Origin of the sequence: Streptomyces sp. NPDC048291, from assembly GCF_043201715.1 — a bacterium.
Lineage (GTDB): Bacteria > Actinomycetota > Actinomycetes > Streptomycetales > Streptomycetaceae > Streptomyces.
In genome coordinates this window covers 398,166-454,719 of record NZ_JBICZC010000006.1, presented here as the reverse complement: position 1 = coordinate 454,719, position 56,554 = coordinate 398,166, and the positions used below count along the sequence as shown (strand labels likewise).

The following is a 56,554-nucleotide window of genomic DNA, read 5'->3' as shown; positions in this document are numbered from 1 at the left end:
TGGTGAGGAGCTGTTCGAGAGCCTCGCCCACTTCGTGGTCGTCCACAACGGGCAGTCGCCCGAGCGGGCCGCGCGGATCGCGGACCAGGCGGTCGCCTTCCTGGTCACCGCAGCCACGGCCAACGTCCCCATGGTCCCGTCCGATGACGTGGACCTCGGCCTGCACGCGCTGATCCTGCACACACGGGAGTACGCGAGGCTGTGCGACCGGTACGCGGGCCGCTTCCTGCACCACAACCCGAAGCCGGGCGGCGGGCCCCGCGACCTGCTGATGGTCATCACTGCGGCACGCGCCATGAAGGCGGCAGGGTTCAAGGTCTTCGACGACCTGTGGACCGTGGACGGCACGAACCTTGCGCAGTGCGACTCGGACTGCGGCCGTCCGTACGGTCAGGACTATCAGGACTAACACACGACAGCAGCGACGCGGCCGGCCTCGACTCGTGGTCGGCCGCGTTCGCCCGGAAGGAGAACAGACGTTGCCCGGGTCACCCCCTGAACTGCCGATCGTGGTACTCGACGCGCTCGTGCCCACGTCCCAGCGCCTGGTCCTTGACCGCCGGGGCTCCATGGTGTGGGAGGTAGAAAGCCATCGAGGCCACTACGCCGTGAAAGTCGGCTACCCGATCGAGGCCACGGCCGACTGGTCCGCCCAGCCCTGGACCGCTCTCGCGCCCGCACGTGAAGGGGCCGTTCTGCTGCGCCTCGGCCTGGTCGACCTCGCGTACGGCGAGTGGGAGCACGGCACCTGGAACTTCCAGCCGTGGCACGAAGGGCCGGACCTGTACCAACTGTGGGAGCCCTGCCGCCGGCCTGGGTCGTCCATCGCACCGCACACCAGCGTGGCACTGGGATGCGTCGAGGCGCTGGCCGAACTCCACGCCAATGGCTGGGCACACGGTGACGTACAGCCCGCCCACTTCATCATCGGCCCGGAACGAACACACCTCATCGACCTCGCCCTCGCTCAGGGCGGACACGTGCCTGAGGGGTACGACTTCCCGTTCCGCGGCTGCCTCGTCCACTACGAGGCGCCGGAGATCGCACGGAGTGTGCTCGACACGGGAGAAGCCGAGCCGACGCAGGAAGCCGACGTGTACGCGCTCGGCGCCTCCCTGTTCATCTCCGCTACTGGTTGGCGGGCGATGGAGTACCCGGACGACGCTCCTCGCTCGGTACAGAGAGAGGCCGTGGCGGACGGTCGTCGCCGGCCCGTGAAGGCGCCTGGTGAGCTGGGCGAGTTGATCGACGCGATGCTCAGCCATGCGCCAGGTGACCGGCCCACCATCTACGAGGTGGGCAAGGCTCTGAGCTGATTCCGAAGCGCCGGTTCGTCGGCGCCGCTCGCACGGCTACGGCCGACAACCAAAAGACCGGACCACCCCTCAGCCTGGACAGCATTCCGGGTGGTCCGGTCGCGGAAGCCCTGATCAGGACCCCGGTGCCGATGGTACCGAGGCGGTTGGCGTGCCCGAACGTGAGTGCGGCTGCAACCCCAGCTGGGCCTCTCGGAAATCTTCCGTAACTTGCCGGACGGCGAAACCTCTTGAACTCTCGCTCCTGGCGAGCCGCACCGCGCATGGTCCGTCAGGAGCGGGGCGCGAAGACGCAGCACCTCCCATTGCAAACAACGAAACGAGAGGAAAGCGAATGACTGTCGCTGCAGAAGCGCCGATCGCCAAAGGTGCAGGCGCGCTCGGTCTGGTGTGGCTGGACCTCACCCGGAAGTGTCAACTCGCCTGTGGCCACTGCCACAACGAGTCCGGCCCGGACGGAACGCACGGCTCGATGACCACCGAGGACTGGACTCGCGTGCTCGACGAAGCTGCCGCGGCCGGCGTCCCCCGAGTGCAGTTCACCGGGGGTGAGGTCACGATGCACCCCGACGCACCGACCCTGATCGAGTGCGCGTTGAAGCTCGGTCTGGCGGTCGAGGTGTACAGCAACATGGTTCATCTGGACGAGAGTTGGTGGAGCCTCCTCCGACAGGACAACATCAGCTTGGCCACGTCGTACTACGGCCCCGAGGACGCGCACAATGCGGTCACCGGGCGGAACAGTCACGCCCGCACCCGAGCGAACATCGTGAAGGCGGTGACTGAGAGCGTCCCGCTCCGAGTGTCCGTGATCATCTCCGATCCATCCGACACCGGAGAAGAGGCGGAGCGGGAGCTGGCGGCCTTGGGGGTGCGCAACGTCCGCGTCGATCACGTCCGGCCCTTCGGACGCGGTGCGAACGGGCAGGACCCGTGCACGGATGGACTCTGCGGGCGATGCGGGGACAGGCGCGCGTCCATCGGTCCGGACGGCTCGGTCTCCCCGTGCGTGTTCTCCACGTGGCTGAGCGTGGGAAACGTCCAGGATGCTCCCCTGGGCGCTATCCTCGGCGGCCCCCAGATCGCACAGGCCAACGCGACCATTCGAGCGGGACGCGACTTCGGCGGCTCCCGCAGCTGCGGTCCGGACAGCCCATGCGGCCCGGACAACGACGACGCCCGATCCTGTACTCCCGACACCGACGACGAGTGCTCTCCGGGGACACCCGGAAGTGAGTGCACCCCGAGGAACTGAACGGACCATGGACACCGATCTCCCCGAATCCGCGATCCTCCCCCTGATCGAAGAGCACACGGGCCCCGTGAGCGCGATCCGCCGGAGCGAGCGCGGCTTCAGCTCGGATCTGACGGCCGTGGTCGACTGTGCCAGGGGTCCGTTCTTCGTCAAGGCGATGCGCAACCGGCCGGGCGGCCGGCGGGAGTCCCTCGTCAGGGAAAGGCTGATCAACGGGTACCTCGGGCACATCTCCCCGCCGCTGCTGTGGGATGTGGAGGCCAGGGACTGGTTGGTCCTGGGTTTCGATGTGGTCGACGGCCGGTCGGCCGACTTCGCGCCCGAGTCGCCTGACCTTGCCCTGGTGGTCGACGCAATCGGCGAGATCGGTCGTCTGTGCCTCCCGCAGATCGCCCAGGACTGGGCCGAGACGCGATGGGACCGGTTCACTTCGGTCAGCTCAGAGGCCGAGCTGTTCCGGGGCGACTCGCTTCTCTACACGGACATCAACCCAAGCAACTTCCTTGTGGTGAAGCGGCGAGTGTGGGCTGTCGATTGGGCCTGGCCGACCCGGGGCGCGGGGTTCATCGACCCTGCCCTCCTGGTCGTCCAGCTCATTGCGGCCGAGCACACCCCGGGCGACGCGGAGAATTGGGCGGAGCGGTTGCCCTCATGGCGTGAGGCGGCCCCTCAGGCAGTCGATGCTTTCGCTGCCGCCAACCTGCGGATGTACCGGGCCGCAGTCGACCGGAAGCCCGACGTGGACTGGCTGAAGGCCATGGTCGACGCATGCCGGGCATGGACCAAGCACAGAGGAGTCACTACGGAGTAGCGCACAAGACCGGACCACCCTCAGCCTGGACGGCAATCCGGGTGGTCCGGTCACGGAAGCCCTGACCAGGACCCGCCTCGTATGTTTCCGGCAACCCCTGCCGGCCTCAGCCACGCTGCTTCCATTCGTCACGGCCTTCGCCCCGGCCTCGACCTGGGCGCTGGCGACGCAGATGTACGGAGACGCTTTCGCGTCCTCACGTTTTTGGGGCGCGTTGCTGGCTGACGGTCCGTCGTGGTTCATCACGCAGTTCCCCGCGCCCCTTGCGGGGTGCTTTGCTTGCGGGGTGCTTGCTCAGGCCTCTGTTTCCGGGCGGTCGTCGGTTGCCCAGTGGGTGTGGAAGGCGCCGGGGCGGTCTACTCGGGCGTAGGTGTGGGCGCCGAAGTAGTCGCGTTGGCCCTGGAGGAGGGCCGCGGGGAGTCGGGGGGCGCGGAGGGTGTCGTAGTGGGAGAGGGCCGCGGAGAAGGCGGGGGCCGGGATGCCGCGGCGGGCCGCGGACGCGACCGTCTCCCGCCACGGCACCTGCGCGTCGGCGATCTCCTTCGCGAACTCCTCCTCGGCCAGCAGGCTGACGAGGTCCGGGTCGGCCCGGTAGGCCGCGCGGATCCGGTCCAGGAAGGACGCGCGGATGATGCAGCCGCCCCGCCAGATCCGGGCCACCGCGCCGAGGTCGATCTTCCAGCCGTACTCGGCGGCGGCGTCCTGGATCATCGTCCAGCCCTGGTCGTAGGCGATGACCTTCGAGGCGTACAGGGCGTGTTCGACGCGGGAGGCGAAGCGGTCGGCCTCGGTGGCGCTGAGCGGCGGGGTCGTGCCGCCGGGCAGTCCGGCGTAGGCGGCGCGCAGCGCACCCCGGCCGGAGGCGGCGCGGGCGAAGGTGGCCTGGGCGATCGCGGTGACCGGCGAGGCGAGGTCGAGGGCGGTCTGCACGGTCCAGCGCCCGGTGCCCTTCTGGCCGGCCGCGTCGGCGACGACGTCGACGAAGGGGGCGCCGGTGGCGGCGTCGACGTGGGCGAGCACGTCCGCGGTGATCTCGATGAGGTAGGAGCCGAGCCGGCCGCCGTTCCACTCCCGGAAGATGTCGGCGATCTCGGCGGGGGCGTATCCGCCGACCTGGCGGAGCAGGTCGTAGGCCTCGGCGATGAGCTGCATGTCGGCGTACTCGATGCCGTTGTGGACCATCTTCACGAAGTGCCCGGCGCCGTCGGCGCCGACGTGCGTGGCGCACGGTTCGCCGCCCACCTTGGCGCTGATGTCCTCGAACATCGGCCCGAGCACGGCGTACGACTCGGCGGAGCCGCCCGGCATGATCGACGGCCCGTGCAGGGCGCCCTCCTCGCCGCCGGAGACGCCGACGCCGACGAAGTGCAGGCCCTTCTCGCGGAGCGCGGCCTCGCGGCGGCGGGTGTCGGCGAAGTGGGCGTTGCCGCCGTCGATGACGATGTCGCCGGGTTCGAGGAGCGGCACGAACTCGTCGATGACGGCGTCGGTGGCGGCGCCCGCCTGCACCATGATCATGAGCCGGCGGGGGCGTTCGAGCGCGGCGACGAACTCGGCGGCGGTCTCGGCGCCGACGAAGTCGCCCTCGCTGCCGTACTCCTCGATCAGCGCGCGGGTGCGGGCCGGGGTGCGGTTGTGGACGGCGACCGGGTAGCCGTGCCGGGCGAAGTTCCGGGCCAGGTTGCGGCCCATCACGCCGAGGCCGGTCACGCCGATGGCTGCGGATGCGTTCACGAGGGGAACTCCGTTCTGCGGACGCGTGCTGTGCCCGGAGGTACGGGTGGACGGCGGGCGGGCGTTCAGTTCCGGGACGATCACCTGGGAGAAGTCGTGAAGACCAGGCGCCGGCCGGGCTCCGTGGGGGCGGTCCAGGCCTCCTCGACGTCGGCGAGCGGCACCGGCCGGGCGTCGGCGGTGAGGGTGCCCCGGGCCAGTTCGGTCATCAGGGACGGCAGTTCGGCGACGATGCCGCGCGCGGTGACCGAGCCCTGGCCGCTGCCCATGAGCCGCAGGTTCGCCGCGCGCAGCACGGCGGAGGGGAGGATGATCCCGGGGCCGGCCGTGGCGCCGATCTGGATCCAGTCCAGCGGGGCGCTGCGGTCGGCGCGGCGGGTGAGGACGGCCGGGAGGGCGCGCTCGGTGGGCGTGCCCCAGGTGTAGTCGAGGACGACGTCGACGTCCGCGGCGGCCTCGCCGAGCCGGGCGTCGGCCTTGTCCGGGTCCCCGGCCAGCGAGACCACGTCGGTGGCGCCGAGGCCGCCGAGCAGCTCCAGGCGCTCGGGGTCGCGGCCGGCGGCCACGATCCGGCCGGCGCCGAGGTGCCGGGCGACCTGTACGGCCATCCGGCCCGCGTTGCCGGTGGCGCCGAGGACCAGGATGCCCTGGCCGGACTCGAAGGTGATCCGGCGGCGCAGCGCCACCCAGGACGACATGGCGGGATTCATGGCCGCGGCGACGGTCACCGGGTCGGCGCCGGCGGGCAGCGGGACCGCCCGGCGCGGGTCGAGGACCGTCCGCTCGGCCATGGTGCCGGGGTCCCCGTCGTCGGCCACGAAGTACACGACCTGCCCGTCGGGCAGCCGGCCCACGCCGTCGACGCCGGGGATCAGGGGGAGGCGGCCGTCGCTGGTGTAGTGGGTGCCGGCGGCACCGGAGCGGACCCTCGGGTGCAGACCGGCGGCGATCATCTCCACCGGCAGCCTGCCCTCGCCCGGCTCGGGGGCCGGGAACTCCTCGAAGCGCGGCGGACGGTCGAACGAACGGACCACGGCGGCATGCATGGGGACTCCTCGACTCGGTTTGGTTCGTGACACCAATTAAATTAGTTCGCACCACGTACCAAGTCAAGTAGTTGGGGACGCGTACTAACACTCGTAGGATGGGGCCATGCAGAACAAGCCAACCGCCGAATCACCGGACGCGGACACCGAGGGCAGCAAAGGCATCGAGGGCGCCGAGGGCATCAAGGACGCCGAGGACATCGCGGACCTGGGGCTCGTGGACGGTCTCGCCCAGCTGTCGTTCCTCGTGCAGGGCGCGCTCGGGAAGGTCGCGGCGGAACACGGACTGTCGGTCGTCCAGCTGCGGCTGCTCGGCGTGCTGCGCGACCGCACGCCCGGCATGCAGGAACTCGCCAACCACCTCGGCCTGGACAAGTCCAGCATGACCGGCCTCGTCGACCGCGCGGAGCGCCGGGACCTGGTCCGCCGCACCCCGGCCCCGCACGACCGGCGCAGCGTCCTGGTGTCGATCACCCCGCAGGGGCAGGAGCTGGCCCGGCAGTGCCAGGCGCTCGCCGACCGGGAGCTCCGGGACCTCGCGGCCCACCTCACCGACGCCCAGCGCGCCCGGCTCTCGCTGCTCGCGAGCGCGGTGGTGAACCGGCACACCCGAATCTGAGCCGGGCCGATCATCCGAACAGGCGAAAGTCGCGCCGCCGGGCGCGTGGGGCCACCTCCCGGCCCGCCGGCCGTCAGAGGATCCGAAGATGCGAACGGATGATCTACGGCTGCTCACCGCCGCGCTGGTACTCCTCCTGACCGGCGCGTTCCTCACCACACCCGCCAAGGCGGCGGACCAGCGCCCGGCCCGCTGCGCCTTCGGTACGCGCAGCACCCCGCCGGCCACCGCGCAACAGGACGGCACCGACCGCGCCGCCGGCGGCGGCCACCGGAGCCGTCACGCCGATCGCATCGCCCGCTGGACCGCGCCCACCGTCCGCTACCGGCTCTCCGCCCGCTACGCCGCCAGGGGGCACCTCTGGAGACACCGGCACACCGGCCAGGACTTCGCCGTCGACACAGGTACGCCCGTGTACGCCGTCGGCGCCGGCCGCGTCGTGGCCGCGACCTGCGGCGACGCCTTCGGCAACCAGGTCGTGTTACGCCATCCCGACGGCTACTACACCCAGTACGCCCACCTGTCCGTCATCAACGTCCGCCGCGGCCAGCGCGTCTCGACGGGCCAGCGGATCGGCGCCGCCGGCTCCACCGGCAACGCGGACGGCCCCCACCTGCACTTCGAGGTACGGACCACCCGGCACCTGGGCTCCGAGGTCCCGCCGCTGCCGTGGCTGCGGCGGCACGGCGTGAGCGTGCCCGGAACAGCGTCCCCGGCCCATCCCCACCCGGCCCCGGGCACCCCGGTCGTCTCCGCCAGCGCGGGCAGCACGGCCGAGGCGACCGTCACGGCCGCGAGTCCGGCGCCGTCGCCGGGGCCCGTCGAGCCGTCCGCGGGGACGAGGACCGCCCCGTCGGGGCACGGCCGACCGGCGAGGCCGCACAGAAGCCCGAGGCCGCACAGGGACCCGAGGCCGCACAGGACCCCGGCGCCGCAGGCGACCCCGACGCCCCAGGGGCCTCCGGTGATGAAGCAGTGGATCCCGGCGGCGATGTGGGATCCGGCGGGACCGTGGAACCTGACGGCCCTGCGGCACCCGCCGGCCCTGCGGATGCCGTCGGGCGAACGGCCGTAGCACGCCGGGAGCGCACAGGGTAACGGTATGACCACATAGCGTGGCCCCTGTGCGCCGAGCGGCCAGACTGCCTCCCATGGCACGTCCGAGGTTCCTGTGGGTCGCCGTGCTGGCGGCCCTCCTGCTGCTGCCCGTGTCCCGGCCGGAGATCCCGCGGCCCGCCCCACCCGGGCCCTTCGGGGCGTACGTCGGGTACGGCGGGGACGGGGTACGGCGGGTGGCGGCGCTCGGGAACTGGCTGCGGGACCGGCCCCGGGTCGGGCACACCTACCTGCCCGGTGACGTGTGGCGGAACATCGAGGGCGCCCCGGACTTCGTACGGCTGTGGGCCCGTTGGCGGCAGGCCGAACCCGACCGGCTCCTCGTCCTCAACGTGCCGATGCTGGAACAGACCGAGGCCCACGTCCCGGACGCCGAGGTGCGCCGCCGGCTGCGGCTCGGGGCGGGCGGCTCGTACGACGTCCACTTCCGCACCCTGGCCCGCCGGCTGGTCTCGGTCGGCGCGCCGGACACCGTCGTCGTGCTCGGCTGGGAGATGAACGGGGACACGTACACCCACCGCTGCGGACCCGACCCCGCCGCCTGGCGGGCGTACTGGCGGCGGATCGTGACGGCCATGCGGTCGGTGCCGGGCGCCCGGTTCCGGTTCGACTTCGCGCCCAACCGGGGCCGGGACGCCGTCCCCTGGACCAGGTGCTACCCGGGGGACGGGTACGTGGACGTGCTGGGGATGGACGCGTACGACGCCCCGCGCGGGATGTCGTTCCAGGAGCAGGTCGACGAGCCGTACGGGCTGCGGGCCCAGGTCGACTTCGCCCGGGCCCACGGCAAACCGGTCTCGTACCCCGAGTGGGGGCTGTACGAGAACGGCGACGATCCGGCGTACCTGCGGGGCATGCTCGACTGGTTCGCGAGCAGCCGCCCGCTGTACCAGACGATCACCGACTACTGCCCGCACGGTGTCTGGGGCTGCCGGAGCAACCCCAGGTCCACCGCGGTGTACCGGTCCCTGATACGGGGCTAGCCCCCCTCTCCGCCGCCCCTAGGAGTTCGCGCTCGACGGACCGAAGAACTCGATCTCGGCGATGGCGACCTGGGTGCGGGCCGACGACTGGTACGACGAGTCGATCGTGAAGCGGACGGAGACGACGTCCGCGGCCCGCAGGTCGCGGGTCTGGCCGCCGGCCGCCTGGTCGAGGGTCAGTTCGCGGGTCACGGTCTTGCCGTCGGAGGTCTTGATGGTCGCCGTCAGGCGGTGCGGCAGGGCCGACTTGTTCAGCTGCTCGTTGTGGGTCGACTCGCCGGAGGTGATGACGACGTTCAGGAGCCGGACCGGCTCGTCGAAGTGCGCCTCGACCCACTCGCCCTCGCCCGCCCCGGCGATGCCCGGGCCCCACCACGTGTTGTTCAGCCTGTCGAAGAGCAGCTCCGGCTTGTGGCCTGCGTACGCGCGGGAGGCGCGGTAGCTCTCCGGGGAGACCGGGGCGCGCTTGGCGAAGTGGTCGCGGGTGGCGCTGACCGCCTTCGGCGTGTTGATCGCCAGGACCGTGACGCCGGTGAGGACGACGGCGGCGACGATCCAGGTGACGACGCGGTCGAAGGTGCGGCGCAGGCGGGGGCGGTCGCCCGCCCACGGGGTCTCTCTCCTGCGGAAGTCGAAGATGCGGCGCCACCAGGGGCGGTGGGCCGCGGGGCCGGTGTCGGGGTGGCCGGCCATGGGCATGGCGCAGCGGGTGCAGAAGTGGCGGTCGGGGCGGTTGGGGGTGGCGCACCAGGGGCAGGGGGTGCCGCCGTGGGCGCCGAGGTCCTCGCCGGGGGCGCGGACGGCGGCGGGGCGTTGGGGGGTGGGGCGGCCGGGGAGGACCGGAGCGATGGGTTGGGGGGCCGGGGTGGGGGTGGGTTCACTCACCGGGATGAGGAGGCGGCGGGCGCGTTCCTGTTCGGGGGTGGGGGTGGCGCCGCCGGGTTCGGGCTGCGGGTGAGGGGTGGGGAGGGGGGTGGTTTCGGCTGTGGGGGACGTGACGGCGGGTGGGGGCTGGTCGCGCAGTTCCCCGCGCCCCTGAAGGGGCGCTGCCGTGGGCGGCGTTGACAGGTTGCCGTGGGACTGGAGGGGCGCTGGCGTGGGCGGCGTTGACAGGTCGCCGTGGGGCTGGAAGGGCGCTGCCGTGGGCGGCGTTGACAGGTCGCCGTGGGGCTGGAAGGGCGCTGCCGTGCGCGGCGTTGACAGGTCCCCGTGGGACTGGAGGGGCGCTGCCATGGGCGGTGTTGACGGGTTGCCGTGGGGCTGAAGGGGCGGTGTTGACTGGAGGGGGGGTTCTGTCGGGGCTGTCGTTGTTGTTGCACGTGTGTCGCGCTGGGGGAGGCCGGTGCCGCCGTCTCTGCGGGTGAAGGCGTCCCAGCCGGGGTTGGGGGTCGGCGGCTGGGGGGCGGGGTCCTCGTCGGTGCCGGTCCAGCTGAGGACCGCGCCGCAGTCGTCGCAGAAGGACTTGCCCGGTTCGGCGACCTTGCCGCACTCCGTGCAGTTCCGGTTGGTCGTCATCGCTGCGGGGTCCTTTCGGCGGACGCGGTCACCTGGACCGTGTAGGGCATGTGAGCGGGGCGGGCGGCGGCCACGAGGTGTTCGAGGCGGACCTCGTCGGCCGGGGTGGGGGCCGGGAGCGTGAGATGGACGTGCAGGCCGGGGCGGGGGGTGCCGGGGAAGGCGCCGAGCGGGCGGGCGCTCCAGTCGGCGCCGCCGCTCTCCGTGATCTCCGGTGGTACGCCGAAGGCCAGCCGGACCGTCTCGGACAGGCCCCAGCAGGTGCCCCGGATGCGGTGCAGGTAGGCGGCGGCGGCCACGGCCGCGCGGAGCAGGGGCTCCGACTCCGTGCCGTCGGTCTCCGCGCCGACCCAGGTGCCGAGCCACTCCGCGAAGTCCAGCGGGGCCAGCGCCGGGTCGAAGTAACTGGGCAGGCAGTCCAGGACGTTCGGGATCGGGGCGATCACGTCGTCCAGCCCCGCGACGAAGCGCAGCGCGAGGTCGTCGTCGGCGAAGACGGCGGGGAGCATCGCGCCGATGGGGACGGACGAGCCGAGGCCGTCGATGGAACCTCTCAACGGAGGCCTCCGGTCGCGTTGTTGCCGGTCATTCGCCGATCACCCTCACCCGGTGGTCGTAGGAGAAGACCAGGGACGGGGCGTCCAGGTCGATGCGGTCGGTCGGGTCGCCGCGCTTGCCGGTGAGCGGGTCGGCGGGGTGCAGGACGACCTCGTCGACGAGTTCGATGCCGGGGACGCGTTGCAGCACCGCGAAGATCTCACCGGACTGCACCGGGCGCCCGAACGGCCAGCCCCTGCCGTCCGCGCCGCCGGTCAGCGGGTCCAGGTGGCGGTAGAGGGCGTCGTGGGCCTGGCGGCGGACCCGGTCGACGTCCACGCCGCGGAAGGCGTGCACGGTGGCGACGACCGTGACGCCCTGGTAGAAGGGCGGGCCGACCGCGAGCCGGGTGCCGATCAGCCGGCGTTCGTCCAGGTAGCGGGTGATCCGGTCCAGCAGGGCGTCGCCGGGCACGAGTTGCTCGAAGCGGAGCCGGCCGCCCGGGTCGGAGACCGCCTGGGGCACCACCAGGACCCGTACCGCGTACGAGCCGTGCTGGCCCTCCTCGCCCTCCAGGCAGGTGATCCGGGCCGTCTCGGGGGCGGCCCTGCGGGCCAGCTCCTCGTAGTCGCGCAGGGTCACCGCCCGCTCCTGGGCGCGCAGCGTGATCGGCGCGCGCACCTTCGCCTCGGCGACCGTCTCGCCGTCGACCCCGCCGCGCGCGGCCTCCCGGTTGACCACGTCCGCGACGTACGGGATGGAGGAGCGCAGGATCTGTACGGCGCCCCGGGCCACGTTGCCCTCCCGGCCGCCGCCGGTGCGGTAGCGGCGGGCCCGGATGACCGCGCCCTTCGGGGCCACCACGCCGTACTGGCGCAGCGAGCCGTCCGGTTCGCGGACCGCGGGGCCGAAGGCGATCTCGCCGGTGGTCGCGTCGAGGGTGAGGTGCCGGTCGTCCGGCCCGGAGGCCGCGAAGTGCGGGACGACCTGCCAGTCGACCCAGCCGCCCTCGCCGTCGTGTTCGGCGGTCTGCAGGAGGAGCGGCGGGTTGTCCCCGACGACGGGGGCGTGGGCGAGCCTGAGGCGCTGGCCGGGCAGGCCCGTGGACTCGCCGAGCGCCTCGTCCTCGACGGTCTCCGCGTGGACGGCGGCCGTGGTGCCGCCCACCGTGCAGGCCTCGACGAACCGGACCGTCGGGGAGGTGGTGTAGAAGGGCTGGTCGGCGTGGGGTTCGGTGACCCGGCAGCGCAGCCAGCTGGCCTCCAGGCCGCCGTTGCGGGAGAGCACGTGGCCGCCGGGGACGTGCAGCACGACCTCGCCGGGGCGGTTGAGGCCACCGGTGCCGTCCCGGTCGACCTCGCACTCCTTCCAGCCGTCCTCCGTCCACGCCTCCCACACCAGCGGGGGCTGCCGCGGGTCCACGCCGACGCCGTCGACCCGGCTGTCCAGGTCCAGGGCGACCGCGCAGTGCGGGACGGCGGCGGAGAGCCCGAGCAGCATGCAGTCACCGGGGTTCGGGGACTCGGTGAAGCACAGCAGGTCCTTGCCCTCGGCGAGCTCGTGGGTGAGGTCGACGACGGCCGCGCCGTTCTGCTGGCGCAGCAGGTGCCGCAACTCGCTGGGCACGATGGTCAGTTCGCGCTCGGTCGCGAAGACCACCGCCTCCTGCGTCTCGGTACGGCGGGTCGCCACCTCGGTGCCGACCGGCACCGGGACCGCCTCCTCCTGGGCCGCCGACAGCCAGAACGTCACCTCCGTGCGGGCGGCGGACGGCGGGAACAGCGTGATGCCGACCAGGTCCAGGAAGGCGAGGTGGTTCTTCTCCGGGACCCGGTTGAGGCGGTACACGATCTGGTCGGCCATGTGCGCGACCGTCTCCACCAGCGTGATGCCGGGGTCGGAGACGTTGTGGTCGGTCCACTCCGGGGCGCGCTGCTGGATGTAACGCTTGGCGTCGTCGACGAACTGCTGGAAGCGGCGGTCGTCGAGGTTCGGGGAGGGCAGGGCCATCGGGATCAGCGGTCGCTTTCGGAGGAGTCCGGGGAGGCGGGGGGCAGGTCCGGCTCGTCGTGGGAGGGGATGACGTAGAAGGGGAAGACCAGGCTGCGCGGGTTGTTGGTGCCGCGGATCGAGTAGCGGACGTCGATCATCAGCACGCTCGGGTCGGCGCCGGTGGTGACCTCGACGTCCTCGACCTCGATCCGCGGCTCCCAGCGGTCGAGGCTGGCGTGCACCTCGTGCTGGATGCGGCCGGCGGTCTGCTCGTTGACGGGGGCGAAGACCAGGTCGTGGATGGCGCAGCCGAACTCCGGCCGCATCGGGCGTTCGCCCGGGGCCGTGGAGAGGATGAGCCGGATGGCCTCCTCGACCTCCTTCTCGCCGCTGACCAGGGCGATGCCGCCGGTGGGCCCGATCCGCAACGGGAACGACCAGCCGGAGCCGACGAACTGCTCTGCCATCAGCCCCGCACCCGCCTCTCGGGGAAGCCCCGCCGGCCGCTCGTGCCGGGATCGCCGTGCCCGCTCATGCCGGGATCACCATCACCGTCAGGCCGCCCATCATCAGGTTGCCCAGCACCGGTACCTCGGGGGCCTGGATCGCCACGGTGGCCAGCGAACTGATCGCGACGGCCGCGTTGCCGCGCAGCGACAGGGCGGCGTTCGCCATCAGGCTCACGGCGGCGGCGTTCACCGAGACCGCGCCCGCGGGCGCCTTGATGTCGACGAGTTCCGCGCTCTGCAGGGACAGCGGCCCCCCGCTCCTGATACTGAGCGCGCCCCCCGCCTTCAGGGACAGGTTGGCGCCCGCCTCGACCGACACCGACCTGCTGCCCTTGATGGAGACACTGCCCTTGCTGTCCACGGTGATCTCGGTCTGCTGCCGGTCCAGGAAGACGGTGAGTTTGTCGTCGCCGCTGGCCAGCCGGACGCCCTGTTTGCGGCCCCGCTGGTCGAGCAGGTCCATGCGGTTGCCGACCCGGTCGGAGATCGTGTGCCGGGTGGCCCGGCCGCGCATGCCGTCGTGCAGCGGCACGTCCTTGACCCGGGTCGGCTTGTCCTTGCCGTTGTAGAGGCCGCCGATGACGTACGCGTGGTCGAGGGCGCCCCGGTCGAAGGCGACGAGCACCTCGTCCCCGACGTCCATCGGGAAGACCCCGCCGCCGCGCACCCCGCCCCACTGCATGGTCCGGGTCCAGTCGCTGACGTAGGTGTCGTCCAGCCACGGGAACTTGAGCTTCACCCGGCCCTGCTGGAGGGGGTCCTGCACATCGGTGACGAGGGCCTGCGCCACGCTGAGCTGCCGGTCGCCGCCCGCGTCCCCGCCACCGCCGGAGGCGACGCCGTAGAGCGAGCGCCACTGACGGCCGCTGACCGTCACCCAGGTCTCGTAGTGCTTGGCGTCGCCGAAGACGTGCCGTACCGAGGTGACCGTGTACTTGCCCTCGAAGGGGTCCCCGACGTCCGCGAGCGCCACCGGAACCCCCGGCCGCAGCTTCGGGTTGCCGCGCACGACGACCTCCACCTCGGCGAACGTCGACGTGACGTCGTCGGAGAGGGCGTCGGCCGCGAACTTCACCTCGTTCTGCTTGTCGTACGGCGTACGCGTCTCGACCAGCTTCGACGTCTTGAACTCGCCGGCCGCCGCGCCCGGGGTGGTGCCGATGCTGTAGCCGGTGTTGCTCGCGGGGGTCGCGGTCGCCGTGAGCGTCTTCTTCGTCCGTACGTCCCAGCCCCGCGACTCGACCTTGTTAACCTGGTCGGAGGCGGTGACCGCGGTGCGCAGCCGCAGGATGTCGTGCCGGGCCTCCAGCACGAACGGGCTCTTGTCGCCGTCGGTCTGCGGCGAGGGCGCCCCGGAGGCGCTCTTCTGCTGCACGAACTGGAACTTGCCGTCGGCGTCCACCGACATGACCATCTCGTTCTCGTCGGCGAGGCGGGCCAGGAAGTCCCAGTCGGTGACGTTCGACTGGCTGATGAACTCGTAGACGGTCTTGGTGGCCTGGATCCGCCCGATCGGCACGCCGTCCTGCGCGGCCAGCTTGCGGGCGATGTCGGAGGCGGTCTGGTTGCGGTAGGCGACGACGCGGCGCTGCCGCATCAGCCGGAACCCGTAGTCGTAGCCCCGGACCACCGCGTAGCTTCCGGTGCCGTCGTACTCGGCCTCCATCGCGGTGACCTCGCCGGTGAGCAGCGGGTCGCCGGTGCCCTGCCCGTCGGAGACCGGCGTGATCACCACCGGGGTGCCGAACTGCACGCCCAGCTTGCCCAGCAGTTTGCGGCCCGGGTCGCGGAAGGTCAGCTGGAAGGCGGCCGGCACTCCGACGCCCTGGTCCACGTGGGCGTCGACGAGATACCGCCCGTACTCCGAGGTCGCGGTCAGCTCCTTGCCGCCGATGACGACCTTGATGACGTTCGAGAAGGCGTGCTTCACCATCAGGACCGAACCTCCTCGGCGGCCGGCAGCACCAGTTCCGTCCCCGTGGGCAGCCACCCCGGGTCGTCGATGTCGTTGGCGTCCGCGATCGCCCGCCAGGCGGCCGCGTTGCCGTACTCCCGCCAGGCCAGCGACTGCAGCGAGTCCCCGGCCACGACCCGGTGCACGCGCTGCGCGGTGAGCGCGCCGGACGTCGGGTTCTGTCCCGCGGTCTTGCTCGGGATCTCGTGCAGCTGGAGCTGGCAGCTGGCCCGGATCGGCATCCCGCTCGTCCCGAACAGGGAGTAGGAGACGTCCGCCGAGGCGACGTACGCCGTGAAGTTGGCCGTCGAGAACGAACCCCACTGGAAGACCACCCAGGGCGGCGACGGCTGCTTGGCGGCGATGCTCTTGCTGGTGACCTCGCAGCAGGCCAGCAGCGACTCCACCTTCTTCATCACGTCGTTGCTGTCCGGGTCGTCGGACCGGTCCAGGAAGATCTCCACGCTCATCTGGCGCGGATGGGTGCCGAGGAACTCCGGCAGCGCGCCGTCCCGTTCGATCGGCGCCGCCGACGACTTCCAGTCCGCGCGGCGGCCGATCGACAGCTGCGCCGGGTTGAACTCGAAGCCGAACGTCTTGATGATGCCGCCCGGGCTGGTGCTGGTGCCCACGGGCGGCTCGTGAATCGCGAGGGTGGCCCGCACGAGGCTCTTGCCGGCGCCCCGGCTGCTCCTGGCCATGATCTGGTCTGCCTCTCAGTCCGTGAATCCGTGGTGGGCGATCTCCAGGACCTCCGTGGCCACGGACGGGCTGCCCGCGTCCAGGGAGGGCCCCTGCCAGCTCACCGGCAGTACGTCGAGCAGCCCCCAGCGGGCCACCTCCGAGCCGTCCGCGCGCAGCGCCGTGATCTGCCCGGTGGGCCGCTCGATCCCCGTCTGCACCGACGAGATCCACTTCGCGACCTTCGAGGTGTCCGGGGTGAGCGGGCGGGTCAGCCGGATGTGGGAGAAGGTGACCCGGGTCGGCAGCTGCCACACGAACCCGTTGTTCCCGCCCTCCTGCCGCTGCTCGATCTCGACCTGCGACGACAGCCCCTCGCACCCGTTGAAGTAACCGAGGTCCTCACCGTCGATGGAGAGGCTGAACCAGACTGTGGTTCCCGGGTCCTGGCGATCCATCGGGAGGCCTTTCTGTGGCGTGGTGCGCGGTCGTCGTGATCAGGGGCGGTCAGGGCCGGTCAGCCATCGTCGGGGGCCGTCGGGAGCCGTCAGGGCCGGAAGTCGCGGAGCTTGCCGACGCGTTCGCGGTCGCGGCGGAGTTCGGTGCGGACGTGCCGGGTGATCCGGTCGATGATCCGGTGCACGAGGGCGTCCACCTGGAACTCGGTGAGGGCCCGCGGATCGAACCCGCCGCCCTCGATCGCCGTGTAACCGGGCGGCGGATCGTCGGCGCCCGAGGCGGCGGCGGAGTACCCGGGCGGCGGCGGGTCGTTGGAGGGCGGGGGCTGCCTGGACGTCTGGGTCCGGGGCGCCACGGCAGGCGTGCTGTGGGTGACCGGCGCCTTTTTCAGCGAGGTCGTGGGGTGGTGGCCGCCGGGCGAGATGGTGCTGAGAGCGTCCCGCTGGACGGTGACGCGGCCGAGGGGGGCGACGGGGAGGGGCTCGGTGGCGGAGATCGGCGCGGTCGGGCGCAACGGGACCGGTTGCGCGGGCGTGGCCGGGGTGGTGCCGGCCGGCTTGACCGGCAGCGCGGCGGCCGGAGTCGCGGCCCGCTGCACGAAGAGGGGCAGGGGGGCCGCCGGTCCGGCGGGGGGCCGGGTGGTCGTGGGGAACGGCGACCGGGCCTGGCGCTGCACGGCCGCCGGACCGCCTCCGGGGCCCGCCGCGACGGGCGGGGCGGAGGAGGCGGGGCCGACGCTCCGCTGGACGAAGGGGGGAAAGACGGTGGGCGGTGCGGCCGTCGCCGACGCGCCCGCCGTGGCGGCGGGGCCGGGAGGAGTCGGTGGGGGTGGAGTCGCGGGGCCGGTGGGGGCGGGCGCGGCAGGCTGGGCACGCCCGGCCGTCGTCGTGGGCAGGCCCGGCGCCGAGGCCCGCTGTACCGGCCGGGGCACTGCGGTCACCGGACGGGAAAAGGCGGCCGGCCGGTCCACCGGAGAACCACTCGCCGAAGCACTTGAGGAACCGGGCGAAGAGCCGGGCGAGGCACCCGGCGAGGCACCGGCCGAAGAACCGAGCGAAAAACCAGGCAAGGAACCGGACGGAGAACCCGGCAACGAACCGGCCGAAGAACCGGGCGAGGAACCAGCCGAAGAACCCGGCGACGAACCAGCAGCGGGACCAGCAGCGGGACCAGCCGAAGACTCAGCCGAAGAGCCGGTCGACGAACCGCTCGACGCCTGTTGCCGCTGCACGGACGGCGGAGCCGACCTGTGGCCGACGGCCCTCGCGGCAGCCGCACTCGCGACCGGGCCCGCGACGGGGGCGCCGAGGCCGAGGCGGGGCGCGCGGGGAGGCGTCGTACCGGCAGCACGCTGTACGGAGGCGGAGGCGGAAGGGGAAGCGGGAGCCGGCGCCGGAGCGGACCCGGCAGCAGGTGCGGGTCCCTGTGCACGCGGACCAGGCGGGGTCTGCGCATCCGGCACGGAGGAGGAAGCCTGCGGGCCCTGGGTCACCCGTCGCTGTACGGGCAGCTCACGGCCGCCGCTCCCGGCCGCGGTCGGAAGCGGAGCGCCGAGGCCGGGGCGCGGGGCGTCCGCGGTCGTCGCGGCACGCTGCACGGGAGCCGGTGCGGAAGCGGGCGCTGGAGTCGGCGTGGCCGCCGCCGTCGAGGTACCGGCCGTGGTGTCCCGAGCGGGCCGGCACGGTGGCATCGGCGAGGCAGCAGGTACGGTTCCCCGCCCTGCCGGACGGGGTGCTTCCGGTACGGCGTCGGTTGCGCCGGCGCCCTCCCTCGTCATGCGCTGCACAGACGCCGCGCGGCCACCGCTCGCGGCCGGGGACGCCGAAGACCGCGCGCTCCGCGGAAGGTCCGAGGCGGGTGGGGCAGGGGGCGTCGCCCTCACCGTGGGTGAAGCAGCCGTGGCGGATTCGGTGCCGGCGGTCGCCGGGCCGGTGCCGGGCGTCGGTGCCGAACTCGCCGCTGGAGCACCGCTGTCCGGTGACGGCGGCGTGGGGCGGACGGCCGGGCCCGTGACGCCGGTGCGCTGCACGGCCGGCACACCGGGGCCGCCGGGCGAGGGCTTCGGAACCGCCCCCGACTCGTCGGGCACGCCCGGCGGGACCGGGGTACGGACGCCGCTCACCGCCTGCCGTTGCACCGGGGTCGGCGCCCCGGCGCCGGACACGGCGGAAGGCCCGCCGTCACCCGGGGGCGTTGCGGGTGACGGCGGGGTGGCGGCAGGGACGGAAGGGGGTGTCGGCGTGGGCGACGCAGGGGCGGTACGAGCCGTAGCCCCAGGCGGCACGGGTGCCGAGGCGGCCGTACCACCGCCACCTGCGGAGGCCGCCCTGGCCGGAGTCGGACCCGGACTCGGAGCCGTCGTGCTCGGCCGGACGGTCGCCGGTCCGGCGCCGGACGCGGACCGCTGCACGGGGGCCGGTGCCGGCGCCCGTCCGGGGGCAGCGGCTCGCGGGGCACCGGCGGATGAGGTACGGCCGTCACCGCGCGGGCGCGACCAGCCTCCGCTCACCCGCACCGGATCCCCGCCGCCGCCCTCGGCCGCCCGCTGTACGGAGACGCCGTCCGCCGCCGTTTCGCCGCCCGCTCGGTCACCCTCGCCCGGCGTCGGTACCGCGCTCTCGCCGGCCGTCACCCGTGGCGCCGACGGCAGCGTACGCCGCTGCACAGCCGTCACCGCCGGGCTCGCCTGCGCCGTCGTCAGCGCGCTGCGGCGCGGCGGGACGGGCGGTGCGGGCACGACGCGCGGACCCGTGGCCGGAGCCGACGCGACCGGAGTCGACTGCGGAGCCCACGCGACCGGCACCGCCGTCGGAACGACGGGAGAAGCCGCGGATGAAGTAAAGGAAGTAAAGGAAGTAGAGGAAGTAGAGGAAGAGGAGGAAGAGGAGGAAGAGGAGGAAGAGGCGGCGGCCGTCGGCGTGGCCGACCGCTGGACGGCAGGCATGGCCCGCTGCCCCGCCCCCGCAGCCGCCCCCGAAGCCGCCGGTCCCGGCGCGCTGTTGCCGTTCCGTACGGGTCCCGGTGTCGCCCCGGTCCGCTGCACGACCGCACCACCACCGTGCCGCCCCGCCAACGGCACCCGCTGCACCGCCGGCGCCACCGAACCGGCGGAACCGGCGGAACCGGCGGAAGCGGAGGAAGCGGAGGAACCGGCCGAGCCGGAAGCCCCCGCGGCCCCCGCCGAACCACCGCCCACCGCCCGCAGCGGCACCACCGGAACCGACGTCCTCCGGCCGGCCGCCGTGGGCCCCACCGGTCCCGCCGCTCCCGTCGGCCCTGCCAACGGCAGCCCCTGCACCGGACGTTCGAGGCCGGACACGGCCCCCGCGCCCGTGGTTCCCGCGAGGCCGCCACCGGCGAGACCGGCGCTGGCCCGGCCGTCCAGGACGGCGTGCGAGCGCGTGCCCATGAACGACGGGTTCTGCCAGGTCGGCAGCCGGCCGCCGAACCCGGCGTCCGCGACCGGCCCGCCCGTCCCCAGCGCACGCTGGATCGGCGGCAGCCCGGACCAGGCCGCCGCCACCACGGGACGCGGCGCCTGAGCGGGAGCCTCAGGCCCGTTGCCCGGCCCGCTCCCGCTCCCGTTGCCGGAGTCCACGGCCTCGGGCCCTCGGCCGCGCCCCCGTACCCGATCCCACAGCCCCACCCGTCAGCCCTCCGCGCCTGCGGAGGCCGTCGCCCTGGTCACCAGAGACGCGATCTCCGCCGTGTAGCGGCGGCGGTCGGCGTGCTCCAGGTCCAGGATGTCCTCCAGGTTCCAGTGGAAGTGGTAGGCGACGTACGCGATCTCCTCGTGCAGCCGGTCGGTCGCGTACGTCACGATTCCCCCAGGCGGCTCCCGCCGAGTTCCACTTCGAAGGGCTCGGAGCAGTGCGGGCAGTTGACCGCGGCCCGGGTGTGCCCCTCGGCGTTGATCTGGCGGTAGAAGTCCTGGAGGAACGCCAGGTCGGAGGCGAACATGTTCTCCACGATCCCGTCGTGGACGAGCGGGAGCGTGCCGAGGCGGGTGATGACCCGGCCCAGCAGCACCACCGACAGGAACGCGGGGTTCTCCTGGACGCGGACGTCCCGCAGCGGGATCAGCTCGTCGCGCGCCGTCGACAGGCGCATCACGCCGTCGCGGTGGACGGTGCCCTGCTCGTCGACGTACCCGCGCGGGAGCTGGAACGGGAACTCCGTGCGCAGCACCTCGACGGGCGCCTCGGGTTGCTGAGGGGCCTGGGGCGCCGCCGCCTCCGGTGCGAGCGGCGCCCCCACACCCCCGGCCCTGACAGCCGAACGCCTCATTACTCGATGACCAGTTCTTCGAACGTGATGGTCACCGTCTCGGTCAGCGCGGCCGCCTCGCCCGCCTTCACCGTGCTGGTGTCGATCTTGCTGCACCAGGCGTTGCGCAGGTTGTAGCGCTTCACCGGGTTGTTCTCGAAGTCCATCATGATGATGGAGGCGTTCTTGCGGGCCGTGGCCATCTGGCCGTTGATCGACTCGTTGATCCACTGGGTGAACGACGAGGACTGGGTCATACCGCGGACGACCGTGCAGGTGCCGTTCTTCTTCACGCCCGGCAGGTTGCGGACGTGGTTCTTCCCGTCCGGCGTGTTCTGCTGGTAGGTGATGACGTCCTGCTCCATCGTCATGCCGCTGACCTCGGCGAGGTACTCGACCATCACGCCGTCGATCTGCAGGCCGAAATTGTGCGATGTGAGGGCGTCACCCGGCTGGAGACTCATGTGTTACTGCCCGTTCTTCTCAAGGTGCCGTGACATCAGGGGGGTTGGGGACCGAGGGGTCCGCTACTCCTGCAGCTCTCCGCTGCCGCTGCTGAACTGGGCCAGCCGGAAGATCACGAACTCGGCGGGCTTGACCGGCGCGATGCCGATCTCGCAGATCACGCGGCCGACGTCGACCGACTCCGGCGGGTTGGTCTCCTCGTCGCACTTGACGTAGTACGCCTCCTCGGGCCGCTGCCCGAACAGGGCGCCGCTGCGCCACTCGTTGACCAGGAACGCGGAGATGTTGCGCCGGATCCGGGCCCAGAGGTTGTGGTCGTTGGGCTCGAAGACCACCCACTGGGTGCCGATCAGGATCGACTCCTCCAGGTAGTTGAAGTACCGGCGGATGTTCAGGTAGCGCCAGGCCGGGTCGGAGGAGAGCGTGCGCGCGCCCCAGATGCGGATGCCGCGGCCGGGGAAGGCGCGGATGCAGTTCACGCCGATCGGGTTGAGCAGGTCCTGCTCGCCGCGGGTGATCTGGAGCTCCAGGTCGACCGCGCCGCGGATGACCTCGTTGGCCGGGGCCTTGTGGACGCCGCGCTCGGCGTCGTTGCGGGCCCAGACGCCGGACACGTGGCCGGACGGCGGGATCAGCCGGGACTGGCCGGAGGACGGGTCGAAGGTCTTGATCCAGGGGTAGTACAGGGCCGCGTACTTGGAGTCGTACCCGGCCGTCTCCTGGCGCCAGACCCGGATCTGACGGGCGTTGAGGCCCGGCGGCGGGTCGATGACGGCGACCCGGTCGCCCATCAGCTCGCAGTGCGCGATCAGGCCGAGCTGGACGGCCTTGACGGCCTCCAGGTCGATCGCGCCGCGCTGGTAGGCGGCCATCAGGTCGGGGACGGCGACCATGGACACCTCGTCGACGGCCTCCAGGCCGCCGAAGCCGGTGCGGTCGGCCGAGTCGCCGAGGTAGTCGGCGGGGCCGGGGTGCGAGCCGGCGCCCGCGACGGGGGACGCGGACGCCGGCGTCTGGGTCGGGGCCACGAGGGCCACCGTCTGGTTCTCCGGACGGGCCAGCTGCGCGGCGGGCGCGGCCTCGGTCACGGTGATGAGCTTGGAACGCTCCTTGACCTGGGTGACCACGTAGTTGCGGCCGCCCTTCTTCGCGGTCACGTCGAAGGTCTCGGCGGCCTTGCCGCCGTCCTTGACGACCAGCTTGAAGCGTTCGGCGGGGCCCTCGCCGTCCGGGTCGGCGACCTCGACGCTCAGGTCGCCGGAGGCGATGGCGCTGACGGTGAAGGTGCCGAGCTGCTTGGCCTCACCGGACGGCAGGGCGGCCGGGGCGGCCGAACTCCCGACGGCGGCGGGTACGCCCGCGGTGCCCTCGGCGTCCTCCCTGCTGCCGCCGACACGGACCACGTAGGCCGCCGTGCCGCCGTTGTTGAAGAAGCCGTAGACGGAGTGCGCGAGGTAGTACCCGTCGGTGAACTCACCGAAGGACGCGACGTACTGCGTCCAGTTGGTCACCAGCGTCGGCTCGTTCAGCGGACCGGTCGGGGCCAGGCCCACGAAGGCCGCCACCGACGTGCCCACACCCTCGATGGGGCGCGAGCCGCTGGCAACCTCCTCGACGTAGACGCCGGGCGACAGGTAGGACGGCATGCTCTGCTCTCCTCGGGGTACGAGACAGGAACGCTTCCCACCCTCACGCGCGAAGCACGCTTCCGAAACGTCCATGGGGCTCAGAGCGGGGGCACCGATATTGCCCCGGACAGTGCCCGTTGGGGCATCCGGGGCCGACAGCCGCCGGACGTCCGCCGCGGTGTTCCCGATACGGCGGGTGTCGCGGGCATTGCCGGTGCGACACGGGTCGACGACATTTACCACACCCGGCGGCGGACACGCCCGCCAACCGCCACAAGATCCACGGCCGGCGGGGTACGGCAGGGCCCGCTGCCCCCAAGACTGCCCCGACGGTCCTTGTCCGCCCGGCACCGCTGCCGTAGGGATGGATCGAGAAGCCGTCGCCGGAGGGTGGTCCTGGTCCATGTACATGCAGGAGGAGCCCGGCAAGGCCGAGCGGTCAGGGGCGGTCCGCGCCCCGAAGGCGCTGGGCGTCCCGACGGGCGCGGGCCCGGCGCCCGTGCCCACCACCGCGGCCGGACTGCCGGTCCTGCAGCGGCTGGCGGGCAACGCGGCGGTCTCCGCCACGATCGCCGCGCAGCGCCACCGGCACGACGCGGGCTGCGGCCATCTGCCGGTGCAGCGGGAGGCGGCCCAGGACCGGCACGAGCACGATCCGGGCTGCGGACACCTGCCCGTACAGCGCCGGGCCCTGGTCCACGACGTGATCAAGACCGCAGGCGAGAACCTGGAACCCGGGCTCCGGTCCGAGATGGAGGGCCGCTTCGGCGGCGCGGACTTCAGCGGCGTACGGGTCCACAAGGGCGCCGCGGCCAAGGCGGCGGCGCAGGAGCTGGGCGCCAGGGCGCTCACCACCGGCCGGAACATCGTCGTCGGCGACACCATGACCAAGAAGGACTGGGCGCACGAACTCACCCACGTCGAGGACCAGTTGGCCGGCCCGGTGCCCGGTACGGCCATCGGCGGCGAGGTGAGCCTGTCCAGCAAGGGCGACTCGGGCGAGCGGCACGCCGAGCAGAAGGCCGACCGGGTGATGAGCGGGCCCGCCCCGTCCCCGGTACAGCGGACGCAGGACGGCGCACAGCCCGGTCCGGCTGCCGGGCAGGCCGCCGACGGATCCGCCCCGATCCAGCGGCTGGTCGGTTTCGAGGCGGAACTGAGCGTGCCCAGCTACGAGGTGAAGCAGTCCAGCGCCGGCCTCAGGCCGATCGAGGGACGCCAGCCGCACCCCGCCCTGACGTCGTTCTTCTACGGCGGCGCCGGGTACGCCTCGGACATCGCGTCCGGCCAGCGCATGAACGTCGTCACCGACCACAACGTCCTCCAGCACCGCGGCCGGGACATCCACGAGGCGCTGAGCGATCTCACGACGCCCGACGGGAACTCCCTGGTGCCCGACGACGCCGAGTACGACCCCATCGGCAACATCGAGTACGTCACCGACGCCGTGGACGAGCTGGCACCGGGCTCTGACCACACGATCCTGGAGATGGCGCAGGAGATCGACGGGCACGTCGCCGGCATGTTCGCCCACGACCCGCGGTCCTTCGCCTCGTTCATCCCCGGCTCCGACGGCGAGTACGCCACCGGTATCCCGCTGCCGGAACTGCAGACGTGGCTCGGTCCGGAGCTGTTCAAGGACCGGGAGCTGCAGAAGGCGATCGCCGCCTTCCAGAAGGAGGCCAAGCACAGCCTGTACCTCCAGGCCACGGCAGGCATCCTGCCGTCCGGGCTGCCGCACCTCTACGAGGCCCAGCAGAAGGTCGAGTACCCGCCGGCCCCCAAGGGCAAGGAGCACACGCACGCGGCACTTCTGCACGCGACCACGGCCGTGGCGCAGGCCTCGCACAAGTTCCGGTCGTTCCTCGCCGGAGCCATGCCCCAGCTGGGCGAAATGGACCGGGAGGCGCTGACCGGTGCGCTGTCCCTGACCGCGTCCTACGCGATCGGCAGCGCGATGGTGATGACGGACGCGATCGGGGAGACGTCCACCGCGAAGAACGCCGTCTCGCACCTGGCCAAGCTGGGGGACCTGGCGCAGGTCAGGACGAAGGCGACCACGGACACGGTCCGGAACCTCAACTTCAGCCCCGAGGACCTCATGGGCCTCGCCGAGTTGCTGCACGAGCAGGTCGCGGAGACCAACGTCGGCTTCTGGCTGAACTTCCTCAAGCCGTACGGCAGGGGCGCCAACGCCGAGCGGACCCCGGCCTACGGTCCGCCCGAGGAGGCGGGCGGCGTGGCCTCCCCGTCCCAGAACCCGGTCCAGGCCACCTACATGCTGTTGAACAAGGTTCTCAACGGGGAGAACGCGGAGCTGTACGTCCTGTCGTCCGGGCGGCCGTTCAAGAAGCCCGACCCGGCGTCGCCGCACCTGTCCCGGGAGCACACGGGCGGACAGCAGGGCGTCCAGATGGAGTTCCGCTGGCTGCCGAAGCGCATCACCGAGGCGGGGCATCTCGCGGGCGCCTTCGCGTCGGTGGTCGAGGAGGTGCGCACGGCCAACCTCAAGGGTGCGCCCAAGGAGGTCGCCGACCGGATCCGGCAGGCCGCCGCGACCGGGCAGGCGGCGCCTGTCACGTCCTCCGGCGCAGGCGACCGCATGGAGCTGGACTGACCCGGCCGGGCCGGCGGTGCCGAGGACAGGCCATTCTGTCCGTACGGCCCCACCGGCCCGTCCCCGAGGGCAGCGGCACCGCCCTCGGCTCCGCCAACTCTGCCCCGGAGTCCGGTGATTTGCCGCTCCGCGGCCCACTAGCGTCTTGACGTGAGCCTCTGGACCTCCCTCGAACCCGCCTCCGCGACCGTGGACCCGGGCGCTTCGACCCGTGTACGCCTGCGGCTGCGCAACACCGGTGACGTCGTCGACGAGTACCGCTTCGAACCGGTGGGCCCCGTCGCGCCCTGGACGACCGTCGAGCCCGCCACGCTCCGGCTCTACCCGGGGACCACGGGCACGGTGGAGCTGACGTTCGCCCCGCCCCGCACCCCGGACGCGACGGCGGGACCGAACCCGTACGCGGTCCGCATCACGCCGACCGAGCACCCCGAGGCCGTCACCGTCCCCGAGGGCAACCTGACCATCACGCCCTTCACCGAGCTGCGCGCGGAGCTGGTCCCGCCGACGGTCAAGGGCCGCTTCCGGGGCCGCCCGAAGCTGGCCATCGACAACCTCGGCAACACGAAGCTGACCGCCTCGGTCAGCGGCAGCGACAACGGCGACCAGCTCGTCTACGACCTGCACCCCAGCAACGTCCAGATCGAACCCGGCCGCGCCGCCTTCGTGAACGCCACGCTGAAGCCGCGGCGGATCATCTGGTTCGGGCCCAAGGAGCAGCGGCCCTACCGGCTCAACGTGCAGCGGTCGGGGGTGCAGCCGGAGCCCGTCGACGGCACGTACATCCAGCGCGGCTTCCTGCCCCGCTGGCTGGCCACCCTGTTCGGCACCCTGCTGGCCCTCGCCGTCACCTTCGCCCTGATCTGGTTCAACTACAAGCCGAAGGTCGGCAGCCTCGCCCAGGAACAGCCGGTGGAAGCCGCGGTGGCCAGCATCGCGCCCAGCCCCTCGGTGACCCCGAGCCCGCCGCCGGCGCCGACCGAGACACCCTCGTCGGCGCCCCCGGCGGACACCGGGAACGGCAACGGAAACGGTGGTGGCGGCGGAGGAGGCGGGGGCGGCGGCGCGACGGCCACCGTGACCGCCAAGCCCAAGCAGGACACCGCGGCGACCGCCGTCAACCGCCTCGCCGCCGACGACCCGGCCGGGCGGCACATCTGCTACCGCTCCTACGTCCAGGGCACCGGCTGGCAGAAGCCCGTCTGCGACGGCACCATGTCCGGTACCGTCGGCAAGAACCTGCCGATCAAGGCCATCAACCTCGCGGTGTACGGCGTCCAGGGCTCCGCCGCCAACTGGTTCCACTACGACCCGAACTCGACCAACGGCCAGGGCACGTGGAGCCCGAACTGGACGGCGATCATCGCCGACGGCAAGGACAACTACATCGGCAGCACGAAGCCGGCCGACCCCTACATCGAGGGCTTCGCCTTCAACGTCGGCAGCGGCCAGGGCTGCAACTACGCGAAGGTCCGCGACCACGACTGGGGCGACCAGTGGTGCAAGGGTGCCCGCACTCCCAACAACGACCTCGACTTCGTCGGCACCCTCGACAACACGCTCTGGCTCGAGGCCTTCAAGCTGACGGTGACCCCGTGACCCTGTGGACCTCCCTGGAACCCGCCTCCGCGACCGTGGACCCGGGCGCCTCGACCCGGGTACGACTGCGGCTGCGCAACACCGGTGACGTCGTCGACGAGTACCGCTTCGAACCGGTGGGCCCCGTCGCGCCCTGGACGACCGTCGAGCCCGCCACGCTCCGGCTCTACCCGGGGACCACGGGCACGGTCGAGCTCACCTTCGCCCCGCCCCGCACCCCGGACGCGACCGCGGGACCCAACCCCTACGCCATCCGCATCACGCCCACCGAGCACCCCGAGGCCGTCACCGTCCCCGAGGGCAACCTCACGATCACGCCCTTCACCGAGGTCCGGGCCGAACTCGTGCCGCCGACGGTCAAGGGCCGCTTCCGGGGCCGCCCGAAGCTGGCGATCGACAACCTCGGCAACACGAAGCTGACCGCCTCGGTCAGCGGCAGCGACAACGGCGACCAGCTCGTCTACGACCTGCACCCCAGCAACGTCCAGATCGAACCCGGCCGCGCCGCCTTCGTCAAGGCGACCCTGAAGCCCCGGCGGATCATCTGGTTCGGGCCCAAGGAGCAGCGGCCGTACGCCCTCACCGTCCAGCGGTCGGGCGTCAATCCACAGCCTGTGGACGGCACCTACGTCCAGCGCGGCTTCCTGCCCCGCTGGCTGGCCACCCTCTTCGGCACCCTGCTGGCGCTCGCCCTCACCTTCGCCCTGATCTGGTTCAACTACAAACCGAAGGTCGGCAGCCTCGCCCAGGAGAAGGTCCAGGAGGCCGGGGTGAGCAGCATCGCCCCCAGCCCCACGGCCAGCGCACCCCTGGTGGCGGCGCCGGCGCCCTCGCCGACCCCGGTGGAACAGCAGCCCTCGAACGACGGCAACGAGTCGTCCGACACCCAGGCGGGCGGCGGCGGCCAGGCCCAGCCGACCCCGCAGGCCACGAAGAAGAAGACCCCGAAGCCGGTCGTCCCGGCGACGAACATCCTGCTCCGCAACACGACCACCAAGAAGTGCGCGGACATCCCCGGCTACGGCAACGGCACCAGCAACGGCCCGGTCCGCGAGTACACCTGCGACGAGACCACCGACGACAACCAGCTGTGGAACCTGGAGGTGCGGTACCCGAAGGGCGGCCCCGGCTCGGCCGCGCTCTTCCAGATCCGCAACGCCAAGGACCAGTTGTGCATGGACCTGCCCGACTACGGCTCGGCCAGGCTCTCCGCGCCGATCACCGAGTACAAGTGCGACGGCACCAAGGCCGACAACCAGCTGTGGTGGATCGACAAGCAGCCCAGCGGCGCCTACTGGATCCGCAACTTCGCCAGCAACAACCTCTGCCTCGACGTGGCGGGCTACAGCACCGGCGTCAACGACACCAACCTCACCCTGTACTACTGCTCCAACACGGACGACCAGGAGTGGCAGATCATCCACCCGTCGGGCGACTGATCACCCCGTCAGCGGTAGCGCCCCACAGGGGCGCGGGGCTGTATCGATATGCGGCTCCGCCACGTGGGCGCGACCAGCCACGACGGCGCGGCAGACAGACAACGACGCACCCCCCTTCCGGCGCTCCCGCGGAGCGGCAACGCTCACCCCCAGGTGCCCGGCACCAGCCGCCCCGCCTTGCGGTACTCCCGTCGCGCCCCTTCGAGGAGATCCGCCGCCCCCACAGCCCCGTCCCGGCCCGCCGCAAGATACGCCGCGGTCACCACCGCACTCCGGATGGACCCACCGGCGAGCTCGAACTCCGCCGCCAGCGACCGCAGTTCGATGCCCTCGGCGCTCGGCACGTGCACCAGGCCGTGCCGCCACAGCGCCAGCCGCTGCTCCTCGTCCGGGAACGGGAAGTCGATCACCAGGTCCAGGCGCCGGGTGAAGGCCTCGTCGATGTTGGCGCGCAGGTTGGTGGTGAGCAGCGCGATGCCGTCGAAGGCCTCCAGCCGCTGCAGGAGATAGGCCGACTCCAGGTTGGCGTACCGGTCGTGGGCGTCCTTGACCTCGGAGCGCTTGCCGAAGACCGCGTCGGCCTCGTCGAAGAGCAGCACGGCGTCGGTGCGGTCGGCCTCGGTGAAGATCCGTTCGAGGTTCTTCTCGGTCTCGCCGACGTACTTGTCGACGACGGACGACAACTGGACCACGTACAGGTCCAGTCCCAGCTCGGCGGCGACGACCTCCGCCGACAGGGTCTTGCCCGTACCCGACTCGCCGGCGAAGAGGCCGAGCACCCCCCGGCCCCGTCCGCCGCCCGCGCTCAGCCGCCAGTCGCCGAGCACCCGGTCGCGGTGGCGGGCGCGCAGCGCGAGTTCCCGCAGTTCGGTGAGGGGCCGGTCGGGCAGCACCAGGTCCCGCCAGTCGACCGCGGGCCGGATCCGGCGGGCGTGCTGTTCGAGGCCGGACGCGGACTGCTGGCGGGCGCCCAGCCGCAGGTGGGCGGCGGTCAGCGGGGTGCCGTCGAAGGCGGCGAGGTCCTGCGCGGCCCGGGCCGCCCGGGCGAGACGCTCGCCGCCGAGGTGGTACGGGGCGACGGTGGCGGCGAGGTCGAAGCCGGGGTCGGCGGGCAGCACGGCCGCCCAGGCCTCCAGGGCGGCGGCACGCCGGGAGGGCACCTCCAGGACGAGCGGGTCGCGGTGGTCGCACCACTGGGGGTCGTAGGGGCGGGAGGTCGTGACCAGCACGGTGACGTCCGCGGCGGCGCCGGCGCTCAGCGCGCCCAGGAAAGGGGCCGGCACGTCGCTGTCGACCAGGATCGCCCGCCCGCTCAGGCGGGCCTCCCGGAGCAGCTCCGGGATCCGCTCCTCGGGCCCGGTGTAGTGCAGCGCCGCCCGCCCCGCGAGCCGCAGCGCGGCCGTCGCACAGCCGAGGCCCTCGCCCTCCTGCCGCTCCCGCAGGAAGGCGAAGAGCGGCCCGGCGGCGATCCGCGCGGCCACCCGGCGGACGAACTCCGGGTCGGCGGGCTCGCTGCCGTACGACGGCTCCCGCAGGTGTCCGGTCAGCGCCGCGTCCGGGGTGTCGTCGCCGAGGAGGTGCGCCAGGACCCGGTCGGGGACGCGCAACGAGCGGCTGAGGAAGGGCCGTTCGGGTTCCTCGACGGTGAGCAGGCCGAGTGCGGCGAGCGGGGCGGTGGGGTGGAAGCGGGCGCGGGCCGCCGCGAGGTGCGCGGGGGCGCCGTACAGGTCGAGGGCGAGGCCGACGGTGGCGCGGCGGCGGCCGACGTCGTCGTTGAGGTAGCCGTACAGCTGCTCGAAGGTCCGGTCGATGTCCGGAGCGAGGGCGATCAGGAGCAGGGTGGTGTCGAGGGGGGTGAGGCGCAGGCGGGCCGCGAGGACGGCGAGCGGGTCGGCGAACCCGTCGGGCAGTGAGGGGAGTTCGGCCGGTTCCGGCTCGGGGCCCAGGAGGTGCCGTACCGCTTCCTCGGAGAGGTAGAGGCCGCGCAGCGGGTCGTCGGCGGTCGGGTCGTCGGCCGAGCGGTGGGCGACCAGGGCGGCGACCCGGTCGCGCAGCGCGGAGAGCCGGGTCAGGAGCGCGGCGGCCGGCTCCAGGGAGACGTCCAGGGTCACGCCCGGCCCCTCCGGGCCGCGGCGGCCTCGGCGACCTGGCCGGGCCGGTGGGCCCGCTCCTCGAGGACCGGCGCGGTATCGTCGAGCCCACTGCGCACGCGCACGGCGGCGCCCTCGGTGACCGGCGGTCCGGCGTCGTACTCGGGGTAGGCCGGGAAGGGCGCCGTGATCACCACGTCCAGGGACGGCTTGAGCTCGCCGCCGAGCGCCGACCAGATCTCGGCGAGGGAGCGGGCCTCGGTCTGGATGCCGGCGCACGACAGCGGGATCGTCAGACCCAGCGAGCCCAGCGAGCCCGGCAGTTCGGAGGGGTGGATCAGTTCCCGCGGGATCAGCGTCGCGAGCACCGCGCTGATCAGCCGGTGCTCGTCCTCGGGCCGCTTGGTCCACGCCGTCACCAGGTACGACAGCCGGAACCACCGGGGCGGCTGGCGGCGCTTGACCACGACGTCCCGCTGGTCCCGGATGTCGACGTGCCCGCGCTGACGCCGTTTCACGTCCTCGCGGATGTCGTACAGGTAGCTGTTGATCACGGGCCCGTTGCGGCGGGCCGCCCAGTCGCGGGTCGGCGCGTCGAAGGAGACCTCGATGCCGGAACCCTCCAGCGCTCCGCCGGTCAGCAGGTTCCGCAGCACCTGGTCCACCTCGTGGATCACGCCGTACTCACCACCCCATGGACCCGCGCGGCCCCCTCGGCATACACACCCATCCTGCCCTTCGCCCCGGCCGCGCCCGCAGGCACGGCCGGGCAGACCGGCCTGCCCCTGAGCCGGTGTCAGCTGCCCGATCGGTCAGATGTAGCCTTCCCGGAGAGCATGGGCGACGGCGTGGGCCCGGTTGCGCAGATGCAGTCGGGTGGTCAGCCCGTGCATCACGTTCTTGACGGTGCGCTCGGAGTAGGACAGCTTGCTGGCGATCTCACCGGTGTCGAGGCCCTCGGCGACCAGCCGCAGGACGTCCACCTCGCGGGCGGACAGCCCGGCTGCCGGGGCACCCGGACGGCCGGCGGCACTGCGGTGCAGCGTGCCGACCTGGTTGATGAGCCGGCCGAGCAGATCGGCGGGCAGGTCCCCGTCGCCCCGGGCGGCCGCGAGCACGGCCTGCACGAGCCGGAGTTCGGTGGCCTCGTGGCGCCATACGATGGCTCCGACCCCGCACTCGATCACATCGAGCAGCTCGGTCTCGCGCAGCGCCCCGACCACGAGTACGGCCCGCGCACCCTCGCTGCGCACCACCCGGCGCAGCCGGGTCAGTTCGGGTTCGTCGAGGCCGTCGCTGATGAGCAGCGCCACCGTGCCGGGCCCGGTCTCGGACTCCTCGCGTATCTCGACCTCCGGGTGGCGCCGCAACTGGCTGAGCGCGCCCTCGCGGGAGATCGGGTCCGGCGCGTACACCGCAACGGGAGTGCGGCCGACCGACGCGAATGAGCTGTTGCTGACCAACCGCTTCCCCTATGTCCACGTGCCCGTCGTCTCCGAGGGAACAGTGACGGGCGGTAGTACTCCAGCCTGGTGTGTCCAAAGGGGCAACGACAATCGTGGAGCACCACGAGAGGGACCACGAGATGTTTAGACGGCGGGTGGGGGTGTTTCGGGTTGTGGGCGCACTGCGGGTGCATGGTGGTTGGTCGCGCAGTTCCCCGCGCCCCCAAGAAGGTGGGTCCACTGGGCCCACCCGAAAAGGGGCGCGGGGAACTGCGCGACCAGCCACCACCGGCCCGCGGCTGCCCACGGCCCCAGGCACCCCACCCAGATGCACAGCCCCGTCTCAAATGTGCGGCCCCTGCAACAAACCCCCCGGCCACCCCCACCCCCCACAACCTCTCCCGCTCCCACCGCCTCTAACCCCCCGAACCCGTCAGCGCACCGCGAGGAGCCAGGCATGACCCAGCCGTCCCCTGAACTCGCCGCCGCCATGCACCTACTGGCCGAGGAAGCCGAGCGCACGCTGGCCGGCAGCGGCCGGCTCGTGCTTCTCCGGGGCGCCACCGGAACCGGACGCACCACCGTCCTGGAAGCCGCCGCCGAGCAGGCGAGCTCCCTCGGCCTGAAGGTGCTCCGCGCCCGCTGCTCGCCCGGCGACACCCCCATCTCCTTCGCGACCGTCCTGCAACTCCTCGGCCCGGTACCTGAGTTCGCCGACCTCGCGGTGGACGGGGACGAGCGGTCCACCGCCGCCGGGCTCTGGCGGGTGCTGCGCTCCTACGCCGACGCCGCACCGCTCCTCGTCGTCGTGGACGACGTCCACCTCGCCGACGCCCCCTCGCACCGCTGGCTCGTGGAGTCCGCCCGGCACATAGACCGCTTACCGATCCTCCTCGTCGTCAGCGAGCGCAGCCAGTACGACCTCGTCCCGCCCGTGCCCGGCTTCACCCACACCCTCCCGCCGGCGCTGGTCCGCACCCACACCCTCGCGCCCCTCGCCCCGACGGCCGCCGCCGCCCGGGTGCGCGCCGCGTTCCCCGACGCGTCCCGGTCCTGGGTCGACGCCTGTGTGCGGGCGGCGGCCGGCAGCCCGCTGCTGCTGGGCGCCCTCCTCGACGACCTCGGCGAGAGCCGGCACCCCGACGTGCCCGAGACGACGGCCGCCCTCTACCCGGGCGCCTACCCGGCCGCCGTCCAGTGGTGGCTGGACAGCGCCGGTCCCGCCACCACCGAGGTGGCCCGCGCCCTCGCCGTCCTGGAGGAGGACCCCGGTACCTCCCTGCCGGAGAACGAGGTCACCCCGCTCCTCGCCGAACTGGCCGACGCCGACCCGGTCCGGGTGGCCGGCTGGCTCACCGCCATGACCAACCTCGGCCTGCTCACCCTGGGCGCCGACGGCCGCCCGCACTTCCCGCACCCCCTGCTGCGCGACGCGGTCCTCGCCGGCGTGCCCGCCGCCCGGCGCCGCACCGCCCGCCGGGCGATCGCCGAGGCGATGCTGCGCCAGGACGCGCCCGCCGAGGCCGTGGCCCGCCAACTGCTCGCGACCGGAGCGGTGAACGCCCCCTGGGCACCGGCCCTGCTCCGGGACGCGGCCGCCACCGCCCTCTACGAGGACCGCGCCGAGGACGCCGTCGCCTATCTGCGCCGCGCCCTGGAGGAACCTCTCCCCGACGACCACCGGCAGCGGCTGCTGACCGAGCTGGGCTCACTGGAGTACGCGGCGCCCCGCTCCTCCGCCGCGATACCCCGGCTGGCCGAGGCGGTCCGGCTGCCCGCGGCCCCGCAGGACCGGGTGCGCGCGGCCGTCGCCCTCGGTACCGCGCTGACCGGCCGGGGCCGCACCCGCAAGGCCGTCGAGCTGCTCCGCTCCGTGAACGGCGAACTGGACGGCCATCCCGACCTGGTGCGCACCCTGCACACCGCCTCCGTGCTCCTGTCCGACCAGGACCAGGAGGTAAGGCAGGAGGTCTACGGGCGGCTCTCCGAGACCGCCGACCGCTCCCCGGAGCTGGTCGGCACGGCCGGCCAGGCCCTGCTGGTGCGGCACGCGGCCTCCGCGGGCCTGATCTCGGCCCGGGACGCGATGCGGCAGCTGCGCACCCTGCTCGCCGAACCCGCCGACCCGCTCACCGAGCCGTTCCTGGTCGGCACCGCGGCCACCGTCGCCCAGTGGGCCGACGAACTCGACGAGGCCGAACGGCTGGTGGACCGCGGCCTGGCCGGGCAGCGCCCCGACCTGCTGCACCCCATGCACCAGGCGCTGCTCAACAGCCGTACCGACATCGCGGCGGCCCGTGCCGACCACACCCGCCCGGCCGCCGTCCCCGACGCGGTCACGCCGTCCAACGCCCACGCGCAGGAGCTGATCGCGCTCGTGGAGACCGGCCGCGGCGAGCAGGCCGCCGCCCTGGTCGCCGGGATCGACCTGCGGGAGGCACCGGACTCCTGGGAGCTGAACCGGTTCCTGTACGCGCGGGGCGTGGTGCGGGCCGCCGCCGGTGACCCGGCCGCCGCGCTGCACGACTTCCTGGAGTGCGGGCGCCGCCAGACGGCCCGGGACGTGATCAGCCCGGTGGTCACCCCCTGGCGCACCGCCGCCGCCGAGTGCCGGCTGGCCCTGGACCGCCCGCTGGAGGCCATCGCCCTGGCCGAGGAGGAGTTGCGGCTGGCCCGGGTCTGGGGCACCCCGCGCACGGTCGGCCGGGCGCTGCGCGTCCTCGGTACCGCGACCGGGGGCCGCCGGGGCCTGGAGCTCACCGAGGAGGCGGTACGGCTGCTGCGGGACGGCGGCCCGGCCGGTACCGAGCCGGCGCTCGCCCTGATCGCGCTGGGCCGCCAGCTGACCGCCGGCGGTGAGGGGGCCCGTGCCCGCGACTGCCTTCGGGAGGCGGCCGAGCACGCCGAACGGCAGGGCGCGGTACGGCTGTCGGAACTGACCGAGGAGATCCTGCGCAAGGGCGGCGCCCGCTCCCCCAGGCGCCGTACCGGCGCCGCCTCGCTCACCGGCAGCGAGCGGCGGATCGCCGAACTCGCCGCCGAGGGGCGCACGAACGTGGAGATCGCGGCCCTCCTGCACCTGGCCCGCCGCACCGTGGAGACCCATCTCACGCACACCTACCGCAAGTTGGGCATCCGCCGCCGCGCGGACCTGCGTCCGGCCCTGGACCAGGCGACGCCCCGCCCCTAGGGACCGGGCCCGGGGTGTCAGGGGGCGAGCCAGTGGGCCGCCGCCGCGAGGAGCGCCCGGACGCCCGTCTCGATCGTCGGGTCGGGGACGGGCGCGAAGTGCGGGGAGTGGTTGGAGGGGATCTGCGGCGGGATGCCGTCTCGGAGCAGGGCCTCCAGGTCGACGCCCTCGTAGAGCTTGTGGTCGGCGCCGCCGACGAACCAGAAGACCGAGGGCACCCCCAGGGCCGTGCCGAAGGCCCCGAAGTCCTCGCTGTTGGGGACCGGCGAGGTCAGCTCGAAGGTGAGGCCCGGGAACTCCCCGGCCAGCGCGGCCTGGACGGACGCGGTCGCGGCGGGGTCGTTGTGGGTGACCGGGAAGGAGTCGATGGGGACGATCTCCGGCTCCCGGGACACGTCGGAGGCGGCGGCCTCGGCCCGTATGATCCGCTCGACCGCGGCCAGCACCCGCTCCCGGACGGCCGCCGTGGCGGTCCGTACGTTGATCTTCAGCTCGACGCTGTCCGGGATGATGTTCTCCTTGGTCCCGCCGTGGATCGAGCCGACCGTGACGACGGCCTGCTGGCCCGCGGCCACCTCCCGGGAGACGACCGTCTGAAGCCGCATCACCACCGCGGCGGCCAGCACCACCGGGTCGACGGTGGCCTCCGGCGTGGACCCGTGCCCGCCCCGCCCGAACAGCGTGACCCGCATGCTGTCCGCCGCCGCCATCAGCGCCCCCGCCCGGGTCCCGACCAGCCCGGCCGGCGCCGCCGCCACATGCTGGGCCAGGCACACGTCCGGCCGCGGGAACCGCTCGGCGAACCCGTCCGCGAGCATCTTCGGCGCCCCGCCGACCTCCTCGGCCGGCTGGAAGACGGCGACCACCGTGCCGCGCCAGCCGTCCCGCCCGGCGGCCAGCTGCCCGGTGGCCCCCAGCAGGCAGGCGACGTGCACGTCGTGCCCGCACGCGTGCATCACCCCGTCGGTCTTCGAGGCGTACGGCAGCCCGGTCTCCTCCTGCACCGGCAGCGCGTCCATGTCGGCGCGCACCAGCACGACCGGCCCGTCCCCGTTGGCCAGCACGCCGACCACCCCGGTGCCGCCGACGCCCTCGGTGACCTCCCAGCCCTGCTCCCGCAGCCGCGCCGCGACCAGGGCCGCGGTCCGCTCCTCCGCGAAGGACAGCTCCGGATGCGCGTGCAGGTCCTCGTAGAGCGCCCGCAGTTCGGGGAGCCTGTCGTTCAGGCCGGTCAGGAGGGGGCTGGTGCTCATGACGTCGTCTCCCGGGGTGTGTGCGTCGCTTGCCTGCCGAGTCAAGGATGCAGGATCCGCCTGAGGACCGGAGTTGGCGCGGATACCGCGGAGAACGAGCGCGGAACGAGCGGAGAACGGCCTGTCCGGACGCCCCTTTCACGCCCCGCCGGATGCCCCGGGCGCCGTCTTGCGGCCGTCCGCTCCCGCCCGGGACGATTCCGGCATGTTCGATGGAATCGGCGGAATCGACGGACTCAAGAACCTGGCGGACAAGGCGAAGGACGTCGCCGAGGAACACGGTGACGCGATCGGGACCGGCCTGGAGAAGGCGGGCGACCTGGTCGACGAACGGACCGACGGCAAGTACACCGAGCAGATCGACACCGGGGTCGCCCAGGCACAGCAGCTGGTGCGACGCCTGGGCGAGCAGGGCTCTGAGAAGTAGCGTGCGAAGTAGTGCGAGAAGCGGCGCGCGAGGCGGCGCCTACTCGTCCGTGGTCGGGCGGGTCCGGCCCGGTTCCGGCAACTCGCCCAGCTTCAGCCGGGCATGCAGGACGTCACCGATGAACAGGTCGTAGACCAGCACCCCGATCACGCCGCCGACCAGCGGACCGACGATCGGGATCCACCAGTACCCGCTGAACGTCGCCCCGTTCCCCGGGAACGCGTAACTCTTCCACCCGGCCAGCCAGGTGAGCACCCGCGGACCGAAGTCACGGGCCGGGTTGATGGCGTAGCCGGCGTTCGCGCCGTAGGACATGCCGATGGCGGCGACGGCCAGGCCGATGACGAACGGGCCGAGGTTGGACCCGACGGCCGTGTTGCGCAGGTCGACGACCGCGACGACGAACATGACGAGGAAGGCCGTACCGACGATCTGGTCGATCAGCGGCCCCCAGATCCCGCCGTGGAAGTACGGCGCGGGGAAGGTGGCGAAGATGGAGAAGGTGGCTTCGGTGTGCCCGCCCACCTTCGGCGGCTGCGACGCGGCGTCGAACGCGTTGATCGCGTCGTGGTACACGAGGAAGACCAGCGCGGCTCCGGCGAAGGCGCCCAGTACCTGCGCCCCCCAGTAGGGCACCACCTTCGCCCAGGGGAACTTGCGGCGCACGGCGAACGCGAGGGTCACCGCCGGGTTCAGATGGGCTCCGCTGACCCCGCCGGCCACGTAGATGGCGAAGGTCACGGCCAGGCCCCAGCCCCAGGCGATCAGAAGCCAGTCACCGGCGGCGAGGAAGATCGTCGTGGGGCTCGCCGCGCGACCCGACCCGGGCAGCGCGGCCACCGCCATCGCCACCACGCCGGCGCCGAACGCGAGGATGACGAAGGTCCCGAGAAACTCCGCCAGGCACTCACCGAGCAGGCCGCCGCGGCTTCTGAGCCGGGAGGGCTTGAGGAGCGGGGGTATTTCCACAGCCATCGCTGACTCCCTGAGAGGATCAATCGGGCCGAACACCATATTGAGCTACAAATGATGTTCGCGCAGATCGACCCGTACCGCCCGACGGGACCTCCCCTCCTCCTCGGACCCGGAGCTATCCGTCGAGGTCGTCGGCGTAGTGCCGGAACCCGTGCCGGTCGCGGTGCATCCCCCACAGGGTGTCGGCGAGCACGGCGGGATCCTTGCGGGCGTGTCCGGCCACGATGGCCCCCGGAATCACCAGCTGGGCCACGTAGACGCCCTCCCCGGCGAGCCGGTCGTGCAGCAGATGCCCGTAGGCGCTCTCGGCGGCGAACGCGATGGAGGTCCCGGCCCGGTCCGTGTGCGGGATGACGGCGGTACCGCCGTTGACGAGCAGGATCGTCCCGCGGCCCAGCTCCCGCATCCCCGGCAGCACCTGCTGGACGGCGGCGACGGGCCCGTACACGGAGAACTCGACGGGTCCGACCAGGTCGGCGTGGGTGGTCTCCAGGACGGGCCGCATGAAGTCCCGCTGCGGTACCGGGCTGTACTGCAGGACCTCGATCGTCCCGAGCTCCGCGGCGGCCCGCGCCAGCGTCTCCGCCAGGGCGACCGGGTCCCGGACGTCGACGGCGAACCCGCGGGCCCGGACGCCCTCCCGGGCCAGTTCCCCGGCCAGCGCCCCGAGGCGGTCCCCGTCCCGCGCCAGCAGGGCGACCCCGAACCCCTCCCGCCCGAACCGCCGGGCGACGGCGGCCCCCAGCCCGGGTCCGGCACCCACGATGGCAACACTGCTCACGACGACTCCCGACGACCGACACGGCACGCTTGCATCTACGTCCGTACCGCGCGTCCCCCGACTTCACACGTGCGGGCCGGCTCCGGCCTTGGCAGGATGGCGGCATGGAACGTGTGCTTGGAATCGGCGGTTACTTCCTGCGGTCCGCCGACCCGGCGGCCCTCAGCGCGTGGTACCGCGACTGCCTGGGCCTGGACCTCGACGAGCACGGCCTGTGGCAGCAGCCGGCCGGGCCGACGGTGTTCGCGGCCTTCGAGTCCGGGACCGACTACTTCGGCTCCCCCGGCCAGCAGACCATGCTCAACTTCCGGGTCCGCGACCTGGACGCGATGCTCGCGCAACTGCGCGCCAAGGGCGCGGACGTCGCCGGGGAGACCCAGGACATGGACGGCGTGGGCCGCTTCGGCTGGGTCACCGACCCCGAGGGCAACCGCATCGAACTGTGGCAGCCGGCCTGACGCACACTGTGGGCATGCGAATAGCGTTCGGGGTGTTGGCGCTGGTCTCCGTGCTCGGTCTGGTCTCCGCCGTCGTGCAGGCGCGCAGGGGCCGGTGGCTGAAGGCCGCGGAGACGGTCCTTCCCGTGCTCGGCGCGGACCTGATGCTGCTCGGCGGCGCGGAGGCGAAGGTCATCACCCTCCTCTGGCTGGGGGGCCTGCTGATCCTGGCCGGCTTCGCCGTGGAGGGCCTGTCCTTCTTGCGGACCCGGGCGGCGGAGCAGCGGCAGCCGACCGACTGACCCCACCACACCTCAGTCCTCCGGCGGCCCGCCCTCGATCAGCCGCTCCGCGATGTCGTCGGCCCAGGTCTGGGCCCAGTGGCGGAGGGCGGTGATCTCCTGGTCGTCGAGCCCGTATGCCGCGAACTCCATGTCGTCGATCCAGTCGGCGCCGGTCAGCCGGGACTGGAGGTCGGTGAGGTCGAAGGTGTCGCGGGCGTGCTTGCGGCCCAGGTCTTCGAGATCGAGTCGGCTCCATCGGTCCGCAGCGGCATGGACGTCGATGAGATCGCGGGCCAGGCCACGATCGGCCAGCGCCCGGACCTCGGTGCCGACCACGTCTTCAAGGGAGAGGGTCAGGCCGAGTTCCGTCTGCACGAGCGGGCGCCACAGTGCCTCCTTCAACACGTCGACTTCGCAGTCCTCCCCGGAGACGGCATCCGTGACCATCAGCCGAGCGGAGAGCGGGTCCGTCTCCAGTGTCCTGACATCCCAGCCCCGCTCTCTCAGACCAGCCGCAACCGTGTCCGCAATGGTCTCCATCGCCGACGGACTCTGAGTGGCAACGTCCAGGTCCTGGCTGAGTCGGTCGACAAGACCGTGGGCCTGAGCCGCGTAGCCGCCGGTGAGCGCCAGCGGATAGGGGGCGCCGACGGACAGGACATCGGCGAGGAGGCGCCGATGCAGGTCGGTGGCCTTCACGCAGCGGCCCGCGTCCCGTGGGGAAGCTCGGGAAACGCGTCCTCCCAGACATCGCGAAGATCCCTGCTGATCAGAGTCCGCAAGGTCGACCACACGCTGACGAGCACCTGTGGGTTGAGGTACTGGATCAGGTCGTCGTGGAGTCCTTCACCAAGCACGATGCGATAGCAGCTCATGCGCAGGCGAGGCCGATCCAGGTCGAACTCCGTCAAGCCGGACCAGGCCACGTGCAGCGGCAACTGCACCGTGCCGTGAGACGGGCCGCAGAGCTCTGCAAGCTCCCCCGGCAGTCGGCGGGCGAACTTCGCGCGACGGAGGTCGGAGACCGAGGATGGTGCCATGGCTCGATTATGGCCGGTCGGGCTTGGCCATGGAGCCTGTCCGCACCGGAGCGACGGGCCATGCCGGGGTTTCTCGGCCGCCAGGCCCGGCGGCCCCGCGGCCCGGTGTCACAGGTGTCTGCGGCACACTCCGTTCATGGAGTCCAGCCAGCCGCCGTCGGGGGCCTGTTGCGCGCCCGCCGCACCCGTGGGTCCGTCGGTGCGGCGTCTTCCCGGCCCCGGTGACATCGCGCCGGGGCGGACCGGGATGGTCGCGCTGCCCGGTGGTGAGTTCCTGATGGGTGCCGAGGACGCCGACGGGTTTCCGGCGGACGGGGAGGGGCCGGTGCGGGCCGTGCGGGTGGCGCCGTTCCTCGTCGACGCGTGTGCCGTGAGCAACGACGAGTACGCCGCGTTCGTCGCCGACACCGGCTACGTCACCGACGCCGAACGGCTCGGCTGGTCCTACGTCTTCGCCGGGTTCCTGCCCGCCGCGCTGCGCCGCGGTGCGCCCCGGCCGCCGGAGACGCCCTGGTGGTGTGCGGTCGCGGGGGCCGCCTGGCACGAGCCGGCCGGTCCTGGCAGCGGTCTCGAGGGGCTCGGCCGGCATCCCGTCGTGCACGTCTCCTGGTACGACGCCGCCGCCTACGCCTCCTGGGCCGGCAAGCGGCTGCCCACCGAGGCGGAGTGGGAGTACGCGGCCCGGGGCGGCCTGGAGCAGGCCCGCTACCCGTGGGGGGACGAGCTGGACCCGGCCGGGGAGTACCGGTGCAACATCTGGCGCGGGACCTTCCCGACCCGGAACACCGCGGCCGACGGGTACCGCGGAACCGCGCCCGTCGACGCGTTCGCGCCGAACGGGTACGGCCTGCACAACACCTCGGGCAACGTGTGGGAGTGGTGCGCCGACCGGTGGACGACCGAGCACGGCGGTACGGACGGCAGTACGGACGGCGGGCCGGAGCACGGTGCCGCCCGTGTCATCCGGGGCGGCTCCCATCTCTGCCACGCCTCCTACTGCAACCGCTACCGGGTCGCCGCCCGCACCGCCAACACCCCCGACAGCTCCACCGGCCACACCGGCTTCCGCTGCGTGCGCGACGCGGGCTGAACCGGACCCGGGGTGGACCGAGGGGCCCGTGGGCCCGCGGTCACTTGCCGACCGGGCCGACGTACGTGCCCGGGTGGGTCGCGCCGTCCTGGAGCACGATGGGTCCGCCCTGCCAGGGCAGGTCGTACGACGTGCGCTGGTTCGGCGCGGTGATGACCACCGTGCTCGGGCTGAACGCGTCGGAGTCGTCCGACTCCAGGTAGGTGATCGTGAAGTGGGCGGCGGTGCCCTTGGCGAGGGTGACCCGCTGCGGGGTGGCACCGCTGCGCTGGAGCGACCACTGCTTACCGCTGTTGACCAGGTCGACGCCCGGGAAGCCGTACAGCGTGCAGGTGTGGCCGCTCTTGTTGGTGAGCGCCACGACGACGGCCTGCTGGTCGCCCTTGACCGCGCCCGCGGCGGCGTCGCCGCTCGCCCACGAGTAGTCGAGCTGGGAGGCCTGGCAGGCGGGCACCGAGCCGCCGGAGGCGGACGAGCCACCCGACGTGGACGAACCGCCGGAGCCGGACGAACCACCCGACGTGGACGAGCCCGAGGTGCTGCCGGTGCCGGACCCGGTGCCAGAGCCGCCCGTCGAACCGCCCGTCGAGCCGTCGGCCGTCGCGGAGTCGCCCGCGGCCGGGGCCGCCGAGCCGCCGTCGGCGCTGACGGAGCCGCTCGCGGTGCCGTTGCACGCGGTCAGCAGGGCCAGCAGCGCGGCGGCGCCGGTCACGGCGAGGGCGGTCTTGCGGACGTTCGTGCGACGGTTGCGAAGCTTCGACATGGGATCCCCCAGCGGCGGTGTCCTTCCCGGCTCTCTGCCGGACACCTCTTTCGATGCGGGCCACGCGGGGGAAGTTCGGAGATCGCCGTCACGGGCCCGTCGTGTTCGTGTCACGCCCGCTGTTACAGACGCGCCCGCTCACGCCATCCAGAAGAAGACCGCCGTCATCCGCTTCTCCGCCAGCGTCTTGCCGGTGTAACCGGTCGCGCTGTGCACGAGGTTGGCGTTGTAGAGGAGCAGCCGGTTGTACCTGTGCGGGACGCGGACGTCCTCCTCGAAGTGGTCGCCGGGGACGAACCGCGTGCCGAGCGCCTCGACGAGGTTGTTGTGCGGGGCCTGCACGATGTTGCCGCCGAGCCGGCCGCCGGGCAGCGACTGGCGGTAGAACGCGGTGCCGCAGTCCTTGGCCACCCCGGGGTTGAGGTACAGCACCGCCGCGTACCGGCACAGCGCCCGCGAGTCGGTGTGCGGGCGCGGCTCGCTCTCGCCCTCGCCGACCACCTGGACGCAGTTGTGGTTGAGGGTGCCGCCGCCCGGCGCCTGCTGCACCCAGAGCCTCCCGGCACCGGTAGCCTCGCGCACCAGCCCCTCCACGACGGCGAGTTCGGCGGGCTCCAGGCCGGGCATGGTGCGCAGTCCGGGCCAGGTCTCCGAGGTGTACGGGTACCCCTGCACCCAGTCGTCCTTGGCCAGGCACCGCTCCCGTACGGCGTCCACGTCCGGGAGGACGTCGTCGAAGACCCAGTAGTCCCGGCCCTTGGTGGGCTTGCGGTAGGGCAGTACGGGCAGGGCGGGGCGTGCGACGGGGCCCCGGCCTGCCGATCCGTTGGGCAGGCGGGGAATGCGGGGGGATGACTGTGGGGGCATGCGGCGAAGCCTGCCCCCGACTTTGTCATGACCACTCTCACCTGGGGAAAGCATCACCCTCTCGTGGTCAGGACATGGGGTGACGGCGCCCCGGGCGGGGCCTGCCCTCACAAGTTCTTTACCAAACCAAAAGGTTTCGGATGGCATCCCCATCCGTATTCATCGGCGTCCGACCCCCGCCCCTGCGCGGGAACCCCGACCGGCAGGAGGCACCAGTGCGCTTTTCGCGGAATGCGACGGGAACACTCTTCGTGGGCGGAGCCCTCAGCGCGACCCTCATAGCACTCGCCTACCCGAGCATGCTGGGCCTCAACACCGTGTCCAGCGACACGACCCGGGTGATCGCCAACACCCAGTGGGGGCCGCTGACCGAAGGCGACCGGGACTTCGTGGTGAAGGTGCGCGCGGCCGGTCTGTGGGAGTACCCCGTGGGTCAGCTCGGCCTGAAGAAGGGCCAGTCCCAGGCGGTCATCACCGCGAGCAAGCACCTGATCGACGGCCACGCGGCGCTGGACGCCAGCTGCCGCAAGATCGCGCCGATGCTCAACATCACCATCCCCGACCTGCCCTCTCCGCAGCAGCAGGGGTTCGTCAACACCCTGACCGCCGACACCGGCAAGAAGTTCGACACGGACTTCGCCAACATCCTGCGCGTGACGCACGGTTCGATCTTCAACACGATCGCGAAGATCCGCTCGACCACCCGGAACACCCTGGTACGGATCCTGGCCGACCAGGCCAACGCCACGGTCCTCGACCACATCACGGTGATGGAGCAGACCGGGCTGGTCGACTTCCCGTCGGTGCTCTTCCAGGAGACGACCCCGCCGAAGCTGCCCGCCACCGACCTGACCCCGCCGCCCCCGGCCGCGGGCCAGCCGCAGGTGGTGCTCACCCCGCCGGTCAACAGCACGACCAGCCCGCCGGCCCTCCCGGGCGAGGCCGGCTTCACGGGCAGCGGTGCCGGTGTCGGGACCGGCAACGCCGACGGCAACGCGGTGAACGCGACCCCGGGCGCCACGCCCACCGCCGGCTGATCACCTCAGGCGCCCAGCCACACCGTGGTGTCGGGCGGGAGCGTGCCGTCATGCGGCAACGGCACGCTCGCCAGCAGCACTTCGCCCGGCGGCAGCGGCACCGGTACGTCCGACACGTTCGTGACGCACCGCCAGCCCTCCGTCCGGGCGAAGTGCAGCACGCCCGGGGGCGCCTCGGCCCAAGTCAGCGTCTCGCCGTCAAGGAGCTTGCGGCGCAGCCGCAGCGCGGTGCGGTAGAGCTCCAGGGTGGAGCCCGCCGTCCCGGCCTGCGCCTCGACGGCGTACGACCCGAACCACTCCGGCTGCGGCAGCCAGGCGCCGCCGGACCCGAAGCCGTACGACGGGCCGTCCGCCGTCCACGGCAGCGGCACCCGGCAGCCGTCGCGGCCCTTGCGGGCGTGGCCCGTCTGCTCCCAGATCGGGTCCTGGAGGACGGTGACCGGCAGGTCGGCGACCTCGGGCAGGCCGAGTTCCTCGCCCTGGTAGACGTACGACGAGCCGGGGAGCGCGAGCATGAGGAGGGTGGCGGCGCGGGCGCGCCCGAGGCCATGGGCGACATCGACGGACGGCGCACGGCCGCCGGACAGCAGCCAGGCGTTCTCGTCCGTGCCCGGCGGCAGCGCCAGCCGGGAGGCGTGCCGTACGACGTCGTGGTTGGAGAGCACCCAGGTGGCCGAGGCGCCGGCCGCGCGGGCGGTGGCCAGCGAGCCGGTGATGACCTCGCGGAGCGCCTCGGCCTCCCAGGGGGTCTGCAGGTACTCGAAGTTGAAGGCCTGGCCGAGTTCGTCCGGGCGGGCGTACAGCGCCCGGCGCGCGTCCGGTACCCAGGCCTCGGCGACGGCCGTGCGGGGCGGGCTGTAGGTGTCGAAGATCCTGCGCCAGTCGCGGTAGATCTCGTGCACCTCGTCGCGGTCCCAGTAGGGGTGGGTGCCCGGCGGGACCCGCTCCAGCGCCTCCTCGCCGGTCGCGCCGAACTCGGCGACGTCCCGCAGCGGTTCGGCGAGGTCCTTCACCAGGGCGTGGGCCACGTCGACGCGGAAGCCGTCCACGCCCCGGTCGGACCAGAAGCGCAGGGTGGTGCGGAAGTCGGCGCGGACCTCGTCGTGCGCCCAGTTCAGGTCGGGCTGCTCGGGGGCGAACAGGTGCAGGTACCACTCGCCGTCCGGGACCCGGCGCCAGGCGCTGCCGCCGAACACCGACTGCCAGTCGGAGGGCGGGAGTTCGCCGTGCGCGCCGCGGCCGGGCCGGAAGACGTAGCGCTCCCGGGCCGCGGAGCCGGGGCCGGACAGCAGGGCCTCGCGGAACCAGGGGTGCAGGTGCGAGGTGTGGTTCGGGACGAGGTCGACGATCACCTTCAGGCCCAGCCGGTGCGCCTCGGCGACCATCGCGTCGAAGTCGTCCAGGGTGCCGAGGCGCGGGTCGACGTCCCGGTAGTCGGCCACGTCGTAGCCGCCGTCGGCGAGTTCGGAAGGGTAGAACGGGCTGAGCCACAGGGCGTCCACGCCGAGCGCCCCCAGATGGGAGAGCCGCTCGGTGATGCCTTGGAGGTCACCGAGCCCGTCGCCGTCCGCGTCGGCGAAGCTGCGCGGATACACCTGGTAGATCACGGCCTGGCGCCACCAGTCGGGATTCCTGGAGGAGAGGTCGACCACGCGCGTTCCTTTCCGGCGAGGGAGCAGGCAGACAGACAGAAGCCTGTCCATATTGCCGAGAAAGGGAACCTTCACACCGCCCGGAGGGGATCATTCCCCCTGTGAGGGAGTTGTGCTGAACTCCCAACGGCCCTTGATTCACCGCAGGTTGACAGCGTTCGGCGCGCCCGACGACCATGGGCGCACGCTGTGGCGCATGTGACCAATGGGCCCAGTGTTTCTTCGCATTCCGCGAGCATTCACGATGGGATATCCATGTCCATAGCCAGACATGTCACCGCGCGCCGCCTGCTGGGGACGGGCGTCGCGTCGTTCGCCCTGTGTGCCGTCTCCGTCGCCGGGGCGTCCGGCGCCTGGGCGCACGGCGGTGCCCCCGGCGGTGACGGCTGGAAGTCCGGCGGCCACTACAGCCCCGGCACCGGAGCCGGCACGGAGACCGGCACGGACAAGTGCCAGTTCTCGATCGACGGCTCGAACTTCTTCGACTCGGTGAAGGTCGACGACCAGAACCTGAAGGTCACCGACGACGGCAAGGTCCACCTCAAGGTGCGCGCCGCCGCCGACGCCTCCTCCTGCACCGCCTCGCTCGCCTCCTACCTCGCCCACGGCCCCTCCTTCGCCACCTCGGGGCAGCAGATCTTCGTCGACTTCGACTCGGTGACGGTCAAGCAGGGCCAGACCGACTCCCTCGACATCGCGGTCCCGGACGCCGGCTGCTTCGCGCAGATCGACCTCTACCGGGGCGCGACGAAGTTCGACGGGAAGACGGACGCCAACGACGGCTTCCAGCACGGCGACCTGCCGGCCGGTCCGGACCACGCGGTCATCAAGGACAAGCTGATCGCGTCCTGGAACGGCGGCACCAAGGACTGCTCGACGACCCAGTCGTCCTCGCCGTCCCCGTCCACCCCCGCGTCCTCGACGCCCACCGCCTCGGCCCCGGAGTCCACCCCGCCGGCCGCGCAGAGCGCCAAGCCGACGCCCTCGGAGACCTCGGCGACCGGCACCGCCTCCGCGTCCCCCTCCCCGTCCGGTTCGACCACCGCCCCGGCACCGGCCCCGAGCACCGACTCCGGCGGTGGCGGCGACCTGGCCCACACCGGCGCCAGCTCCAGCACCGGTTACCTCGCCGGCGGCGCGGCCGTGCTGCTGGCCGGCGGCGGCGCGATCGTCGTCGCGACCCGGCGCCGCAAGGCGACCCGCGCCTGACCCTTCGCATACGTCCGTACGCCCCGGCCGTCGGTGACGGCCGGGGCGTACGCGTGCGTGCCCCGGGACGGGGCACGGCTCACTTGCCGAAGTACGCGTCGTACACGGTGACCGCCGACGCGTTGCCGTTCCTGTCGGTGATCCGGTACCTGAAGGACACCGCCTTGCCCTTGGCCGGGTTCCGGTAGGTGACGTGGCCGTGGGCGACGGTGAGCCTCGTCCAGTGCCCGCCGCCGTCGTAGGAGGCCCACACGGTGAGGGACCTGAGGTTCCGGCCGGCCGCCGAACCCTGGACGGTCACCGGCACGGTGACCCTGCGGCCGGCCGGGGCGTGGCCGCCGAGGTCGGTCCGGGCGGCGATCCGCAGGACGGAGGCCGGCAGGGCGGTCGGCCCGGAGGTCTTCTTCGAGGTGAAGCTCCAGGTGGCGTCGATGCGCGAGGAGGTCCGCGCCACGGCCGCGGAGCGCCGCACGGAGGTGGAGAGCCGGTAGGACGCCTGCCCGGACGGCACCTTGAACACGTCGAGGCCGAACAGCGGGTCACTGTTGCTGCCGACCTTGGTGCCGCCCCGGAAGAGGGTCGTGCGCACCGAGGAGAAGTCGGAGGAACCGGCGTGCCCGGCGCCGTCGGAGAAGAGCGGGATATCGCCGGAGATCTCGTTGCCGTCGCGCTCCAGACCGTAGTCGGCGGTGAGCAGCGGGGCGATCACGGCGGTGTTGAACGTGCTGGTGTAGGTCCGGCCGCCCTGGTAGGTCCGGCCGGTGCCGGTGGTGTAGTGGGCCGTGCCGACCGGATAGCCGTACTCGTCGGGCTCGGCCGCGTACTGGTCGAAGCCCGCCGTCCAGAAGACGCCGCTGCCCGCGGACAGATGCAGGGTGCGGGTGCCCGGCAGCCGCTGGGTGACCGGCCGGGTGAGGCCGGTGCCGCCCGCGGTCTCCGCGAACAGGGTGACCGCGCCGGTGCGGCCCGGCACGGAGCTGCCGAGGCGGGCCCTGACCGTGGCCAGTCCGCTCGCCGCGTAGTGCTTGGTGAGCGCCTTGAACGTGGTCGGTTCGGCGGTGGTGAAGATGTCGTACTCGCTGCTCGCGCCGCGCGTCCACTGCCCGGTCCAGCGCTCGGTGAGGTTCCGGACGGCCGGGCCGAGGTGCGCGACGCGCAGGGCGGCGAAGGAGGTGGTGTGCACGGAGAAGTCGGCGACCGCGTCGGCGTACTGGTAGCCGATGCCCGCGTCCGACGGCTTGGCGGCGGCATCCGGGACGGTGATGTCCGAGGCCCTGGTCCGGTTCAGGTCCAGGGTGACGCGGGTGTCCCCGGTGACGTTCAGCACGGGCCGCGACAGCCAGTCGATCCCGCCCTCGTCCGAGGTGAGGCTCTTCATGCTGACCGAGTCGAGGACGTACCTGCCCTTGGGCACCCGCAGCGTCACGGTGTCGTCCGTGCTCTGCGAGGTGTAGTCCAGCCCCTCGCCGATCCCGGAGTAGCCGGTCAGGGTGGTGAGGTGGACCGGCGACTGTCCGGGCCGGTTCACGAACCTCAGCGTCACGTCGTACGACTGCACCTCGCGCTGCACGCCCACGGTGGTCCGGACGGTCCGGCCGGCGCCGGTCGCGACCACGTACCCCGAGTAGGCGCCGTCGGCCGCGCCCGCCCTGGTGTTCACGGTGACGCCGACCGAGGCGGTGCCGCCCGCCGGGACGGTCACCGCGGTGGCGCCGAGGGTCAGGAAGCCGGCCGGGGCCCGGCCGCCGTCGGGGGCGAGGGCCGTCGGGGTGAGCTTCAGGGTGACGGCGGCGGTGCCGGTGTTCCGGTAGGTCAGCCGCTTGGTGACCGGGGTGTCGTCGGTGTGCGGCCACCGCTGGATGCCGTAGGACAGCGAAGGCTGCTCGGCGAACACGGTCTGCGTGATGGCCTTGTCGACCTGGATCCGCCCGGTGCCCTGCTGGTACGGCGTGTAGGCGCCGGCCTTGGCCGAGCCCATCAGCACCGCCTTGAGCTGCGCGTACCCCCAGTCCGGGTGCTCCTGCTTGAGGATGGCGGCGGCGCCCGCGACGTGCGGGGTCGCCATCGACGTGCCCGAGATGGTCAGGTAGCCGGGCGGGTTCTCCCCCTCCTCCTTGTCGATGGCGCTGCCCGGGGCCGCGGCCCCGGTGATGTCCACGCCGGGCGCGGTGACGTCCGGCTTCACGGAACCGTCGGGGACCGGTCCGGTGGAGGAGAAGTCGGCGAGCTTGTCCTTGCCGTCGACGGCCCCGACGGAGAGCGCGTCGGCGGCGCTGGACGGCGAGTCGACGGTGCCCGCGCCCAGCTCCCCCTCGTTGCCGGCGGCTATGGCGAACAGGATGCCCTTCTCCTCGGACAGCTTGTTCACCTCGGCCTCCAGCGGGTCGGTGCCCGGGGTGTCGGAGCCGCCCAGGCTCATGTTGACGATGTCGGCGCCCTGGTCGGCGGCCCACTCCATGCCGGCGATGATCGCGGAGTCGTCGCCGCTGCCGTCGTCGTTCATCACCTTGCCGTCGAGCAGCTTCGCGCCCGGCGCGATCCCGGTGTACCTGCCCCCTGATCCGGCGCCGGTGCCGGCCGCGATGGACGCGACGTGGGTGCCGTGGCCCTGGTGGTCGGCGGTGTCGGAGGAGAGGGAGAAGTTCTTCGCCGCGATCACCTGGCCCTTGAGGTCCGGGTGGCCGGCGTCGATACCGGTGTCCAGCACCGCGATCTTCACGCCCTTGCCGGTGTAGCCGGCCTTCCAGGCGGTGGGCGCGCCGATCTGCGGCCCCGACCTGTCGTCGCTGACCTCGCGGACGGCGTCCAGCCAGACGTGCGCGACCCCCGGCGCGGCCTCGGCGCCGTTCGTCACCGCTGCCCAGAGTCTGCCCGGGTCCTGCTCCGGGGCCCGGACCGCCTGTGCGTCCAGGGACTTCAGGGTACGGCGCACGGTGGCCGCGTCCCCGACCTCGGCGCGGGCGGCCGTCGCCGTGCCCCGGTAGCCGACGATGACCTTGAGGCCGTTCCGCTGGTCCGCCCGCTCGCTCGCCTTGTTCAACTCGGTGATGTCGAAGAGGCGTTGGTCCAGTTTCCCGGCGGCGACCAGGGCCGCCGCGTCGGTGGGCACGACCAGCGTGTGGCCGCCGACGGTACGGGTCCGGACCGGCACGTGCTCCCGGCCCTCGGCGTGCTGCACGCCGAGGACCCGGCCCCGGGCGTCGACGGTGACCCGGTCGCCGGTGATGAGGGTGAGGGTGTGGGCCCCGGCCGCGAAGGAGCCGGGGCGGGCGGTGGGCGCGGTGCGCGCGGTGGCGGTCTGGGCGAGGGCCAGGCCCGCCATGGCCGTCGTGGTGGTCAGCGCCAGGCAGACGCGTATCGCGTTCCGCGTCCGCCTTCTCGTTCTCGTGCTCGTGCTCGTTCCCGTGCTCGGCATGGTTCCCCCCGGGGCGTGGTGCCGGTCCGTCTCTCGCCCACGATGAGGTTCACCGTCCCGCCCGGGTTCCCCAACTCCTCCTCGGTTACCAACAGTTGACGTTCGGGATCAGCCCGCGACAAAGCCGGTGCCGGCGACGGTCGCCAGGTACAGCCGCACGTACCGCTCGACGTCGACGTCCAACGCCACGTCCACCAGGGCCTGTTCGCGGGCGCCGCCGTGGATCTCGGCCTCGCCGGGACGGGGCCGGCGGTCGACGACGGTCTGGCCCCTGGTCGGCCCGGGGGCCAGGGAGACCTCGACCGGGAGGAGCCGGGTGGTCAGACCGGCCGGGTCGGCCACGGCACAGACCGCGCCGGCGTCCCCGAGGCCGCCGGCCGGGTCGTCGCCGTCGGGGGCGTCACCGACCGGATCGGGGGCGGTCGGCCGGTGCGCGAGCAGGTCCCCGGCGAGCCGCGCCCCCGGTTCCGTGCTCGCGCGCAGCCGTCGTACCTCCTCGCCCGGCACCACGACCCGCTGGAAGACGTCCAGGCCGTACATGGTGATCGGCACCCCGGCGGTGAGCAGGACGGCGGCCGCCTCGGGGTCGTGCCAGACGTTGAACTCGGCGACCGGGGTGGCGTTCCCGGTGGCGACCGCGCCGCCCATGAACACGATCCGCTCGATGTTCCGGGTCACCTCCGGGTGGGTGCGCAGCAGCAGGGCGATGTTGGTGAGCGGCGCGGTGGGGATCAGGGTGACCGGGCGGGGCGAGCCGAGGATCTCGCGGCGCAGCAGGGTGACGGCGTCGACGTCGGCGGGGCGCCGGGTGGGCGCGGGCAGCCCGAGATCGCCCATCCCGTCCGACCCGTGCACATGCCGGGCCGACCGCGCCGCCTCGATCAGCGGCCGTTCGGCACCCCGGGCGACCGGAACGTCCCCGGCCCCGGCCCGCTCCAGCACGGTCAGGGTGTTGCGGACCACCCCGTCCACGTCCGTGTTCCCGGCGACACAGCTCACCGCCCGCAGCTCCAGCCCGGGGTGGCGCACGGCGAACAGCAGGGCGAGGGCGTCGTCGACACCGGTGTCGCAGTCGATGATCACGGGGATGGGCTGACCGGTCACAGTGGGGCTCCTTTCACCTGGCCCGACTCTAGGCGCCCCCTGTTTCCGGACTCCTCGCGCGCCGGGTCGGGGCGGTTCCGGCCAGGGCTCAGAACAAACCCTTGTAGCCGGCGAAACCCGAGCTGATCTGGGTGCGGGTGGGGAAGGCGCCCTTGCCGTCGCCGTTCAGGCGGTAGAGCCGGCCGGCCGTGTCGCGGGCGAGGAGGTCGGGCCTGCCGTTGCCGTCGAGGTCGCCGGTGCCGACCACCGCGTTGTAGGAGGAGCCCCAGCCGGCGGCGAGCTTCACGCGGGTGCCGAAGGCGCCGTTGCCCTTGCCGTAGTAGCGGTAGAGGTTGTTGGCGGTGTCCTGGGCGACGAGGTCGCCGATGCCGTCGCCGTTGAGGTCGCCGGCGCCCACGATCTTCTTGTACGTCTTCCAGTTGGCGTACAGCTTCACGCGGGCGGCGAGGGTGCCGCCGGCTGTGCCCTTGTAGAGGTAGACCGCGCCGGTGGCGGTGTTGCGGGCGATCAGGTCGGGGCGGCCGTCCTTGGTGAGGTCGCCGGGGGAGGTGAGGACGTCGTACTGCTTCCAGCCGGTGGCGGAGACCGTCTTGTACGACGTCGCGGGCGTCGTCGCCCCGCCGCAGGAGGGGCGGTAGTCGCGCAGGGCGTCGCCGACGCGGACCAGGAGGTCGTTGCAGCGGTCGCCGTTCAGGTCGCCGAAGGGCACCGCCTTGGTGCTCGTCGACCAGCCGGCGCCGATCTTCCCGGTCTCCAGCCCGGAGCTGATCCCGTAGAACAAGCGCAGCCGGCCCGCGGAGTCGAGGGCGAGGAGGTCGCCGACGCCGTCCGGGGTGCCGTTGTGGCCGCCGAAGTCGTGGAGGACGGCGGCGCCGCCGGTCACGGTCACCGTGCCGGTACCGAGGGTGGAGGCGGTGCCGGAGCCGTACTGGACCGCCTTCAGGGTCCAGGACAGCCTGCCGTTGGGGGCGAACGCCCCGGTGTCGGTACGGCCGTTCCACACGGGCGCGACGGTGGTGGAGCCGGGGGCGCCGGTGAGGGTGCGGACCGTGCGGCCGGCCGGGTCGGTGACGGTGAGGGTCCAGGACGCGACGGCGGTGTTCGTCGTCCAGGTCGGCAGCCAGGCCTGGCTGGATGAGGTGGTGCCCTTGAGGGCCGCGCCGGCCGGGACCGACTGGTGGGTGACCTTGAGCTGGGGCCAGACGGTACGGGCGGCCTCGACCCCCCGCGAGGTGGCGCTGAACGCCCAGTCCCACACCGCGGTGGCGTCGGTGGCGGAGCGCGCCGCGATCTGCCCGGCGATGGACAGCCGTCCGTAGAGCGGGACGGTACGGGCGGCGGTCCACGCGCCGTCGACGAGCGTCGACTCCTGGAGCGTGTAGGTGTTGGTGGCCGCGGCCTGCGTCCAGAGGACGTGGACCGAGCCGTCCGGGGCGATCGACGCGTCGAAACTGCTCGCGAAGTAGGCCGTGTTGAGTTTGACCGGCGCCGACCACACCCCGGTGTTCGGATCGAACGTGGTGGTCCGCAGCCCGACGGTGGCACTGGCCCGGTCGCGCCAGACGAGGGTGATCCGGCCGTCGGCGCCGGCCAGCGGCTCGGGGGTCGCCTCGGGGTCCCCGGCGGCGGCCACGGCGGTCTGCGTCGGGCTCCAGTCGGCGCCCGCGTCGGTGCGGGTCGCGTACTGGAAGGTGCCGTCCACCTTCCAGAGCAGTACCAGACCGCCGTACGGCGTCGAGGCCAGCGTCGCGGACGCGCTCAGCTTGTCGAGCAGCCGCTCCGGGGTCCCCCAGGCGTCCGCTCCGGCGGGCCGGGCGACCGTCATCAGGCCGCCGATGCCGCCCACCCCCATGGAGTACGACACCACGAGCCCGCCGCGCCCGTCGACCGCGATCTGCGGCTCGTCGAGGCCCGCGCTGGCGGTGTTCGCACCGGCGTACACGGCGAGGTTGCTGACCTTGACGGACGCGGACCAGGAGCCGCCCTGCGCGCCCAGCGTGGCCGCGTACACCTCGGGCACGGCGGCACCGGTGGGCTTGGCGCGCCATGCGGCGGCGAGCGTGCCGCCCGTGCCCTCGGAGAGGTCGAGCCGGTCGAAGGTGCCGTCCGAGGCCAGCACCGCCGGCCCGGACCAGGCCGTCGTCTGCCCGGCCGCCAGCAGCGAGGCGGCGAGCCGCTGCACCCCGGTCGAGCCGTCGGTCCACAGCACGGCCACCGACCCGTCCGCCCGGGCCAGCAGCCGAACCGTGCCCTCCTGGGTGGCGAGCGGGACCGGCGCGGACCAGGTGTCGTTCCCGGCGGCCCGGACGGCCGCGTACAGGGTGCGCGGCGCGTTGGAGGCGGTGGCCTCGGTCCATACGGTGACGGCGGTGCCGTCCCTGGTGACGACGGCGTCCTGGACGTCGGCGGGCCCGTCGCTGAGCGTCACCGAGGAGTTCCACGGCGGCAGGACGGTCGCGGCGGCGGCAGGACCGGCCGGGAGCGCGGTGCCCGCGAGGGCGAGCGAGACGGTGACGAGTGCGGTGGCCGTGGCCCGGCGGCGGTGACGCCGACGTGACGGCATGGCAGAGCTGCTGCTCATGAGTGTGTTCCCTCCCCGTAGGGGCGTTCGCCCCCCGATGTGCAGCCTAGGTGCAGAAGTCCACGGAGAAAATCCTTGATCCGCGACAACTCTCCACACCCGGAGGGCACTTGACTGCACATCGGCCCCGGGCCCCGACGACGGCCACTCCTGGCGCCTCCCCTGGCATCTCCCCTGGGCTACTCGGCACTACTCGGTCTCGAAGTAGTGCCCCTGATCAAGGTCCGCCACCAGTCCCGGCTCCACCGGCTGCCACCCCAGCAGCTCCCGGGTCCGCCCGCTGCGCACCGGCACGTCCAGCGACATGAACGCCCCGAAGAACCCGAAGTGCTCGGCGCGCCGGTCCTCCGGCACGCTTTCCACCGGAAGCCCCAGCCGCCGCCCGATCACCTCGGCGACGTCCCGCACCGCGACCCCCTCCTCGGCCGCCGCGTGCAGCTCCGCGCCCGCCGGGGCCTTCTCCAGCGCCAGCCGGTAGAGCCGGGCGAGGTCCAGGGTGTGCACGGCGGACCACTGGTTGGCACCGTCCCCGAGGTAGCCGGAGACGCCCGTGGTCCGCGCGATCCGGATCAGCATCGGCAGGAACCCGCTCCGGTCCCGCGTACTGTGCACGACCGGCGGGATCCCCACGAGCACGGCGCGCACGCCCTGTTCGGCGAGCTCGCCGAACAGCCGCCCGGTGGCGACCCGCGGATTGGCGCTGTACGCCGCGCCGAGGTGCTCGTTGCCGTCGCCGTGGCCCATGCCGATGCCCAGGAGTGCCTTGCCGGTCCCGGCGAGCGCCTCGCCGATGGCCTGCACCACGATCCGGTCGGTGGCCGCGGCCCCGGCCATGTCCCCGGCGGCCATCGCCGTGTGGTCGAAGGCGAGATGGACGACGGCGTCGGCGTCGGCCGCGGCCGCCCGCAGGCCGTCCAGGTCGGCCAGGTCACCGCGGCGCACCTCGGCGCCCAGGGCCTTCACGGCCGCCGCGGACTCCTCGGACCGGGCGAGGCCGACGACCTCGTGCCCGTTGTTCAGCAGTTCGGGAATGACGGCGGAGGCGATGTGACCGCTGGCGCCGGTGACGAAAACACGCATGACAGCACTCTCCCGATGGACGAGAAGAAGGTGATGTTACTTAGTACCGTCACCATACCCCCGTGACGGTACCGAGTCACATCACTTAGGCTGTCCCCATGGCCCGATGGGAACCGAACGCACGACTGCGCCTCGTGCAAGCCGCGATCGACCTGTTCGGCGAGCAGGGGTACGACAGCACCACCGTCGCCCAGATCGCCGAACGGGCCGGGCTGACCAAGACGACGTTCTTCCGGCACTTCCCGGACAAGCGCGAGGTGCTGTTCGCGGGCCAGGACGAGCACGCCCGCCTGCTGGCCGAGGGAGCGGCGGCGGCGCCCGGCACCGCGACCCCGCTGGAGGTGGTGGCCGCCGCCCTGGACGCCCTGGCCGGCTCCTTCACCCCGGAGCAGCGCGCGTTCGGCCCACAGCTGATGCGGGTCATCGGCAGCCACAGCGAGCTGCGCGAACGCGCCGCGTTCAAGAGCCTCAACCTCACCACGACCCTCGCCACGGCCCTCCACGACCGCGGCGTACCCGACCCCACCGCGTCCCTCGCCGCCCACCTGGGCGCCCAGGCCTTCTCCACCGCCTTCGCCCTCTGGATCACCCCGGCGAACGACACCCCCCTCCCCGACCTGACCCGCGCCTCCCTGACCGAACTCCGCGAGGCGAGCGCGGCTCTCACGTAGCGGAGCACTCGCGTGCGGGGGTGCGGCAGAGGGCGGGCGGGAGCGGACCGGTCTCCCGGCGGTCCGCGCAGCAACGTTCCCGCGGCGCGACGCAGGGAGTCACCCGGACGGACCGGAGCGGTGGTGGGTCGGGGCCGGAGGTGGTGGCGTGGGGACACGTGCTGCGTTGCGTCTGTGCTTCGCCGCGCCTGAAATCCCGGTCCCGGTCCTGGAGAGGCCCCTGCATGAAAGCCATCGCCTCCGGTCTCGCCGTCGTCGGCCTCCTGGCCGGCTCCGCCGTCTCCGCCTGCACCGCCGCCGAGCCGCCGGAGGCGTCCGCCCCGGTCTCCGCCCCGTCCGCCAGCGCCACCGCGGCCGAGCGGGCCGCGCCGACCAGTCCCGCCTCCTCGTCGGGCACCCCGGCGCTCACCGTCGAGCAGGCGCAGGCCGCGCTGATCGACGAGAGCGACCTGGGCGTGCCGTGGACGGCGACCGACGGCACCGCCACCTGGCACGACGGCCTGCTCAAGGCGGCCACCGGCCAGGCCGACTGCCAGCGCCTCCTGGAGGCCCTGTACACCGACGAACTGCTCGGCACCCCGGCCGGTCCGCAGGCCGCCACCGCCCTCGACGACGGCGACGA

General features: G+C 72.9%; 49 protein-coding genes (2 of these 49 only partly in view). 20 read left to right on the top strand and 29 right to left on the bottom strand.

Translation table 11 applies throughout. The annotated features are described in order from the left end of the window. The 4 genes from ACGF5O_RS18775 to ACGF5O_RS18760 all read left to right on the top strand — a co-directional run. Window positions 1–409, top strand: partial view of a glycine-rich domain-containing protein gene (locus tag ACGF5O_RS18775; RefSeq protein WP_393810961.1) — the 3' portion only. It extends 44 nt beyond the left edge of the window; the window shows 409 of its 453 coding nt (coding positions 45–453); its start codon lies off the left edge, out of view; its stop codon occupies window positions 407–409. A 70-nt stretch (window positions 410–479) separates the two neighbouring features. Beyond that, window positions 480–1,316, top strand: a complete 837-nt coding sequence (locus ACGF5O_RS18770) for a protein kinase (protein WP_393810960.1) — start codon at window positions 480–482, stop codon at window positions 1,314–1,316. A gap of 334 nt (window positions 1,317–1,650) precedes the next feature. After that, entirely contained in the window at window positions 1,651–2,571 is a 921-nt protein-coding gene (locus ACGF5O_RS18765; RefSeq protein ID WP_393810959.1) for a radical SAM protein, read from the top strand. A gap of 7 nt (window positions 2,572–2,578) precedes the next feature. After that, on the top strand, window positions 2,579–3,382 hold the full coding sequence (locus tag ACGF5O_RS18760) for a hypothetical protein (RefSeq protein ID WP_393810958.1): 804 nt from the start codon (window positions 2,579–2,581) through the stop codon (window positions 3,380–3,382). Window positions 3,383–3,676: 294 nt separating this feature from the next. Here ACGF5O_RS18760 and gndA read toward each other — a convergent pair whose 3' ends face one another. Beyond that, complete coding sequence (gndA, locus tag ACGF5O_RS18755; RefSeq protein ID WP_393810957.1) at window positions 3,677–5,116, bottom strand: NADP-dependent phosphogluconate dehydrogenase; 1,440 nt, start codon at window positions 5,114–5,116, stop codon at window positions 3,677–3,679. Window positions 5,117–5,196: 80 nt separating this feature from the next. Continuing rightward, window positions 5,197–6,162, bottom strand: a complete 966-nt coding sequence (locus tag ACGF5O_RS18750) for a zinc-binding alcohol dehydrogenase family protein (protein ID WP_393810956.1) — start codon at window positions 6,160–6,162, stop codon at window positions 5,197–5,199. A gap of 106 nt (window positions 6,163–6,268) precedes the next feature. Here ACGF5O_RS18750 and ACGF5O_RS18745 point away from each other — a divergent pair, with 106 nt between their 5' ends. The 3 genes from ACGF5O_RS18745 to ACGF5O_RS18735 all read left to right on the top strand — a co-directional run bounded on the left by ACGF5O_RS18745 (window position 6,269) and on the right by ACGF5O_RS18735 (window position 8,880). Beyond that, complete coding sequence (locus ACGF5O_RS18745; RefSeq protein ID WP_393810955.1) at window positions 6,269–6,781, top strand: MarR family winged helix-turn-helix transcriptional regulator; 513 nt, start codon at window positions 6,269–6,271, stop codon at window positions 6,779–6,781. Between the two features lie 88 nt (window positions 6,782–6,869). Continuing rightward, entirely contained in the window at window positions 6,870–7,856 is a 987-nt protein-coding gene (locus ACGF5O_RS18740; RefSeq protein ID WP_393810954.1) for a peptidoglycan DD-metalloendopeptidase family protein, read from the top strand. A 76-nt stretch (window positions 7,857–7,932) separates the two neighbouring features. Then, window positions 7,933–8,880 (top strand): glycoside hydrolase family 26 protein, encoded by a 948-nt coding sequence (locus tag ACGF5O_RS18735; protein WP_393810953.1) that lies wholly within the window; start codon window positions 7,933–7,935, stop codon window positions 8,878–8,880. Between the two features lie 18 nt (window positions 8,881–8,898). Here the strand turns inward: ACGF5O_RS18735 and ACGF5O_RS18730 are convergent, their stop codons facing one another. The 8 genes from ACGF5O_RS18730 to ACGF5O_RS18695 form a co-directional block, all read right to left on the bottom strand. Beyond that, window positions 8,899–9,765, bottom strand: coding sequence for an NADase-type glycan-binding domain-containing protein (locus ACGF5O_RS18730; RefSeq protein WP_393810952.1), 867 nt, complete (start codon window positions 9,763–9,765; stop codon window positions 8,899–8,901). 626 nt (window positions 9,766–10,391) lie between these two features. Continuing rightward, the gene (locus ACGF5O_RS18725; protein WP_393810951.1) at window positions 10,392–10,952 is read right to left on the bottom strand and encodes a phage tail protein; all 561 of its coding nucleotides are present in this window, start codon (window positions 10,950–10,952) and stop codon (window positions 10,392–10,394) included. A 28-nt stretch (window positions 10,953–10,980) separates the two neighbouring features. Next, window positions 10,981–12,942 carry a putative baseplate assembly protein gene (locus ACGF5O_RS18720; protein ID WP_393810950.1) on the bottom strand — a complete coding sequence of 654 codons (1,962 nt, stop codon included), beginning with the start codon at window positions 12,940–12,942 and terminating at the stop codon, window positions 10,981–10,983. A gap of 5 nt (window positions 12,943–12,947) precedes the next feature. Then, window positions 12,948–13,391: a GPW/gp25 family protein gene (locus tag ACGF5O_RS18715; RefSeq protein ID WP_181806072.1), complete on the bottom strand. Its 444-nt coding sequence runs from the start codon at window positions 13,389–13,391 to the stop codon at window positions 12,948–12,950. Between the two features lie 64 nt (window positions 13,392–13,455). Next, on the bottom strand, window positions 13,456–15,366 hold the full coding sequence (locus tag ACGF5O_RS18710; protein WP_393810949.1) for a VgrG-related protein: 1,911 nt from the start codon (window positions 15,364–15,366) through the stop codon (window positions 13,456–13,458). After that, window positions 15,366–16,088, bottom strand: coding sequence for a LysM peptidoglycan-binding domain-containing protein (locus tag ACGF5O_RS18705; protein ID WP_362580351.1), 723 nt, complete (start codon window positions 16,086–16,088; stop codon window positions 15,366–15,368). The genes ACGF5O_RS18710 and ACGF5O_RS18705 overlap by 1 nt, the downstream gene beginning before the upstream one ends. A 15-nt stretch (window positions 16,089–16,103) precedes the next feature. Beyond that, window positions 16,104–16,526 carry a phage tail protein gene (locus ACGF5O_RS18700; RefSeq protein WP_089100302.1) on the bottom strand — a complete coding sequence of 141 codons (423 nt, stop codon included), beginning with the start codon at window positions 16,524–16,526 and terminating at the stop codon, window positions 16,104–16,106. An 89-nt stretch (window positions 16,527–16,615) separates the two neighbouring features. Continuing rightward, window positions 16,616–17,458 carry a hypothetical protein gene (locus ACGF5O_RS18695; RefSeq protein WP_393810948.1) on the bottom strand — a complete coding sequence of 281 codons (843 nt, stop codon included), beginning with the start codon at window positions 17,456–17,458 and terminating at the stop codon, window positions 16,616–16,618. Window positions 17,459–18,425: 967 nt separating this feature from the next. On the opposite strand from ACGF5O_RS18695, the gene ACGF5O_RS18690 reads away from it, so the two are divergent. Then, entirely contained in the window at window positions 18,426–20,069 is a 1,644-nt protein-coding gene (locus ACGF5O_RS18690) for a hypothetical protein (RefSeq protein WP_393810947.1), read from the top strand. Window positions 20,070–20,176: 107 nt separating this feature from the next. Here ACGF5O_RS18690 and ACGF5O_RS18685 read toward each other — a convergent pair whose 3' ends face one another. The 4 genes from ACGF5O_RS18685 to ACGF5O_RS18670 all read right to left on the bottom strand — a co-directional run bounded on the left by ACGF5O_RS18685 (window position 20,177) and on the right by ACGF5O_RS18670 (window position 22,904). Next, window positions 20,177–20,347: a DUF6760 family protein gene (locus tag ACGF5O_RS18685; protein ID WP_181808453.1), complete on the bottom strand. Its 171-nt coding sequence runs from the start codon at window positions 20,345–20,347 to the stop codon at window positions 20,177–20,179. Next, on the bottom strand, window positions 20,344–20,814 hold the full coding sequence (locus ACGF5O_RS18680; RefSeq protein ID WP_351494135.1) for a hypothetical protein: 471 nt from the start codon (window positions 20,812–20,814) through the stop codon (window positions 20,344–20,346). The genes ACGF5O_RS18685 and ACGF5O_RS18680 overlap by 4 nt, the downstream gene beginning before the upstream one ends. Further along, entirely contained in the window at window positions 20,814–21,257 is a 444-nt protein-coding gene (locus ACGF5O_RS18675; protein WP_189262970.1) for a phage tail protein, read from the bottom strand. Before ACGF5O_RS18675 ends, ACGF5O_RS18680 begins: the two co-directional genes overlap by 1 nt. 63 nt (window positions 21,258–21,320) lie before the next feature. After that, window positions 21,321–22,904 (bottom strand): phage tail sheath subtilisin-like domain-containing protein, encoded by a 1,584-nt coding sequence (locus ACGF5O_RS18670; protein ID WP_393810946.1) that lies wholly within the window; start codon window positions 22,902–22,904, stop codon window positions 21,321–21,323. Between the two features lie 385 nt (window positions 22,905–23,289). Here ACGF5O_RS18670 and ACGF5O_RS18665 point away from each other — a divergent pair, with 385 nt between their 5' ends. From ACGF5O_RS18665 to ACGF5O_RS18655, 3 genes are all read left to right on the top strand, one after another. Further along, window positions 23,290–25,503 carry a DUF4157 domain-containing protein gene (locus ACGF5O_RS18665; protein ID WP_393810945.1) on the top strand — a complete coding sequence of 738 codons (2,214 nt, stop codon included), beginning with the start codon at window positions 23,290–23,292 and terminating at the stop codon, window positions 25,501–25,503. A 150-nt stretch (window positions 25,504–25,653) separates the two neighbouring features. Next, window positions 25,654–27,102, top strand: coding sequence for a hydrolase (locus tag ACGF5O_RS18660; RefSeq protein WP_393810944.1), 1,449 nt, complete (start codon window positions 25,654–25,656; stop codon window positions 27,100–27,102). Continuing rightward, a complete protein-coding gene (locus tag ACGF5O_RS18655; RefSeq protein ID WP_393810943.1) occupies window positions 27,099–28,541 on the top strand; it encodes an RICIN domain-containing protein in 1,443 nt (480 codons plus the stop codon). Before ACGF5O_RS18660 ends, ACGF5O_RS18655 begins: the two co-directional genes overlap by 4 nt. 143 nt (window positions 28,542–28,684) lie before the next feature. Here ACGF5O_RS18655 and ACGF5O_RS18650 read toward each other — a convergent pair whose 3' ends face one another. The 3 genes from ACGF5O_RS18650 to ACGF5O_RS18640 form a co-directional block, all read right to left on the bottom strand. Then, entirely contained in the window at window positions 28,685–30,652 is a 1,968-nt protein-coding gene (locus ACGF5O_RS18650; RefSeq protein WP_393810942.1) for an ATP-binding protein, read from the bottom strand. Next, on the bottom strand, window positions 30,649–31,308 hold the full coding sequence (locus tag ACGF5O_RS18645) for a DUF4255 domain-containing protein (RefSeq protein WP_393810941.1): 660 nt from the start codon (window positions 31,306–31,308) through the stop codon (window positions 30,649–30,651). The genes ACGF5O_RS18650 and ACGF5O_RS18645 overlap by 4 nt, the downstream gene beginning before the upstream one ends. 135 nt (window positions 31,309–31,443) lie before the next feature. After that, window positions 31,444–32,094 (bottom strand): response regulator transcription factor, encoded by a 651-nt coding sequence (locus ACGF5O_RS18640; RefSeq protein ID WP_352356733.1) that lies wholly within the window; start codon window positions 32,092–32,094, stop codon window positions 31,444–31,446. Between the two features lie 439 nt (window positions 32,095–32,533). Here ACGF5O_RS18640 and ACGF5O_RS18635 point away from each other — a divergent pair, with 439 nt between their 5' ends. Continuing rightward, entirely contained in the window at window positions 32,534–35,266 is a 2,733-nt protein-coding gene (locus ACGF5O_RS18635; protein WP_393810940.1) for a LuxR C-terminal-related transcriptional regulator, read from the top strand. A 17-nt stretch (window positions 35,267–35,283) separates the two neighbouring features. On the opposite strand, the gene ACGF5O_RS18630 is transcribed toward ACGF5O_RS18635, so the two are convergent. After that, window positions 35,284–36,519, bottom strand: coding sequence for an amidohydrolase (locus ACGF5O_RS18630; protein ID WP_393810939.1), 1,236 nt, complete (start codon window positions 36,517–36,519; stop codon window positions 35,284–35,286). A 205-nt stretch (window positions 36,520–36,724) separates the two neighbouring features. Here ACGF5O_RS18630 and ACGF5O_RS18625 point away from each other — a divergent pair, with 205 nt between their 5' ends. Then, window positions 36,725–36,946, top strand: coding sequence for an antitoxin (locus ACGF5O_RS18625; protein ID WP_393810938.1), 222 nt, complete (start codon window positions 36,725–36,727; stop codon window positions 36,944–36,946). A gap of 39 nt (window positions 36,947–36,985) precedes the next feature. Here ACGF5O_RS18625 and ACGF5O_RS18620 read toward each other — a convergent pair whose 3' ends face one another. Next, the gene (locus tag ACGF5O_RS18620; protein ID WP_393810937.1) at window positions 36,986–37,921 is read right to left on the bottom strand and encodes an MIP/aquaporin family protein; all 936 of its coding nucleotides are present in this window, start codon (window positions 37,919–37,921) and stop codon (window positions 36,986–36,988) included. A 115-nt stretch (window positions 37,922–38,036) separates the two neighbouring features. Continuing rightward, on the bottom strand, window positions 38,037–38,702 hold the full coding sequence (locus ACGF5O_RS18615) for an SDR family NAD(P)-dependent oxidoreductase (RefSeq protein WP_393810936.1): 666 nt from the start codon (window positions 38,700–38,702) through the stop codon (window positions 38,037–38,039). A gap of 104 nt (window positions 38,703–38,806) precedes the next feature. Between ACGF5O_RS18615 and ACGF5O_RS18610 the strand changes: the two genes are divergently transcribed. Continuing rightward, window positions 38,807–39,160, top strand: coding sequence for a VOC family protein (locus tag ACGF5O_RS18610; RefSeq protein WP_393810935.1), 354 nt, complete (start codon window positions 38,807–38,809; stop codon window positions 39,158–39,160). A 14-nt stretch (window positions 39,161–39,174) separates the two neighbouring features. Further along, window positions 39,175–39,441, top strand: coding sequence for a hypothetical protein (locus ACGF5O_RS18605; RefSeq protein WP_393810934.1), 267 nt, complete (start codon window positions 39,175–39,177; stop codon window positions 39,439–39,441). 12 nt (window positions 39,442–39,453) lie between these two features. Here the strand turns inward: ACGF5O_RS18605 and ACGF5O_RS18600 are convergent, their stop codons facing one another. Together ACGF5O_RS18600 and ACGF5O_RS18595 are read right to left on the bottom strand one after the other, a co-directional pair. Then, entirely contained in the window at window positions 39,454–40,122 is a 669-nt protein-coding gene (locus ACGF5O_RS18600) for a nucleotidyl transferase AbiEii/AbiGii toxin family protein (protein WP_393810933.1), read from the bottom strand. Next, window positions 40,119–40,463: a transcriptional regulator gene (locus ACGF5O_RS18595; protein ID WP_393810932.1), complete on the bottom strand. Its 345-nt coding sequence runs from the start codon at window positions 40,461–40,463 to the stop codon at window positions 40,119–40,121. Before ACGF5O_RS18595 ends, ACGF5O_RS18600 begins: the two co-directional genes overlap by 4 nt. Before the next feature lie 136 nt (window positions 40,464–40,599). On the opposite strand from ACGF5O_RS18595, the gene ACGF5O_RS18590 reads away from it, so the two are divergent. After that, entirely contained in the window at window positions 40,600–41,553 is a 954-nt protein-coding gene (locus ACGF5O_RS18590) for a formylglycine-generating enzyme family protein (protein ID WP_393810931.1), read from the top strand. Window positions 41,554–41,593: 40 nt separating this feature from the next. On the opposite strand, the gene ACGF5O_RS18585 is transcribed toward ACGF5O_RS18590, so the two are convergent. After that, the gene (locus ACGF5O_RS18585) at window positions 41,594–42,316 is read right to left on the bottom strand and encodes a DUF4232 domain-containing protein (protein ID WP_393810930.1); all 723 of its coding nucleotides are present in this window, start codon (window positions 42,314–42,316) and stop codon (window positions 41,594–41,596) included. Between the two features lie 138 nt (window positions 42,317–42,454). Next, window positions 42,455–43,183 (bottom strand): DUF6445 family protein, encoded by a 729-nt coding sequence (locus tag ACGF5O_RS18580; RefSeq protein WP_393810929.1) that lies wholly within the window; start codon window positions 43,181–43,183, stop codon window positions 42,455–42,457. Between the two features lie 251 nt (window positions 43,184–43,434). Between ACGF5O_RS18580 and ACGF5O_RS18575 the strand changes: the two genes are divergently transcribed. Next, the gene (locus ACGF5O_RS18575; protein WP_393810928.1) at window positions 43,435–44,220 is read left to right on the top strand and encodes a DUF4142 domain-containing protein; all 786 of its coding nucleotides are present in this window, start codon (window positions 43,435–43,437) and stop codon (window positions 44,218–44,220) included. Window positions 44,221–44,225: 5 nt separating this feature from the next. Here ACGF5O_RS18575 and ACGF5O_RS18570 read toward each other — a convergent pair whose 3' ends face one another. Further along, window positions 44,226–45,923 carry a glycoside hydrolase family 13 protein gene (locus ACGF5O_RS18570; protein WP_393810927.1) on the bottom strand — a complete coding sequence of 566 codons (1,698 nt, stop codon included), beginning with the start codon at window positions 45,921–45,923 and terminating at the stop codon, window positions 44,226–44,228. A gap of 204 nt (window positions 45,924–46,127) precedes the next feature. On the opposite strand from ACGF5O_RS18570, the gene ACGF5O_RS18565 reads away from it, so the two are divergent. Next, window positions 46,128–47,081 carry an LAETG motif-containing sortase-dependent surface protein gene (locus ACGF5O_RS18565; RefSeq protein WP_393810926.1) on the top strand — a complete coding sequence of 318 codons (954 nt, stop codon included), beginning with the start codon at window positions 46,128–46,130 and terminating at the stop codon, window positions 47,079–47,081. Window positions 47,082–47,160: 79 nt separating this feature from the next. On the opposite strand, the gene ACGF5O_RS18560 is transcribed toward ACGF5O_RS18565, so the two are convergent. From ACGF5O_RS18560 to ACGF5O_RS18545, 4 genes are all read right to left on the bottom strand, one after another. Further along, window positions 47,161–50,403 carry a S8 family serine peptidase gene (locus ACGF5O_RS18560; protein ID WP_393810925.1) on the bottom strand — a complete coding sequence of 1,081 codons (3,243 nt, stop codon included), beginning with the start codon at window positions 50,401–50,403 and terminating at the stop codon, window positions 47,161–47,163. 201 nt (window positions 50,404–50,604) lie between these two features. Further along, the gene (locus ACGF5O_RS18555) at window positions 50,605–51,600 is read right to left on the bottom strand and encodes a nucleoside hydrolase (RefSeq protein ID WP_393810924.1); all 996 of its coding nucleotides are present in this window, start codon (window positions 51,598–51,600) and stop codon (window positions 50,605–50,607) included. Between the two features lie 88 nt (window positions 51,601–51,688). Continuing rightward, complete coding sequence (locus ACGF5O_RS18550; protein ID WP_393810923.1) at window positions 51,689–54,181, bottom strand: FG-GAP-like repeat-containing protein; 2,493 nt, start codon at window positions 54,179–54,181, stop codon at window positions 51,689–51,691. A gap of 189 nt (window positions 54,182–54,370) precedes the next feature. After that, window positions 54,371–55,261, bottom strand: coding sequence for an SDR family oxidoreductase (locus tag ACGF5O_RS18545; protein WP_393810922.1), 891 nt, complete (start codon window positions 55,259–55,261; stop codon window positions 54,371–54,373). Between the two features lie 98 nt (window positions 55,262–55,359). Here ACGF5O_RS18545 and ACGF5O_RS18540 point away from each other — a divergent pair, with 98 nt between their 5' ends. Continuing rightward, window positions 55,360–55,932 (top strand): TetR/AcrR family transcriptional regulator, encoded by a 573-nt coding sequence (locus tag ACGF5O_RS18540; RefSeq protein ID WP_393810921.1) that lies wholly within the window; start codon window positions 55,360–55,362, stop codon window positions 55,930–55,932. A 224-nt stretch (window positions 55,933–56,156) separates the two neighbouring features. Continuing rightward, window positions 56,157–56,554: the 5' portion of a hypothetical protein gene (locus ACGF5O_RS18535; RefSeq protein ID WP_393810920.1), read on the top strand. The gene runs 397 nt beyond the window's last position; 398 of the gene's 795 nt are visible here — the first part of the coding sequence; its start codon is at window positions 56,157–56,159; the stop codon falls past the right edge of the window.

What these genes read in the sequence shown, in the direction of transcription:
- ACGF5O_RS18565 (WP_393810926.1), top strand. Translation starts at nt 46,128, where the DNA reads ATGTCCATAGCCAGACATGTCACCGCGCGCCGCCTGCTGGGGACGGGC.
- ACGF5O_RS18595 (WP_393810932.1), bottom strand. Translation starts at nt 40,463, where the DNA reads ATGGCACCATCCTCGGTCTCCGACCTCCGTCGCGCGAAGTTCGCCCGC.
- ACGF5O_RS18610 (WP_393810935.1), top strand. Translation starts at nt 38,807, where the DNA reads ATGGAACGTGTGCTTGGAATCGGCGGTTACTTCCTGCGGTCCGCCGAC.
- ACGF5O_RS18705 (WP_362580351.1), bottom strand. Translation starts at nt 16,088, where the DNA reads ATGGCCAGGAGCAGCCGGGGCGCCGGCAAGAGCCTCGTGCGGGCCACC.
- ACGF5O_RS18570 (WP_393810927.1), bottom strand. Translation starts at nt 45,923, where the DNA reads ATGGACAGGCTTCTGTCTGTCTGCCTGCTCCCTCGCCGGAAAGGAACG.
- ACGF5O_RS18560 (WP_393810925.1), bottom strand. Translation starts at nt 50,403, where the DNA reads ATGGCGGGCCTGGCCCTCGCCCAGACCGCCACCGCGCGCACCGCGCCC.
- ACGF5O_RS18740 (WP_393810954.1), top strand. Translation starts at nt 6,870, where the DNA reads ATGCGAACGGATGATCTACGGCTGCTCACCGCCGCGCTGGTACTCCTC.
- ACGF5O_RS18665 (WP_393810945.1), top strand. Translation starts at nt 23,290, where the DNA reads ATGTACATGCAGGAGGAGCCCGGCAAGGCCGAGCGGTCAGGGGCGGTC.
- ACGF5O_RS18590 (WP_393810931.1), top strand. Translation starts at nt 40,600, where the DNA reads ATGGAGTCCAGCCAGCCGCCGTCGGGGGCCTGTTGCGCGCCCGCCGCA.
- ACGF5O_RS18630 (WP_393810939.1), bottom strand. Translation starts at nt 36,519, where the DNA reads ATGAGCACCAGCCCCCTCCTGACCGGCCTGAACGACAGGCTCCCCGAA.
- ACGF5O_RS18540 (WP_393810921.1), top strand. Translation starts at nt 55,360, where the DNA reads ATGGCCCGATGGGAACCGAACGCACGACTGCGCCTCGTGCAAGCCGCG.
- ACGF5O_RS18710 (WP_393810949.1), bottom strand. Translation starts at nt 15,366, where the DNA reads ATGGTGAAGCACGCCTTCTCGAACGTCATCAAGGTCGTCATCGGCGGC.
- ACGF5O_RS18760 (WP_393810958.1), top strand. Translation starts at nt 2,579, where the DNA reads ATGGACACCGATCTCCCCGAATCCGCGATCCTCCCCCTGATCGAAGAG.
- ACGF5O_RS18550 (WP_393810923.1), bottom strand. Translation starts at nt 54,181, where the DNA reads ATGAGCAGCAGCTCTGCCATGCCGTCACGTCGGCGTCACCGCCGCCGG.
- ACGF5O_RS18585 (WP_393810930.1), bottom strand. Translation starts at nt 42,316, where the DNA reads ATGTCGAAGCTTCGCAACCGTCGCACGAACGTCCGCAAGACCGCCCTC.
- ACGF5O_RS18750 (WP_393810956.1), bottom strand. Translation starts at nt 6,162, where the DNA reads ATGCATGCCGCCGTGGTCCGTTCGTTCGACCGTCCGCCGCGCTTCGAG.
- ACGF5O_RS18715 (WP_181806072.1), bottom strand. Translation starts at nt 13,391, where the DNA reads ATGGCAGAGCAGTTCGTCGGCTCCGGCTGGTCGTTCCCGTTGCGGATC.
- ACGF5O_RS18620 (WP_393810937.1), bottom strand. Translation starts at nt 37,921, where the DNA reads ATGGCTGTGGAAATACCCCCGCTCCTCAAGCCCTCCCGGCTCAGAAGC.
- ACGF5O_RS18735 (WP_393810953.1), top strand. Translation starts at nt 7,933, where the DNA reads ATGGCACGTCCGAGGTTCCTGTGGGTCGCCGTGCTGGCGGCCCTCCTG.
- ACGF5O_RS18700 (WP_089100302.1), bottom strand. Translation starts at nt 16,526, where the DNA reads ATGGATCGCCAGGACCCGGGAACCACAGTCTGGTTCAGCCTCTCCATC.
- ACGF5O_RS18670 (WP_393810946.1), bottom strand. Translation starts at nt 22,904, where the DNA reads ATGCCGTCCTACCTGTCGCCCGGCGTCTACGTCGAGGAGGTTGCCAGC.
- ACGF5O_RS18625 (WP_393810938.1), top strand. Translation starts at nt 36,725, where the DNA reads ATGTTCGATGGAATCGGCGGAATCGACGGACTCAAGAACCTGGCGGAC.
- ACGF5O_RS18545 (WP_393810922.1), bottom strand. Translation starts at nt 55,261, where the DNA reads ATGCGTGTTTTCGTCACCGGCGCCAGCGGTCACATCGCCTCCGCCGTC.
- ACGF5O_RS18580 (WP_393810929.1), bottom strand. Translation starts at nt 43,183, where the DNA reads ATGCCCCCACAGTCATCCCCCCGCATTCCCCGCCTGCCCAACGGATCG.
- ACGF5O_RS18745 (WP_393810955.1), top strand. Translation starts at nt 6,269, where the DNA reads ATGCAGAACAAGCCAACCGCCGAATCACCGGACGCGGACACCGAGGGC.
- ACGF5O_RS18605 (WP_393810934.1), top strand. Translation starts at nt 39,175, where the DNA reads ATGCGAATAGCGTTCGGGGTGTTGGCGCTGGTCTCCGTGCTCGGTCTG.
- ACGF5O_RS18720 (WP_393810950.1), bottom strand. Translation starts at nt 12,942, where the DNA reads ATGGCCCTGCCCTCCCCGAACCTCGACGACCGCCGCTTCCAGCAGTTC.
- ACGF5O_RS18635 (WP_393810940.1), top strand. Translation starts at nt 32,534, where the DNA reads ATGACCCAGCCGTCCCCTGAACTCGCCGCCGCCATGCACCTACTGGCC.
- ACGF5O_RS18675 (WP_189262970.1), bottom strand. Translation starts at nt 21,257, where the DNA reads ATGAGTCTCCAGCCGGGTGACGCCCTCACATCGCACAATTTCGGCCTG.
- ACGF5O_RS18765 (WP_393810959.1), top strand. Translation starts at nt 1,651, where the DNA reads ATGACTGTCGCTGCAGAAGCGCCGATCGCCAAAGGTGCAGGCGCGCTC.
- ACGF5O_RS18680 (WP_351494135.1), bottom strand. Translation starts at nt 20,814, where the DNA reads ATGAGGCGTTCGGCTGTCAGGGCCGGGGGTGTGGGGGCGCCGCTCGCA.